This is a genomic window from Chrysosporum bergii ANA360D (genome assembly GCF_029891735.1).
Classification (GTDB): domain Bacteria; phylum Cyanobacteriota; class Cyanobacteriia; order Cyanobacteriales; family Nostocaceae; genus Umezakia; species Umezakia bergii.
Window position 1 is genome coordinate 1 of record NZ_JANQDH010000023.1, and the last position, 57,671, is coordinate 57,671.

The 57,671-nt window shown below is 41.5% G+C and carries 51 protein-coding genes (1 of these 51 running past the window's edge); 28 read left to right on the forward strand and 23 right to left on the reverse strand.

Annotated features, from left to right (window positions below):
- From NWP17_RS03345 to NWP17_RS03365, 5 genes are all read left to right on the forward strand, one after another.
- The coding region (locus NWP17_RS03345) for a zinc ribbon domain-containing protein (protein ID WP_280653494.1) at positions 1-326 on the forward strand (326 nt) is incomplete at its 5' end.
- A gap of 15 nt (positions 327-341) precedes the next feature.
- Positions 342-1,181: a metal ABC transporter permease gene (locus tag NWP17_RS03350; protein WP_280653495.1), complete on the forward strand. Its 840-nt coding sequence runs from the start codon at positions 342-344 to the stop codon at positions 1,179-1,181.
- Positions 1,182-1,433: 252 nt separating this feature from the next.
- Entirely contained in the window at positions 1,434-2,219 is a 786-nt protein-coding gene (locus NWP17_RS03355; RefSeq protein ID WP_280653496.1) for an HAD family hydrolase, read from the forward strand.
- 44 nt (positions 2,220-2,263) lie between these two features.
- Complete coding sequence (locus NWP17_RS03360) at positions 2,264-3,709, forward strand: TldD/PmbA family protein (protein ID WP_280653497.1); 1,446 nt, start codon at positions 2,264-2,266, stop codon at positions 3,707-3,709.
- A gap of 29 nt (positions 3,710-3,738) precedes the next feature.
- On the forward strand, positions 3,739-5,085 hold the full coding sequence (locus tag NWP17_RS03365) for a TldD/PmbA family protein (protein ID WP_280653498.1): 1,347 nt from the start codon (positions 3,739-3,741) through the stop codon (positions 5,083-5,085).
- 168 nt (positions 5,086-5,253) lie between these two features.
- On the opposite strand, the gene NWP17_RS03370 is transcribed toward NWP17_RS03365, so the two are convergent.
- Both NWP17_RS03370 and coaD read right to left on the reverse strand, forming a co-directional pair.
- Positions 5,254-5,880 carry a DivIVA domain-containing protein gene (locus NWP17_RS03370; protein WP_280653499.1) on the reverse strand — a complete coding sequence of 209 codons (627 nt, stop codon included), beginning with the start codon at positions 5,878-5,880 and terminating at the stop codon, positions 5,254-5,256.
- Positions 5,811-6,341: a pantetheine-phosphate adenylyltransferase gene (gene coaD / locus NWP17_RS03375; protein WP_280653500.1), complete on the reverse strand. Its 531-nt coding sequence runs from the start codon at positions 6,339-6,341 to the stop codon at positions 5,811-5,813. The genes NWP17_RS03370 and coaD overlap by 70 nt, the downstream gene beginning before the upstream one ends.
- Positions 6,342-6,500: 159 nt before the next feature.
- Between coaD and lgt the strand changes: the two genes are divergently transcribed.
- Together lgt and cobM are read left to right on the forward strand one after the other, a co-directional pair.
- A complete protein-coding gene (lgt, locus tag NWP17_RS03380; protein ID WP_280653501.1) occupies positions 6,501-7,373 on the forward strand; it encodes a prolipoprotein diacylglyceryl transferase in 873 nt (290 codons plus the stop codon).
- A gap of 186 nt (positions 7,374-7,559) precedes the next feature.
- Positions 7,560-8,384 carry a precorrin-4 C(11)-methyltransferase gene (gene cobM, locus NWP17_RS03385; RefSeq protein ID WP_280653502.1) on the forward strand — a complete coding sequence of 275 codons (825 nt, stop codon included), beginning with the start codon at positions 7,560-7,562 and terminating at the stop codon, positions 8,382-8,384.
- Positions 8,385-8,388: 4 nt separating this feature from the next.
- Here cobM and NWP17_RS03390 read toward each other — a convergent pair whose 3' ends face one another.
- From NWP17_RS03390 to gloA, 3 genes are all read right to left on the reverse strand, one after another.
- On the reverse strand, positions 8,389-8,853 hold the full coding sequence (locus NWP17_RS03390; RefSeq protein WP_280653503.1) for a VOC family protein: 465 nt from the start codon (positions 8,851-8,853) through the stop codon (positions 8,389-8,391).
- 27 nt (positions 8,854-8,880) lie between these two features.
- Positions 8,881-9,900, reverse strand: a complete 1,020-nt coding sequence (locus NWP17_RS03395) for an aldo/keto reductase (protein ID WP_280653504.1) — start codon at positions 9,898-9,900, stop codon at positions 8,881-8,883.
- Between the two features lie 120 nt (positions 9,901-10,020).
- Positions 10,021-10,410 (reverse strand): lactoylglutathione lyase, encoded by a 390-nt coding sequence (gloA, locus tag NWP17_RS03400; RefSeq protein ID WP_280653505.1) that lies wholly within the window; start codon positions 10,408-10,410, stop codon positions 10,021-10,023.
- 426 nt (positions 10,411-10,836) lie between these two features.
- Here gloA and eno point away from each other — a divergent pair, with 426 nt between their 5' ends.
- A complete protein-coding gene (gene eno, locus NWP17_RS03405; protein ID WP_280653506.1) occupies positions 10,837-12,126 on the forward strand; it encodes a phosphopyruvate hydratase in 1,290 nt (429 codons plus the stop codon).
- A gap of 70 nt (positions 12,127-12,196) precedes the next feature.
- On the opposite strand, the gene argC is transcribed toward eno, so the two are convergent.
- On the reverse strand, positions 12,197-13,255 hold the full coding sequence (gene argC / locus NWP17_RS03410) for an N-acetyl-gamma-glutamyl-phosphate reductase (RefSeq protein ID WP_280653507.1): 1,059 nt from the start codon (positions 13,253-13,255) through the stop codon (positions 12,197-12,199).
- Positions 13,256-13,468: 213 nt separating this feature from the next.
- On the opposite strand from argC, the gene ribBA reads away from it, so the two are divergent.
- Complete coding sequence (gene ribBA / locus NWP17_RS03415; protein ID WP_280653508.1) at positions 13,469-15,214, forward strand: bifunctional 3,4-dihydroxy-2-butanone-4-phosphate synthase/GTP cyclohydrolase II; 1,746 nt, start codon at positions 13,469-13,471, stop codon at positions 15,212-15,214.
- A gap of 243 nt (positions 15,215-15,457) precedes the next feature.
- The gene (locus NWP17_RS03420; RefSeq protein WP_280653509.1) at positions 15,458-16,687 is read left to right on the forward strand and encodes a calcium-binding protein; all 1,230 of its coding nucleotides are present in this window, start codon (positions 15,458-15,460) and stop codon (positions 16,685-16,687) included.
- 47 nt (positions 16,688-16,734) lie between these two features.
- Here NWP17_RS03420 and bioD read toward each other — a convergent pair whose 3' ends face one another.
- Together bioD and NWP17_RS03430 are read right to left on the reverse strand one after the other, a co-directional pair.
- On the reverse strand, positions 16,735-17,433 hold the full coding sequence (gene bioD / locus NWP17_RS03425; protein WP_280653510.1) for a dethiobiotin synthase: 699 nt from the start codon (positions 17,431-17,433) through the stop codon (positions 16,735-16,737).
- Positions 17,434-17,492: 59 nt separating this feature from the next.
- Positions 17,493-19,154 (reverse strand): serine/threonine-protein kinase, encoded by a 1,662-nt coding sequence (locus NWP17_RS03430; RefSeq protein WP_280653511.1) that lies wholly within the window; start codon positions 19,152-19,154, stop codon positions 17,493-17,495.
- Positions 19,155-19,605: 451 nt separating this feature from the next.
- Between NWP17_RS03430 and NWP17_RS03435 the strand changes: the two genes are divergently transcribed.
- From NWP17_RS03435 to typA, 3 genes are all read left to right on the forward strand, one after another.
- Positions 19,606-20,622: a ribose-phosphate pyrophosphokinase gene (locus NWP17_RS03435; RefSeq protein WP_280653512.1), complete on the forward strand. Its 1,017-nt coding sequence runs from the start codon at positions 19,606-19,608 to the stop codon at positions 20,620-20,622.
- 193 nt (positions 20,623-20,815) lie between these two features.
- Positions 20,816-21,391, forward strand: a complete 576-nt coding sequence (locus NWP17_RS03440) for a Uma2 family endonuclease (RefSeq protein ID WP_280653513.1) — start codon at positions 20,816-20,818, stop codon at positions 21,389-21,391.
- Positions 21,392-21,782: 391 nt separating this feature from the next.
- The gene (gene typA / locus NWP17_RS03445; RefSeq protein WP_280653514.1) at positions 21,783-23,573 is read left to right on the forward strand and encodes a translational GTPase TypA; all 1,791 of its coding nucleotides are present in this window, start codon (positions 21,783-21,785) and stop codon (positions 23,571-23,573) included.
- A gap of 31 nt (positions 23,574-23,604) precedes the next feature.
- On the opposite strand, the gene NWP17_RS03450 is transcribed toward typA, so the two are convergent.
- Positions 23,605-24,414, reverse strand: a complete 810-nt coding sequence (locus NWP17_RS03450) for a type 1 glutamine amidotransferase (RefSeq protein WP_280653515.1) — start codon at positions 24,412-24,414, stop codon at positions 23,605-23,607.
- Between the two features lie 270 nt (positions 24,415-24,684).
- On the opposite strand from NWP17_RS03450, the gene NWP17_RS03455 reads away from it, so the two are divergent.
- A complete protein-coding gene (locus NWP17_RS03455; RefSeq protein ID WP_280653516.1) occupies positions 24,685-25,464 on the forward strand; it encodes a hypothetical protein in 780 nt (259 codons plus the stop codon).
- A gap of 213 nt (positions 25,465-25,677) precedes the next feature.
- On the opposite strand, the gene NWP17_RS03460 is transcribed toward NWP17_RS03455, so the two are convergent.
- Complete coding sequence (locus tag NWP17_RS03460) at positions 25,678-26,055, reverse strand: DUF1823 family protein (RefSeq protein ID WP_280653517.1); 378 nt, start codon at positions 26,053-26,055, stop codon at positions 25,678-25,680.
- A gap of 445 nt (positions 26,056-26,500) precedes the next feature.
- On the opposite strand from NWP17_RS03460, the gene NWP17_RS03465 reads away from it, so the two are divergent.
- Together NWP17_RS03465 and NWP17_RS03470 are read left to right on the forward strand one after the other, a co-directional pair.
- The gene (locus NWP17_RS03465) at positions 26,501-28,609 is read left to right on the forward strand and encodes a M3 family metallopeptidase (protein WP_280653543.1); all 2,109 of its coding nucleotides are present in this window, start codon (positions 26,501-26,503) and stop codon (positions 28,607-28,609) included.
- Positions 28,610-29,030: 421 nt separating this feature from the next.
- Positions 29,031-29,882: a universal stress protein gene (locus NWP17_RS03470; RefSeq protein ID WP_280653518.1), complete on the forward strand. Its 852-nt coding sequence runs from the start codon at positions 29,031-29,033 to the stop codon at positions 29,880-29,882.
- 230 nt (positions 29,883-30,112) lie between these two features.
- Here NWP17_RS03470 and psbM read toward each other — a convergent pair whose 3' ends face one another.
- The 5 genes from psbM to NWP17_RS03495 form a co-directional block, all read right to left on the reverse strand.
- Positions 30,113-30,229: a photosystem II reaction center protein PsbM gene (psbM, locus tag NWP17_RS03475; RefSeq protein WP_280653519.1), complete on the reverse strand. Its 117-nt coding sequence runs from the start codon at positions 30,227-30,229 to the stop codon at positions 30,113-30,115.
- Between the two features lie 265 nt (positions 30,230-30,494).
- The gene (locus NWP17_RS03480; protein WP_280653520.1) at positions 30,495-30,791 is read right to left on the reverse strand and encodes a 2Fe-2S iron-sulfur cluster-binding protein; all 297 of its coding nucleotides are present in this window, start codon (positions 30,789-30,791) and stop codon (positions 30,495-30,497) included.
- Positions 30,792-30,953: 162 nt separating this feature from the next.
- A complete protein-coding gene (locus NWP17_RS03485) occupies positions 30,954-31,091 on the reverse strand; it encodes a photosystem II reaction center protein K (RefSeq protein ID WP_066378894.1) in 138 nt (45 codons plus the stop codon).
- A gap of 76 nt (positions 31,092-31,167) precedes the next feature.
- Entirely contained in the window at positions 31,168-32,289 is a 1,122-nt protein-coding gene (tgt, locus tag NWP17_RS03490; protein WP_280653521.1) for a tRNA guanosine(34) transglycosylase Tgt, read from the reverse strand.
- Positions 32,290-32,349: 60 nt separating this feature from the next.
- Positions 32,350-32,799, reverse strand: coding sequence for a hypothetical protein (locus NWP17_RS03495; protein ID WP_280653522.1), 450 nt, complete (start codon positions 32,797-32,799; stop codon positions 32,350-32,352).
- A gap of 251 nt (positions 32,800-33,050) precedes the next feature.
- Between NWP17_RS03495 and cobS the strand changes: the two genes are divergently transcribed.
- Positions 33,051-33,821: an adenosylcobinamide-GDP ribazoletransferase gene (gene cobS, locus NWP17_RS03500; protein WP_280653523.1), complete on the forward strand. Its 771-nt coding sequence runs from the start codon at positions 33,051-33,053 to the stop codon at positions 33,819-33,821.
- Positions 33,822-33,851: 30 nt separating this feature from the next.
- On the opposite strand, the gene NWP17_RS03505 is transcribed toward cobS, so the two are convergent.
- The 3 genes from NWP17_RS03505 to NWP17_RS03515 form a co-directional block, all read right to left on the reverse strand.
- Positions 33,852-34,310, reverse strand: a complete 459-nt coding sequence (locus NWP17_RS03505; RefSeq protein WP_280653524.1) for a PPC domain-containing protein — start codon at positions 34,308-34,310, stop codon at positions 33,852-33,854.
- Positions 34,311-34,378: 68 nt separating this feature from the next.
- Positions 34,379-35,065 (reverse strand): ComF family protein, encoded by a 687-nt coding sequence (locus NWP17_RS03510; RefSeq protein WP_280653525.1) that lies wholly within the window; start codon positions 35,063-35,065, stop codon positions 34,379-34,381.
- Positions 35,066-35,110: 45 nt separating this feature from the next.
- Entirely contained in the window at positions 35,111-35,599 is a 489-nt protein-coding gene (locus NWP17_RS03515) for a GNAT family N-acetyltransferase (protein WP_280653526.1), read from the reverse strand.
- 330 nt (positions 35,600-35,929) lie between these two features.
- On the opposite strand from NWP17_RS03515, the gene NWP17_RS03520 reads away from it, so the two are divergent.
- From NWP17_RS03520 to NWP17_RS03550, 7 genes are all read left to right on the forward strand, one after another.
- On the forward strand, positions 35,930-38,518 hold the full coding sequence (locus NWP17_RS03520) for a DUF3458 domain-containing protein (RefSeq protein WP_280653527.1): 2,589 nt from the start codon (positions 35,930-35,932) through the stop codon (positions 38,516-38,518).
- Between the two features lie 253 nt (positions 38,519-38,771).
- Positions 38,772-40,472 carry an ABC1 kinase family protein gene (locus NWP17_RS03525; RefSeq protein WP_280653528.1) on the forward strand — a complete coding sequence of 567 codons (1,701 nt, stop codon included), beginning with the start codon at positions 38,772-38,774 and terminating at the stop codon, positions 40,470-40,472.
- A 17-nt stretch (positions 40,473-40,489) separates the two neighbouring features.
- On the forward strand, positions 40,490-40,858 hold the full coding sequence (locus tag NWP17_RS03530) for a hypothetical protein (protein ID WP_280653529.1): 369 nt from the start codon (positions 40,490-40,492) through the stop codon (positions 40,856-40,858).
- Positions 40,859-40,955: 97 nt separating this feature from the next.
- A complete protein-coding gene (locus NWP17_RS03535; RefSeq protein ID WP_280653530.1) occupies positions 40,956-42,164 on the forward strand; it encodes a DUF4336 domain-containing protein in 1,209 nt (402 codons plus the stop codon).
- A gap of 142 nt (positions 42,165-42,306) precedes the next feature.
- Positions 42,307-42,801 (forward strand): hypothetical protein, encoded by a 495-nt coding sequence (locus NWP17_RS03540; protein WP_280653531.1) that lies wholly within the window; start codon positions 42,307-42,309, stop codon positions 42,799-42,801.
- A 129-nt stretch (positions 42,802-42,930) separates the two neighbouring features.
- Positions 42,931-43,578: a pentapeptide repeat-containing protein gene (locus tag NWP17_RS03545; protein ID WP_280653532.1), complete on the forward strand. Its 648-nt coding sequence runs from the start codon at positions 42,931-42,933 to the stop codon at positions 43,576-43,578.
- Positions 43,579-43,615: 37 nt separating this feature from the next.
- Positions 43,616-44,539 (forward strand): alpha/beta fold hydrolase, encoded by a 924-nt coding sequence (locus tag NWP17_RS03550; RefSeq protein ID WP_280653533.1) that lies wholly within the window; start codon positions 43,616-43,618, stop codon positions 44,537-44,539.
- A 32-nt stretch (positions 44,540-44,571) separates the two neighbouring features.
- On the opposite strand, the gene nblS is transcribed toward NWP17_RS03550, so the two are convergent.
- The gene (gene nblS / locus NWP17_RS03555) at positions 44,572-46,524 is read right to left on the reverse strand and encodes a two-component system sensor histidine kinase NblS (protein WP_280653534.1); all 1,953 of its coding nucleotides are present in this window, start codon (positions 46,522-46,524) and stop codon (positions 44,572-44,574) included.
- A 191-nt stretch (positions 46,525-46,715) separates the two neighbouring features.
- Positions 46,716-47,993, reverse strand: coding sequence for a phosphoribosylamine--glycine ligase (purD, locus tag NWP17_RS03560; RefSeq protein WP_280653535.1), 1,278 nt, complete (start codon positions 47,991-47,993; stop codon positions 46,716-46,718).
- Between the two features lie 252 nt (positions 47,994-48,245).
- Here purD and NWP17_RS03565 point away from each other — a divergent pair, with 252 nt between their 5' ends.
- The gene (locus NWP17_RS03565) at positions 48,246-49,196 is read left to right on the forward strand and encodes an NAD-dependent epimerase/dehydratase family protein (RefSeq protein WP_280653536.1); all 951 of its coding nucleotides are present in this window, start codon (positions 48,246-48,248) and stop codon (positions 49,194-49,196) included.
- 105 nt (positions 49,197-49,301) lie between these two features.
- Complete coding sequence (locus NWP17_RS03570; RefSeq protein WP_280653537.1) at positions 49,302-52,595, forward strand: Eco57I restriction-modification methylase domain-containing protein; 3,294 nt, start codon at positions 49,302-49,304, stop codon at positions 52,593-52,595.
- A 31-nt stretch (positions 52,596-52,626) separates the two neighbouring features.
- Here the strand turns inward: NWP17_RS03570 and NWP17_RS03575 are convergent, their stop codons facing one another.
- Both NWP17_RS03575 and NWP17_RS03580 read right to left on the reverse strand, forming a co-directional pair.
- Positions 52,627-52,776 carry a hypothetical protein gene (locus tag NWP17_RS03575; RefSeq protein ID WP_280653538.1) on the reverse strand — a complete coding sequence of 50 codons (150 nt, stop codon included), beginning with the start codon at positions 52,774-52,776 and terminating at the stop codon, positions 52,627-52,629.
- A gap of 78 nt (positions 52,777-52,854) precedes the next feature.
- Entirely contained in the window at positions 52,855-55,059 is a 2,205-nt protein-coding gene (locus tag NWP17_RS03580) for a phosphoketolase family protein (protein WP_425332637.1), read from the reverse strand.
- 239 nt (positions 55,060-55,298) lie between these two features.
- Between NWP17_RS03580 and NWP17_RS03585 the strand changes: the two genes are divergently transcribed.
- Both NWP17_RS03585 and crtO read left to right on the forward strand, forming a co-directional pair.
- Positions 55,299-55,490 carry a hypothetical protein gene (locus NWP17_RS03585; RefSeq protein ID WP_280653540.1) on the forward strand — a complete coding sequence of 64 codons (192 nt, stop codon included), beginning with the start codon at positions 55,299-55,301 and terminating at the stop codon, positions 55,488-55,490.
- Between the two features lie 254 nt (positions 55,491-55,744).
- Positions 55,745-57,439 (forward strand): beta-carotene ketolase CrtO, encoded by a 1,695-nt coding sequence (gene crtO, locus NWP17_RS03590; RefSeq protein WP_280653541.1) that lies wholly within the window; start codon positions 55,745-55,747, stop codon positions 57,437-57,439.
- Positions 57,440-57,594: 155 nt separating this feature from the next.
- On the opposite strand, the gene NWP17_RS03595 is transcribed toward crtO, so the two are convergent.
- Positions 57,595-57,671: part of a hypothetical protein coding region (locus NWP17_RS03595; protein WP_280653542.1), annotated on the reverse strand (this coding region is incomplete at its 5' end). The annotated region continues 123 nt past the right edge of the window; the window shows 77 of its 200 annotated nt.

Consider the following 57,671-nt stretch of genomic DNA (forward strand, 5'->3'; position numbering starts at 1 on the left):
AAGGGTGGCGGCAATTCAGAACTTTTTGTGAGGCTAAATCTGAGAAACTTAAAAGGGATTTCCGAGTAATTGACAGATGGGAACCTACTAGCCAGATTTGCTGTTGCTGTGGGTATCGTTGGGGCAAGATTGATTTGTCTGTTTGCTCAGTGTTGTGTTTAAATTGCAATACTCTTGCAGACAGAGATGAGAATGCTGCTAAGAATATAGAAATGGTCGGCATGGGGCATCGGCACGACCTAAAATGGACAGGGAGTGACTGTAAGACTGTTTCGACAGCGAGTTACTGTGAACTGTCAAGAATCACCGACCTTCAAGGTCGGTGAGTATGTCAAGAATATATGATAGAAACATTAATTGAGCCATTACAATATAGCTTTATGCAGCGATCGCTGATCATCGCCATTATAGTCGGCTTGCTTTGTGCGGTGGTGGGCAGTTACTTAATGGTGCAAAGATTAGCCTTACTGGGTGATGCCATTAGTCATTCTGTATTACCAGGGTTGGCCATTGCCTTTATCCTGGGGGGAAATATATATTTTGGCGCATTTATAGCCGGTGTTGTGAGTACAATGGCTATAGCTGGGATTAAAACGCGATCGCCCATTAAAGAAGATGCTGCTATGGGTATAGTGCTTTCAGCTTTTTTTGCCCTCGGTATTACTTTAATTACCATAATCCAGAAAAGTCAAAAAATCGACCTAAATCACTTTCTGTTCGGCAACATTCTGGGCGTGACATCCCAAGAGGTGCGAGACACTGCCATAATTGCTGCTATAGTTTTAATAGTAATTTTTCTTTTATACAAAGAACTGTTATTTTACACCTTCGACCCAATAGGCGCTCAAGCTGCGGGTTTGCCAGTTAATCGCCTCAACTTTGGGCTAATGTTGCTCATTGCCTTAACTATAGTTGCCAGCATGAAAACTGTAGGTGTAATTTTAGTGTTATCACTTTTAATCACACCGGGAGCAACCGCCTATCTTTTAGTTAAACGCCTATATCAAGTGATGATTTTAGGGGCAGTTATTGGTGTAATTTCCAGTATTAGCGGGATGTACCTCAGCTATTTTTATAACTTGCCCTCCGGTCCCGCCATTGTTTTAGTCGCATCGGGATTATTTGTCTTGGCATTCTTGTTTAGTCCCAGACATGGTATTATTAAGGTGTTACGCATTTAATCTGTATAAGCCTAGGGTAACCAGACTGGTCTGGTAGTGAGGGCTTAGTACTGAGGGTAGTCAAAGTGTGCCGACACCAAACGGGACAAAATATGTTTATGAAATACGGATTATTGGATTAAGCAGCACAACAGCTTACTAAGGTGAGGGAAGCGAAAAATATCAAACCCAGACTTTAATATTAGATATTATATCACAAACTAGCTGAAATTGATCAGCTAATCTAGTCATAGCAGTTTATTCTTGAATGTAATGACCACAATTAGTCCCACAATTTTAGCTCTAGATTTTGATGGTGTAATTTGCGATGGATTAATTGAATATTTTGAAGTAGCCTGGCGTACTTACTGTAAAGTTTGGTCGCAGCCAGATGATACAATCCCAGATGATTTACCTTTGAGATTTTATCGCCTCAGACCTGTGATTGAAACAGGTTGGGAAATGCCGATATTGATCAAAGCCTTGTTTGATGAAATTCCCGAGGCAATAATTACTCACGATTGGAAGACTATCACCCAGCAAATATTATTAAACCATAACCTGGACTCCCAAACAATAGGTGCTACACTAGACAGTTTCCGGGATGAATGGATTAACACAGATTTAGAGGGTTGGCTGAGTTTGCATAGATTTTATCCGGGAGTGGTGGAAAAAATTAAACTCACCATCGCCAGTGGGACTAAACTATACATTATCACCACCAAAGAAGGACGCTTTGCCCAACAGCTATTACAACGAGAAGGGATAAACTTACCATCAGCAGCGATTTTTGGTAAAGAAGTTAAGCGCCCTAAATACCAAACACTGCGGGAATTAATCTACAAAGCCGAGGAAAAACCAGTTAATGTGTGGTTTGTAGAAGATAGACTGAAAACATTGCAGTTAGTGGAACAACAAGCCGACCTGGAAGATGTGAAACTTTTTTTAGCAGACTGGGGCTATAATACCGAAACAGAAAGAAAAACAGCCCAAGCCCATAGGCGCATTCAGCTAATAACCTTATCCCAGTTTACTAAACATTTCACTGGGTGGCTGTAAAAAAAATAAAACCCCATAATACTTATGATAAGATTAGCATCAATATGTTATCTCAACTAACACAAGCGATCGCCACTGTTAACATTCCTGCTGATTGGATTGGTATTAGAGCAGTTAGAAAAAAATCTTCTACTCGTCATGTTCGGGATGGCTTACCCCAAACCAACGGTAAATCCATAAACATGGGAGCCATGGTAGAAGTATTAGTTAATGGTTGTCTCGGTTACGCGGCCACAAACTCCCTAGAATTATCCTCACTGCAAGCAGCAGCCCAAGCAGCCTATAAACAAGCCATAGCAGCCAGTCAATGGTGGATATATCCCTTTACAGAAAAACAACGCCCCAAAGTTGTGGGTGAATATTACTCACCCCACCTACAACCATTAGATACTTTCAGCCCTGAAGAAATCAACCATTTATTAATACGGATCTGCCAGACATTAAAAATTGATGACAAAATTGTTCAAACCACAGCCAGCGCCACCACCACCGAAAGAGAAACTTGGTTTGTCAGCAGCAACGGCTCAGAAGTTTATCAAAAAATCATTTTCATAATAACTCACTATGCAGCCACTGCTCAAGATGGTTCCATAGTCCAACAACGCAGCAACAACGGATGGCAAGCACATTGTTATCAAGGAGGTTGGGAACTATTAAAACAAGAGCAACTGTGGCCGCGAGTGCAGCAAATTGGCGAACAAGCCCTGGAACTATTAACCGCCCCAGAATGTCCCAACACCCGCACTAACCTAGTTTTAGCACCAGATCAAATGATGCTACAAATTCACGAAAGTGTGGGACATCCCCTAGAAATTGACCGCATTTTAGGAGATGAGCGCAACTATGCCGGTGGTAGCTTTGTCAAAACCAGTGACTTTGGCAAATTGTCCTATGGTTCCCCCTTAATGAACATCACCTTTGACCCCACAGTACCGGGTGAATTTGCTAGCTACGGCTTTGATGATACAGGCGCAACAGCAAAACGAGAATATGTAATCAAACAAGGAATACTACAAAGAGGCTTAGGCAGTTTAGAAAGTCAAGCCAGATCTGGTATATTGGGCGTAGCTTGCGCCCGTGCTTGTTCATGGAATCGTCCCCCCATTGACCGCATGGCTAATTTAAATTTAGAACCAAATTTAGAACCTGGAAACGCTTCTTTAGCCGAAATGATTAGTAGTATAGAACATGGCGTTTACATGGAGTCTAATCGCTCTTGGTCAATAGATGACCGTCGTTATAAATTTCAGTTTGGTTGTGAATATGCCAAATTAATTGAAAATGGTCAATTCACCACCACTCTGCGTAACCCCAACTATCGCGCCACCACCCCAGAATTTTGGCACAGCCTCATCCACGTAGGTAATGCTGATAATTGGGAAATGTATGGTACGGCTATGTGTGGCAAAGGTGAACCTAATCAAGCGATTTGGGTAGGACACGGTTCCCCTGTTTGTGTGTTTGCTGATGTGGAAGTTTTTAGTCATTAGTCATTGGTCATTAGCTGCTATTTTTTACCATGAGACTTGTTGAATTATCTGATTTAGAAACCAACTTTAATCGCCTGATAGAAACTTTACTCGCTAAAAAAAGAGCAACTGAGGAATTTACCCTGAGACTCAGTAGCGAACATAGCCAATTTACTCGCTTCAATTATGGTAAGGTGCGGCAAACAGGTTTAGTTGCTGATGGTTCCATACAATTCACTTTAATGGACAATCAACGTTGCTGTTTTCTTTCCTTTCCCTGGACTGGTAGCTGGGATATAGATTGGCTCACAGCACACACAGCTTTATTAGAATTGCGGGAAGAGTTAAAATTACTACCAGTTGATCCTTACTTGGTTTTACCATCAGGTAATAATACCAGTCGAGAAGTTAATTTTGGGCTGATACTACCCCAAATATCAGTAGTACCAGCGATATTAACGCAAGTGGCAGAGTTAGATTTTACGGGGATGTATGCCGGGGGGAGAGTAATTAAAGCCTATGGTGATTCTCAAGGTCAAAAACACTGGTTTGCAACAGATACTTTTACATTAGATTACTCTATCTTTAATGAACATGGACAAGCGGTTAAAGGCATATATGCCGGTAGTTGTTGGGATGAAACCGCTTACATTGCCAAAATTAACGCCGCTAAACAACACCTGCAATTAGTTTCCCGTCCCCCCAAACAACTAACTAGAGGAAAATATAAAACTTATTTCGCCCCGGCTGCTGTGGCGGATTTATTAAGTATGCTTTCTTGGTCAGCTGTGAGTGAAGCTGATTTACAACAAGGAAACAGCGCCTTGGCTATGCTATCCCGCCAAGAAAAACAACTTTCCCCCCTGTTTAGTTTAAAGGAAAACTTTAAACAAGGCTTTGTGCCACGGTTTAACCAATGGGGAGAAATGACACCCTTAGAATTACCCATCATTACACAAGGGGTTTTAGTCAATACCTTGGTTAATTCTCGCAGCGCTAAAGAATATAATAAAACAGCGAACGCTGCCAATAGTTCGGAAACATTACGTGCGCCAGAGGTGAGTCCGGGTAATTTAGGAGTTGATATTATTTTACGCAACTTAGATACAGGTCTATATGTATCCAACCTGCATTACTTAAACTGGAGCGATCGCCCCACAGGTAGAATTACAGGTATGACCCGTTATGCTTGTTTTTGGGTAGAACAGGGGGAAATCATCGCCCCCATTGATAACTTACGCTTTGATGAAAGTCTGTATCACTTCTGGGGAGATAACCTCATAGCACTGACCAACTTTCAGGAATTTATCCCAGAAGTGGAAACTTATGAAGGTCGGCAATTGGGAGGTTGTCTAGTTCCAGGGATGTTAGTTAAGGATTTTACTTACACCTTGTGAAGCGGTGTTAAAATCATTCATCTTCTATCAGTCGTAAAGGTTGGTATTGATAAAAGGTTGCAGGAATAAGCCTGAACAATACCACTTTAGTTTTTATGTTTAAATATGTTTTAATACGTATAAGCGCAAATAAAACACAGCTTATGGGTAATTATGGTTACAAAATTATCAATGACTCTTTCGGGGTGGATCTTGGCGTAACTGTTGCCGCCCATTGGTGATAATACGTAACATATCTTTTAAATCTTGTTCTATACCTTCTAAGACACTATCGGCGTATTCATCAGCCCCGTCTTCAATTTCTTGGGCTTGAGCGATCGCATTTTGTCGTAATTGGTCTAATTCTTGTTGACAACTGAGCAGCTTCTGATCAATTTCCGCCATGGTCGCCTGCATCATGGCATCACATTCTTGCTGAACTTTACGCCGTAACTCTTCAGCCTGCTGTTCTGCTTGCTTAATAATATCACTTTGGGCTAAAATTTGCGCTCTTTTCCCTTGGGCGGATTCAATTACCTGCTGTCCATATTCTTCAGCTTCTAGCAAAATCTCATCTTTTTGTTGCAGGATAGTAGCAGCTTGCTGAAAAACCTGTGGTAAAGAAACGCGAATAAAATCAATTTGTTCTATTACCTTATCTTCATTGATCAAGGTGCGACCAGTCAAAGGAATCCGAAAACCATAGAGAATTAAATCTTCTAAACGGTTCAGTTCCTCCAAAATGTCTACACTTCCCGTTGGTGGGGAATGTTCTCCGTTATTGGGTTGGCTGTGGGATGGGTGTGATTGTAACATTTGTATATATCAGGGGCAATTTGTTGGGGAACAAGATGGTCAATAGATCCGCCAAACCTTGCAATCTCTTTTACCACACTACTACTTAAAAAACTATACTCATTTGATGTGGCTAGAAAAACTGTTTCTATTTGGGTGGAAAGAGTTTTATTAGTATGAGCCATTTGCAATTCCACCTCAAAGTCAGAAATTGCGCGTAAGCCTCGTAATAAAACCTGTGCTTGTCTTTTTTGGGCATAGTTCACGGTCAGACCATCAAAACCGTCTACTTCCACATTCGCAAGATGTGTAGTAGCCAGACGAATCTGACGGAGTCTTTCCTGGACGGTAAACAGTGGTATTTTTTGAGGATTCCGCAACACAGCCACAATCACCAGGTCAAATAACCGACTACCACGCTCGATGATATCAAGATGACCTAAAGTAATAGGGTCAAAGCTGCCAGGATAAATAGCAATCACAAAATGTTTTATGTCTCCAAGCTACTTAAGCCAGTATAAGACATTAAGGAGCCAGTATAGTATTATTAATTTCTCCTCCCCCGTTTTTTGATTACACCTGTAGCAAAATTTGTTTTAATTACTTTAATTACTGTAACTGTTTTCTAATGTTATTCTTCCATGGTGTTAGATGTTTCCACTTTGCCTTTAGCTTTTCAATTCACTTCTCCTGGTCCTGTGATTGTGGAGCTAGGACCAATTACTATCCGTTGGTATGGGTTGTTAATTGCTTCAGCTGTATTAATCGGTGTCACCCTTTCTCAGTATTTAGCCAAGCGCCGCCATGTCAACCCCGATTTAATCGGTGATTTGTCTATTTGGCTGGTCATCGCGGCTATTCCCGCAGCAAGGCTGTATTATGTTATATTTCAGTGGTCTGAGTATTCCCAGCACCCAGAACGCATTATTGCGATTTGGCAAGGAGGAATTGCCATTCATGGGGCTATTATGGGAGGAATTGTAGCAGCTTTAATTTTTGCCAAGGTCAAACACATATCTTTTTGGCAATTGGCTGATTTAGTGGCTCCTTCTCTCATTTTAGGGCAAGCTCTAGGACGGTGGGGAAATTTCTTTAACTCTGAGGCTTTTGGTCGTCCCACTAATTTACCTTGGCGGCTATATATCCCACCAGAAAACCGCCCTCCCGAATTGATTAATTTTGAATACTTCCATCCCACATTTCTGTATGAGTCACTGTGGAATTTAATGGTATTCGCTTTGCTAATAATGTTATTTCGGCGTGGTTTATCTTATCACTTCCGCTTGCGGGTAGGTACAATATTTTTAGTTTATTTAGTTACCTATAGCTTGGGTCGTGTGTGGATAGAAGGTTTTCGCATTGATAGCTTAATGCTTGGACCCTTGCGGGTTGCTCAATTTGTCAGTTTAATGGGGATTGTTGTGGGATTAGTTCTTTTAGCTTGGCTATACCTGCTTAAACGCCCCTTACCTGATGTAGTCCCACCACCAGCCCATGAGGAGGTGAGGGGATGACAAATCAACTAAAAATGAGAAAATGCCCTAGAGTATTTTCTAGGGCTTAACCAGGGTGCATCTACCATATATTTCTACTAGGAATAAAGGGTTAATCCGGAAAGTAACTGCAAAAATCTCCAGGAGTATTTTGGGGTGAAAATTGCTATTTCTAGACAATTACTGAAAATAAAATCATAACTGGGTATGAAAAACAATCAAAATATTCTATCTCCAGCAGTTTACATTGTGGGGGCGGGTCCTGGTGATCCCGATTTATTAACCGTTAAAGCCCAAAAGTTACTGGCTGTTGCAGATGTAATTTTATTTGCTGACTCTTTAATTCCACCAGAAATTTTACATCTATGCCGCCAAGATGCAGAAATTATTCCTACGGCTAATAAAACTTTAGAAGAAATTTTAGCACTGATCATTCCCAGGGTGCGATCGCATCAATCTGTGGTTCGTCTCCATTCCGGCGACCCCAGTCTTTATAGTGCTGTTCATGAACAAATGCAGTTATTAGCAGCAGCTGATATTCCCTTTGAGGTCATTCCCGGTATTAGTGCTTTCCAAGCCGCAGCAGCCAAACTAAAAATAGAATTAACCGTCCCCGGTTTAGTTCAGACCATCATTCTCACCCGTATTAGTGGGCGGACACAGGTCCCCCACCGGGAAGAATTAGCCGCACTGGCTGCACATCAAGCTAGTCTTTGTCTTTATCTGAGTGCGCGTCATATTGACAACGCCCAAGCCAAGCTTTTAGAACATTACCCCCCCCACACCCCCATAGCTATTTGTTATCGCATCGGTTGGGCTGATGAAAAAATTATAGTTGTTCCCCTCCAGCAAATGGCAGAATCTACCCATCAAGAAAACATCACCCGCACCACACTTTATCTCATCAGTCCAGCCCTGGCCGCAGCAGTCCCACAACCTACCTCCTCTCTACCGCGATCGCGTTTATATCATCCTGAACATGATCATATTTTTCGTTCTTCCTGTGGTGCAGCCAAGGATATCACCGTGTGATCGGTTATAAATCAGCAGGATTACAACGAATTTCTAACATGAAACCATCAGGGTCATAAAAGTATACACCCCTACCAGTGGGGCGACTAACCGGACCGTGAGCGATGGCTATGTTATGTTCTTTTAACACTGCCACAGCTGTGTCAAATAATCGCGGGTCTATATCAAAAGCCAGATGGTATGCTCTAGTAAAATTCTTGTCGGGGTTAGGGTCTGGTGGTGATAATTCTGGTTCCCAAAACAAATCTAAAATTGTGCCATCGGGCGTTACAAAATTAGCCACTTTCCCCGTATTTACCAGTTCTGTTAATGTAGCTGGTATTTCATCCCCTGTCATTTCATGCAAGCCTAAAACAGTACCGTAAAAGTATCGTGATGCTTGCATATCTTTAACATTGAGAGCAATATGATGTACCCCACGCAAATTCCCGGCCACAAGATTGGGTTTGACAGTAGTAATAGGCTGCATCCAGTAAACTCCTCCTGTTCATGTGGGTTAACGCCGATATTCGTCGCCACAGTCGCCAATTATTTTATACAAATCCCGTGACTGACGACATATGGAATTAATGCCATCGTGATCTTCTGCATCTAGTTTAAAACTAAATATTTTATCATTGTCTTCTCTATGCTCAGATATACCCAGTCTAGCCCCGATGATCACACCCCCCACTGCTGGCTGATCTAAAATGTAACGTACTGCCACATTAGCAATACTTACACCGTGGCGATCGCTTATTTGCTTGAGTTTAGACAACAATTCTAGAAATAATTGCCACCCGCCCCAAGCATCCACCATATTTTTATATTTTCTTAAGCTGACTGTAGTTAATTCATACCCCCGTGGTTCTGGTTTACCCAAATATTTTTCTGATAACAAACCACCGCACAGAGTACCATAAGTTAATAGTTTTATATCATGCTGTTGACAAAACGGAACCATATTCACCAAAGGACGGCGATCAACTAAAGAAAATTGTACTTGATTAGAGACTATTTTAATGCCCGCATTGAGAATAATTTGCAAATGTTCCGTATCAAAATTAGTCAAAGCCAGATGTTTAATTTTCCCTTCTGATTGCAGTTCCGCCATATATTTTAGGGCATCTAAATAATTTTTATCCCGATACTCCCACCAATGGAACTGGATTAAATCTAAACATGGGACATTCATCCTTTTTAAGGAAATATTAATATTTTCTTCTACTAGTTGTTTAGTCATTTTTCCTGGACGAGGAACCCATTTTGTCAAAGCTTGGATATTATTTACAGCGGCTTCCCCACGGGTATGAATCAATTGACGGCGAAACTCACCAATAAAATCTTCCGCAGGTCCATAATGGTCTGCTAAATCCCAAGTAGTAAAACCTGCATCCACATATTGAAACATACTTTCAATAGCAGCTTTAGGGTTGATGCGTCCATGTCCACCGGAAACCTGCCACATACCATTGAGTATTCGGCAAATATTCAAATCTGGGGTTAATTGCAGTCGGCTTGGTTCTGATAACTTCATTTTTTTTCTTATTTTATGGAACTTAGGCAGAGGTAAATACAATAGCGGGCAAGATGCCCGCACTACAAAAATTTTGCGCCTTTGAGTGATATATAATTGTTTTTTATCCTGAGCTAGGAATTAAGAATTTTTTAATTGAATCAATTCCACTTTATAACCATCTGGGTCTTCCACAAAAGCGATCACTGTAGAACCGTGTTTCATCGGACCTGGTTCCCGGGTTACTTTTCCGCCCAGCTTTTTAATCTCTTCACAAGTGGTGTAGATATCATCAACACCAAGGGCAATATGACCATAACCAGTACCCAGGTCGTATTTTTCCACTCCCCAGTTATAAGTTAACTCTATAACAGTATGATCACTTTCCTCACCATAACCGATAAAAGCCAAGGTAAATTCTCCCCCTGGATAGTCTTTTTGGCGTAGTAATTTCATGCCCAGGATATCACAATAAAACTTTAAAGACTCTTGTAAATTGCCAACCCGCAGCATTGTATGTAGTAATCGCATATTCACCTTTTGTTTAATTATTTTCCTTCATATATTATCAGCAGTTGACACTAAAAGTACAAAACGAACTACAGAGACACTCCAATTGTTCGTAGTAGGGACTTCAGTCCCGAAACCCACCCCACCACTAGCCCAGAAACATGGACAAATATAACTCCCACAGACCTTTGTCTGGTAGGGATAAGATATTGTTAAAATTTTGTTAAAATATTGTTAACATGGTATGTTGGTTTGTAGTAAAGACAGGTAAAAATATTAACACTCCATTGACTTATTAGCAAAATCCTGTTATGTTTACTCCATAAAAGGAAATATTCTTTAATATCTGCCTAATTAGTGCCGGAAACGCATAAACTAACCATTGGGTTAGGGCTAAACAGTCAAGTCTTCAACCTCAAACACCATAGAAACAAAAACAAAACACCAATGACTAAATTTCTGGATACTGCCATTGATGCAATTGTCGCTCGTGAAATTCTCGACTCCCGGGGCAGACCAACAGTAGAAGCAGAAGTGCATTTAGCCAATGATGTTATTGGGCTGGCGCAGGTTCCCAGTGGTGCATCCACTGGCACATTTGAAGCCCATGAACTGCGGGACGGGGATAAAAGCCGTTATGGAGGTAAAGGGGTACTGAAAGCGGTGCAGAATGTCAATGAGGTACTAGCACCAAAGTTATTAGGTTTAGATGTTCTTAATCAAGAACTGTTAGACCGGACAATGATTAGTTTAGATGGTTCGGGGAATAAATCTAATTTAGGTGCTAATGCCATTTTAGCGGTTTCTCTGGCAGGTGCTAAAGCTGGTGCAGCATCTTTGGATATTCCCTTGTATCGTTATTTGGGCGGACCTTTAGCTAATTTGTTACCAGTGCCGTTAATGAATGTGATTAACGGGGGGGCGCACGCAGCTAATAACGTAGACTTTCAAGAGTTTATGATTGTTCCTGTGGGGGCTAGTTCCTTCCGGGAGGCTTTGCGCTGGGGTGCTGAAGTGTTTACCACTCTCAGCAAGGTGCTAGATGACAAGGGCTTATTAACTGGGGTGGGTGATGAAGGCGGTTTTGCTCCTAACCTAGAGTCTAACCAAGTGGCTTTAGAATTACTGGTGGCTGCTATTGAAAAAGCCGGTTACAAGCCAGGGGAACAAGTGGCTTTAGCTTTAGATGTGGCTGCTAGTGAGTTTTACCGAGATGGGCAGTATGTTTATGATGGTCAAGCCCACACCCCTGCTGAGTTTATTGACTATCTGGGTGAATTGGTCGAACAATATCCCATTGTTTCCATTGAAGATGGTTTACATGAGGAAGATTGGCCAAGTTGGCAACTGCTGACAAATAAATTAGGTTCCCGGGTGCAGTTGGTGGGGGATGATTTGTTTGTTACTAATGCTACCCGCTTACAAAAAGGCATTGAGGAAAAAGCGGGTAATTCTATTTTGATTAAACTCAATCAAATTGGCTCACTGATAGAAACTTTAGAAACCATTGACTTGGCTACTCGCAACGGTTTCCGGTCAGTAATTAGCCATCGTTCAGGAGAAACAGAAGACACCACCATTGCTGATTTAGCGGTGGCTACCCGCGCCGGTCAAATCAAAACAGGTTCCTTGTGTCGCAGTGAACGAGTGGCAAAATACAACCGCTTGCTACGCATTGAAGATGAATTGGGCGATCGCGCTGTATATGCTGGTAGTGTAGGTTTAGGACCGCAATAAATCACTATCACTACTAGTGGATCACAACTAGGGAGGGGGAAAGCTAAATTCCCCATTCCTGTGGGTTTAATTAAGGGTAAAATCCTAATTTGGGCAACCCCAAGGTTTCATCCCAACCCATCATCAAGTTCAAACACTGTACTGCTTGTCCCGCTTGTCCTTTAATCAAGTTGTCAATTGCTGACATGACAATTACTCGCCCGGTGCGGGGGTCTACCTCTAGACCAATGTAACAAAGATTAGTACCACACGCCCATTTAGTTTGGGGATAAATACCACTTTCGCACACTCTCACCCAAGGGTCGTTACGATAGAAAGCTGTATAAATGGTGATTAAATCATCTCGCACCAGTCCAGGGTCACGCAGGGTGGCGTAGACTGTGGATAAAATACCTCGCACCATGGGGATAAGATGGGGGGTAAATTGCACTGTGACTTCATGACCTGCTAGGTCAGTACAAATCTGCTCAATTTCCGGGGTGTGACGGTGAGTTACAACACCATAAGCTGCCAAAGAGTTATCAGCTTCAGCCAATAATAAGTTGACCTTGCCTTGTCTTCCTCCCCCAGATGTGCCGGACTTGGCATCTATAATGGCACTGGCTGGGATAACTAAACCTTGTTTTAACAGTGGTGAAAGTGCCAACAGACTGGCGGTGGGATAGCAACCAGGACAGCCCACTAATTGGGCTTCGGCAATGCGATCGCGGTATAGTTCTGGTAAACCATATACTGCTTTTACTGCTGTGAAGCCATCGCTTCTGTCAATACCATACCACCGAGTATAGGTTGTTAAATCCCGGAAGCGATAGTCGGCGCTTAAGTCCAATACTTTACATCCTTTAGCACACAATTGGGGAGCAATTTGGCAAGCCAAACCATTAGGTAAGGACAGAAATACCACTTCACAACGATGAGCAATAACTTCTGGTTCCACTGGTTCTATAGGGAAGTTAACCACATGAGCCAGATGGGGGTACAGGTCGCCAAAAGATTTACCCGCACTAGTATCACCGCCTAAATAAACTATTTCTACCTCTGGATGCTCCATTAGTAATCTTACTAGTTGCACTCCGCCATAGCCTGATGCGCCAACAATTCCCACCGGTACGCGCCTGAAATTACCCATAATGATCAAATCCCGTTTTTAGTTAATATAGTTGTCAATTATCAAGTATCAGGGGCAAAATGTCAGGCAATGAGGGAATAGGGAACTTCGTAGTATAGACCTCAGTCCCGTTAGTCCGAAAATTGCTGATGTATTTGCCTGCTGAATAAACAAGCTACAATCTAAAATAAGAAAATGTTAAAAAAATTTACTTTTATTAAGTAGTAGTTTTCCGTGACACAGCCTAAGCCTACAGGAGAGTTTGAGTCTGACTCCGCCAAGGAAAACAACACCCCCACGGGTGTCACTCCTCACAACTCAACCCCAACTTTTAAATTTGATTCCATTAACGCTGCTTTGGCGGACTTAAAAGCCGGTCGCGCCGTTGTGGTGGTGGATGATGAAAACCGAGAAAACGAAGGCGACTTAATTTGTGCCGCCCAATTTGCTACACCGGATATGATTAATTTTATGGCGGTGCAGGCTAGAGGGTTAATTTGTCTGGCGATGACAGGGGAACGCCTAGATGAATTAGATTTACCCTTAATGGTGACAAACATCACAGATACTAACCAAACGGCTTTTACTGTTAGTGTGGATGCCGGCCCAGAATTGGGAGTCACCACAGGCATTTCTGCCGAAGACCGGGCCCGCACTATCCAAGTTACCCTCAACCCTGCCACCAAACCCACAGATTTACGCCGTCCTGGTCATATTTTCCCCATTCGGGCTAAATCCGGGGGGGTACTCAAACGGGCAGGACATACAGAAGCCGCGGTTGACCTATCTCGCCTAGCAGGACTATATCCAGCAGGGGTAATTTGTGAAATTCAAAACCCGGATGGTTCCATGGCACGGTTGCCAGAATTAATTGAATACGCCCAAAATCACCATTTGACAATTATTAGTATTGCTGATTTAATCAGTTATCGTTTGCAACATGATCGTTTAATATACCGCGAAATAGTCACAAAACTACCCAGTCAGTTCGGTCAATTTGATATTTACGCCTATCGTCACACTGTAGATAATACAGAACACGTTGCCATTGTCAAGGGCGACCCGGCTAATTTTCAAAATCAGCCAGTTATGGTGCGGATGCACTCTGAATGTTTAACCGGTGATGCTTTGGGTTCTTTGCGTTGCGACTGTCGGATGCAGTTAGTGGCGGCATTAAAAATGATTGAAAATGCCGGTCAAGGTGTAGTGGTTTATCTGCGCCAAGAAGGCCGAGGAATAGGATTAATTAATAAACTCAAAGCCTATTCTTTGCAGGATATGGGACTAGATACAGTAGAAGCTAACGAGCGCTTGGGTTTTCCTGCTGACTTGCGGGATTATGGTATGGGGGCGCAAATACTTATGGACTTAGGCATTAAACAAATTCGCCTGATTACTAACAACCCCCGGAAAATTGCTGGAGTCAAGGGTTACGGGTTAGAAGTGGTTGATCGCTTACCATTATTAATTGAGGCTAATGATTACAATTCCTACTACTTAGCCACTAAAGCCCAAAAACTGGGGCATATGCTGCTACAGACTTATTTAATCACAGTGGCAATTAACTGGCAAGATGACCCGCAATCAGTGACTCAACGGTATGAGCGTTTAGAAAAATTGCGGCTCTTAGCCAAAAACAATCATTTACTACTACAAGAAGAAGCCCGTCCCCTGGGGTTAGCAGTGTTTACTCAACCATCCCTAACAGTACACTTGGGTTTTGATCAACCAAATGTAGCTAGTCATGACTGGTATCAACAACCAAGTCATCCTTACTTAGAAGCCGTTTCTGTTATTCTTGACCATTTGGTAACTTTGCCTTATGTAAGTAAATTAGAATTTTTAGTTTCTTCTGGTAGCGACCCCCTCACTAACTTGCAAGTGAAATTAGACCGCCAGAGTTTTACTTTTAATACCCCACCTTCTACCATATGCCATGGGCTGGAAACTCAAAAAATTTACAGTTTCATTAGGGAGTAATAAGCTGTTACGCATTTAATTTATATAAACCTAGCGGGTATGACTTGTACTGAGCGTAGCCATGGTATACCCGCAATACCAAGTTTTTATTAATTCAAAATTAAGGGGGCTTAGGGGAGTCTGAAGTGTCTAAATTCGCCATCTAAAACTTTTCAAACAGCCTCTTAGGAAATAATGTTGAATAATTAGTAATTTATACGTCACTATGATACCATCATATTAACCACAAATGAAGGTGAAATCATGGCTACAAATCGTTCTAGTGTTCCTTTTTACCTGCAAACTTCAACTGGTAACAATAATACTTGGAATTTTTCTTCACAATCGTCGCCATCTTATATATATGGAGATGCTATCCAATTACAGGCACAATCCCAAGGAGGAGATGACATAATTACCGGTAGTTCAACTAGAATAAATTATTTATATGGCGATGGTTTTATATTAGTTAATTCTGCTGGCGGTCAAGATACTATTACTGGTGGTAGCAGCACAGACTATATCTATGGAGATGGTTATATATTAAAACCAGATACCAGTGGTAATAATCGTTTTTTAGTAGGCGGGGTTGATATATTAAATGGCGGTGATGGTAATGATTTTCTCTATGGTGATGGTTACCTGATGACAAGTGCCACTGGCGGAGGTGATACATTAAATGGGGGTAATGGTAATGATTTTCTCTATGGTGATGGTTATTCTCTAACCAGTAGCACAGGCGGAAATGATACCATCTATGGTAATTCTGCCGGGGGGTCAGACAGTAACTATTTGTACGGTGATGGTTATATTTTATCTCAATCCAATGGTGGACTTGATTTATTAGTAGCTAATACCTCTGGAAGTAATCAGCTGTACGGGGATGGTCATATACTCAAGAATAGTTCCACAGGTAATCAAGATATGATGTTTGGTGGATCTGGTAATGACACCCTCTATGGAGATGGACTGTTGTTAGATAACTCTACTGCTGGTAATGATGAATTCGATGCGAATACAAATTTTGGCGGATTGTACGGTGGTGCAGGTGATGACACCCTCTATGGAGATGGACTGTCTTTAAAGAATTCTACTGCTGGTAATGACACTTTATACGGTCAAGATGGTAATGACACTATATATGGAGATGGACTGTCTTTAATTAACTCCACCCCTGGTAATGATGTATTGTGGGGTGGCCCTGGTAATGACATTTTGTACGGAGATGCTCCCACTATTGCTTATGGTTTTGTTCAGGTTTATGGCGCTGACAGATTTATCTTTGCACCAGGGGATAAACAAGATACAATTATGGATTATCAGCAAGGGAGAGATAAATTAGATTTAACTTCTTTTGGAGTTACCAACCTTACTAATTTGAATGCAGATATTAACCCATCTGGAAATCTAACTGTAATTGATTTCGGTGGAGGTGATGTTTTAACTTTAAATGGGTCTTTTACTTTGACTGATAGTGATTTTTACCAGGGATAAAACCACAAATGTAGTGCGGGTATACTATGGCTATACTTCGACTACGCTCAGTACAAGTCTAGCCCGCTACTACTGCTTAATATTTCCCAATCCAAATTTGCTCCTAGTTGAGCTAGTTTATCTACATCTTCTAAATTATCTAGATAAGGTAGACAACCTAAAATAGGGGTGTTGGTGAGAGATTTAATCAAATCAGATGGTGTCCAGTCGGCTATTTCGCCTTCTGTACGATATTCAACACAGTTCAGAACTATACCTAAAAGATTTACATTGCATTGCCTAGCTAATGCCACATTAGCTACAGCTTGAGCGATCGCACCTAATTTTACTGGTACTACTATAATAGTGGGTAGCCGCCAATCCCTAGCTAAATCTGCCACTGTCAACTCATCAGTGATGGGGGAACCCAAACCGCCTAAAGCTTCCACTAGCAAAAACTCACGCTGCGATCGCAACTGAGAAAAAGTCTGCCATACTAAGGCTAAATCTACTCTGCGATTTTCTTTAGCTGCTGCTATGGGGGGGGCTAGGGGGGCTGCAAAATACAAAGGTGTAATTTCTTCAACAGATTGCTGTAAAGAAAATAATTTTTGATATAGTTCGCGATCGCCTACACCCGATTGAAGGGGTTTCATAATTCCCCAACTACGCTGGGGATAATATTTTTGCCAATAAGCGGCCAAGGCTGTAGTTACAACAGTTTTACCAGCCCCGGTGTCAGTACCAGTAATTAGTAATGTGTTCAAGAATCTTGTAAATATAAACAATTCACTTCAATTGTAATTCTTAATTGAAAACTTGAGATTTATTCTGGGGTGTTATTTTCGCCGTTCGGTTCTGGGCTGATAGATGGAATTTCATCTATGGGTGTTTCTATGGGTGTTTCTATGGGTGTAGGAGTTTCTATAGGTGTTTCTATAGGTGTTTCTATGGGTGTAGGAGTTTCTGTAGGTGTTGGTGTAGGAGTTTCTGTGGGTGTAGGCGTAGGAGTTTCTGTGGGTTTTTCTAATGTCACATCTAAACTGTAATCACTAGCGGCAATTTCTGGCTCTGGAGTTAACTGAATAATATATTGACCACCACTGGGCAATATTCCCTCATAATTGGTGACATTTTCGGCATTAGTATTAATTGGTTCTTCATTTTCATCTAAAATAGATAGTAGAGTACCGTTACTTTGGTCAATGGATACGGTTAACTTGGCTCCTTCCTCCCCAGAGAATGTATACTGAATAATTTGATTTGACTGAATAGTATCTTCAACTGTGGTAGTGTTGGGGGCTGTCCATTTGAGCCGTCTGCTAAATATTTCCGGTTTAACAATGGTAGGAGTGGGTTCTGGTGTCGGTGTTTTTTCTCCACTGACAATTGGAGAAGGAAAAGATTGAGGTGGTGTGAGATCCGCTAATTTCTGGGGCTGAGTGCGGATAGAACTAACCAAAGCCCAAGAACCAACACCTGCTAAAATTACTACTGCACTACCAATAGCCCCAAGTACCAATGGATGATCTAAAATTGACCCAGAGCTACTAGACGAAACTGACTCAGGTGTTGATGGTGACAGTGACTCCCGGCGACCACCCACCGCCACTGTTTGCAGTTGAGATACTTGTGGAGTGGGGATACTGGGTTTTTCTAAAATTTCTAATGCTTGAATAACATCGCCCGCACTAGGGAAGCGATCGCCTGGTAAATGGTTTAACATCCGGTTGAGAACCTGGGCAAATTGTGGATTGACTTTAACCCATTGTTGCCAATTCCAAGTTAGTTGGGTAGAATCAAGTAAGACACTGGGTTCCTTACCTGTTAATAAAACTATAGCCGTCACAGCTAGTGCATACAAATCACTATTAGGGTAAGCTTGCCCTGTTTGCAGTTGTTCAACGGGAGCAAAGCCTAATTTACCCACCGTAGTCAATGAATTAGTTTGATCTGGAAACTGTAACCGAGTTGCCAATTCCTTCACCACCCCAAAGTCGATTAACACAGGCTGATGATCGCTGGCTCGCAAGATGATATTGTCTGGTGAGATATCCCGATGAATAATTCCTCGACTATGAATATGGTCTAAAACTGGCAGCAAAGACCGTACTAAGTGTAATACTTCTGTCTCAGTAAAAGTTTCACCCCTGGGGAGGCGTTCATTTAACAGAGTCTGGTAAGTTTTACCTGCAACGTAGTCCTCAACTAAAAATAAGCGTTGGTATTGCTCAAATCTTTCCCGAAACTTTGGCACTTGTGGATGTTGAATTTGATATAAAGTTGCAGCTTCTCGCTGAAAAAGTTCCTGTGCTTTTTCCCAAGCATCACCCCCCGTTGGTGAAATTAGTTCTTTAATGGCGCAAAGCTCGTTAAAGCGGCGCTGATCTTCTACTAGATAAGTTCTGCCAAATCCTCCTTCTCCGAGAATTTGCATGATTCGATAACGGTTTTGCAGGATAGAACCAACTGTAATGGGTGCTTGCATAATTTAGATGTGATGGCAGTAAAGAAAAAAATAACTTACTGTGTTTTATATAAGCTGTGTAAAATTTATTTAACTATATATTTAACTCTATTTTGACGCTGATCGCCAACTCTGTCTAAAAAATGGCAAAAACTCACCCTCACCGCCATGAAATAACCACTAAGGGAAGATCAATCTCAGGGTTTTTTGTGGCTTAATAGGTTAATATCACCATGTAACCATAGCATCTGCCCTCAATTCTCACAACAGGTCACAGCTAAATTATCCACTCTGAGGACTCCCAGGAGGTGATTTACCAAAAAACACTAAAATAAATGTGAGCAAATGGGAGCAAGAAATAATAATATTAAGAAATGTTTATATTTTTTTATGAAAGCTTTAAGAAAACTCACAGATGTTTTTTTTAAGCTAATTCAGTTAAATCTGCCAAATATCTAATGATAATATTGCCATGAATGCACATCGAGGATCTGCTGTGCTTAGTTCTACCAGTTTAAAGGTGCAACCAGCAGCCACAGGAATCAGTGAAAATCACCGCCTGCGGCTATTTTCTGGCTCTGCCAATGTACCACTATCTCAAGAAGTCGCTCGTTATCTAGGGATGGACTTGGGTCCAATGATTCGCAAAAGGTTCGCGGATGGAGAACTATACGTTCAAATTCAAGAATCTATTCGCGGTTGTGATGTTTATCTCATCCAGCCAAGTTGTCAACCTGTTAACGACCACTTGATGGAATTACTAATTATGGTTGATGCTTGTCGTCGGGCTTCTGCACGACAAATAACCACAGTAATTCCTTACTATGGCTATGCTCGCGCCGACCGGAAAACGGCAGGGCGAGAGTCTATCACCGCCAAATTAGTGGCTAACTTGATTACCAAAGCAGGGGCTAGTCGTGTTTTAGCGATGGATTTGCACTCAGCACAAATTCAAGGCTATTTCGACATACCTTTTGATCATGTTTACGGTTCGCCAGTAATTTTAGACTATCTGGCTAATAAACAACTGTCTGATGTTGTGGTTGTGTCTCCCGATGTGGGTGGTGTAGCAAGAGCAAGAGCATTTGCCAAAAAGCTAAATGATGCCCCATTAGCTATTATTGATAAACGTCGTCAAGCTCATAATGTGGCTGAAGTCATGAACGTCATTGGTGATGTGAAGGGCAAAACAGCTATTTTAGTGGATGACATGATTGATACCGGCGGTACAATTAGCGAAGGCGCACGCTTGCTGCGTCAAGAAGGCGCAAATCAAGTATACGCTTGTGCAACCCATGCTGTTTTTTCGCCTCCTGCAAGGGATCGTTTGTCTGGTGGTTTGTTTGAAGAAGTGATTGTCACTAATACAATTCCCATAGCAGAAGAAAATCGCTTTGCGGAATTAGTAGTGCTGTCGGTGGCTAATCTGTTAGGGGAAACAATCTGGCGCATTCATGAAGATACTTCTGTAAGTACTCTGTTCCGCTAGGAAATAGATTGCTGTTACTTTGGTGGCAATTTAATATTGAAAAATATGAGGTATGAAGTATGAAGTATGAATTTTTTTTCGGACTTCAGCCTTCATTTTTTTTAGCTATTAGTTAGCTAAAAAAAATCTGAAGCCACCACCAGCCTAACACTCTCTTTCTAGGGAATAGGAAACAATCCAAAATCTAAAATTGATGAACAGCGAAAAAGTAACGGTGCGCTCTGTTTATACTGTCACTGATGAAGAATTGATGCGGATGAGTTCCCAAAACCCACAACTGCGATTTGAACGCAACGCTGATGGAAGTTTAGAAACTATGCCGCCAACTGGGGGAATTTCTGGAAACCGAGAAATAAAAGCAGGCGCTTATTTGTTGGCTTGGGTGGAAACTCAAGATTTAGGAGAGGTTTTTGGTTCTAGCACGGGTTTTAGATTACCAAATACTGCAATCAGATCACCAGATGCTGCTTTTGTGGCTAAAGGACGTTTATCAGGTAATTGGGATCAGCAGGAAGACGCTTTTATTAATTTAGCTCCTGATTTTGTCATTGAAATTCGTTCTCAATATGACAGTTTGGTGAAACTAAAAGCCAAGATGTTAGAATACATCACCAATGGTGTGCAGTTAGCTTGGTTAATAGACCGTCAAAATCAGCAGGCTTTAGTTTATCGGCGGGATGGTTCCATAACTCACTATCCGGCTACGGCGGTTTTGACCGGTGAAGATGTTGTCCCCGGTTTTACTTTAACTTTACAAAAATTGTTGTAAGTTATTGACATACTCACGGACCTTCAGGCTCTGGTCAGAGCAACCTCACTCATTTTCTAGCGGTAATATAGCGGTTCTCGCTGCTTAGTGAGGTACATCATTAGCAAACAGGATGCTCGCGCTACAAGACGATCATTTACATTTGTATCTCACGTGTTTAAGAAATGCTATATTAGTGTTAATTATTACATAAATAATTAACAATGTGCTTAAAGAAAATATACGTTTTTGCATAGCTGGGAAAAAAGCGCCCGGAATTGTGACAATTAAGCTAGAATTATTAAAGGTTCTTTACAGAATTTGCTAAACACCAAGAATTCTGTTACAGCAACTAATCCAGTATTTACATTCAAACTAAAAACTTCCTCGCTAAGTTCACACTAAAGATCCTATGACGCTCCCAATTCGCAACGTCGCCATTATCGCCCACGTTGACCACGGCAAAACTACCCTGGTTGATGCGCTCCTGAAACAATCTGGTATTTTCCGAGAAGGTGAAGACGTTCCGGATTGTGTCATGGATTCCAACACCCTGGAAAGGGAGCGGGGTATTACAATTCTTTCCAAAAATACAGCCGTTCGCTACAAAGACACCCTGATCAATATTGTTGATACCCCCGGACACGCTGACTTCGGTGGGGAAGTGGAACGGGTATTAGGCATGGTTGATGGTTGTTTGTTAATTGTCGATGCTAACGAAGGGCCAATGCCCCAAACCCGCTTTGTATTGAAAAAAGCTCTGGAAAAAGGACTGCGGCCTATTGTTGTAATTAACAAAATTGACCGCGCCCAACGAGACCCCCACCTGGCTGTAGATAAGGTTTTGGATCTGTTCTTGGAATTAGGAGCAGATGAAGACCAGTGTGATTTTACCTATCTGTTTGCTTCCGGTATGGCAGGTTATGCTAAGGAAAGCATGGAAGCAGAAGCGGTAGATATGCAGCCGTTATTTAATGCTATTCTGCAACACGTTCCACCACCTGTGGGAGATGTCAATAAGCCTTTACAATTGCAAGTCACCACCTTAGATTATTCTGAATATCTGGGGCGGATTGTAATTGGTAGAATCCATAATGGTACTATCCAAACTGGGCAACAAGCAGCTTTAGTAAAGGAAGATGGTACTATTGTCAAGTCCAAAATTAGCAAATTAATGGGATTTGAAGGACTAAAGCGGGTGGAAATGACAGAAGCCAGCGCTGGTTATATTGTGGCTGTGGCTGGTTTCGCTGATGCTTATATTGGGGAAACCATTACCGACCCCAACGAACCCCAAGCCTTACCATTAATTAAGGTAGATGAACCAACTTTACAAATGACCTTCTGGATTAATGATTCACCCTTTGCGGGTCAGGAAGGTAAGCTAGTAACATCAAGACAAGTACGCGATCGCTTGTTACGGGAATTAGAAACCAACGTCGCTCTGCGGGTGGAAGAAACCGACTCTCCCGATAAATTCCTGGTTTCCGGTCGGGGTGAATTACACTTGGGGATTTTAATTGAAACCATGCGCAGGGAAGGTTTTGAGTTCCAAGTATCTCAACCGCAGGTAATTTTTAGAGAAATTAACGGTCAACCTTGCGAACCTTTTGAATTGTTAGCCTTGGACGTTCCCGAAGATGCTGTGGGTAGCTGTATTGAACGATTGGGACAACGCAAGGGCGAAATGCAAGATATGCAAGTGATTGGTAATGGACGCACCCTGTTAGAATTTATTATTCCCGCCCGTGGTTTGATTGGTTTCCGGGGTGAATTCATGCGTTTAACTCGTGGGGAAGGAATTATGAACCACAGTTTCCATGATTATCGTGGACTCACTGGTGAAATTGAAGCGCGCAACAAAGGCGTTCTTATTGCTTTTGAAGAAGGTGTTTCTACTTTCTACGCCATGAAAAACTCGGAAGATAGAGGAGTATTTTTTATCACCCCCGGTACTAGAGTATATAAGGGGATGATTATTGGAGAACACAATCGCCCTCAAGACCTAGATTTAAATGTTTGTAAAACTAAGCAGTTAACTAATCACCGCGCTTCTGGTGGTGATGAACTAGTACAACTACAAGCACCAGTAGAAATGAGTTTAGAAAGGGCTTTAGAGTACATCGGACCGGATGAATTGGTGGAAGTGACACCAGAATCAATTCGTTTGCGGAAGGTAACTAAGAAGTTCGCCAAACGATGAACTACACCACCCCTCCCGTCCAGGAGGGGTTTTAAACTATAGCTGTGGCAGGATTAGATATACTAACTTTTAACCGCTTCAACATTGCCGAACGGGCTTGTAAAGCTAGAGTGTCATCTAAAGGAGACAAAGCGATCGCCTCCTGATACTTTAACTGCAAAGCTGTTTTGATCAACCAGTCAGCCACAAAAGGATTTTTAGGTAATAGAGGTCCGTGGGAATAGGTGGCCACCGCATTCTGATAGAATGCTCCTTCAGTACCATCCTCACCGTTATTACCTAAACCATACACCACACGCCCCAGGGCTTCCACCTCACCTAACTGAGTACGTCCCCCGTGATTTTCAAACCCGACTAAATAAGGTTTAGTCCCCGTCATTTCTTCTAACTCTCGCGCCAGACGAGAAGCCGTAACTTCAACTACTAAATTACCAATACACCGTTTAGTATTTTCCCCAGGATGTACAGAAACTAAATCCAGTATTCCCAAACCTTGAATACGTTGACCCAAAGCAGGTTCATAATAATTTCCCAGTAGTTGGGGAGATCCACAGGTAAATACCCCCGGTGTACCATTTTCGATTTTATCACGCATGGCATCAGCTTTCGCTCCTTGCAAATCACGCATGACAATTTCTTGCTGACGGTCCTGTGCGCCCCCACCAACTATAACATCAACATTGTTAATATCAGCAGCCGTGGCATTTTGATCTAGTGCTACCACAGATACATCATACCCCCGCCACTGGGCGCGCCGTTGGATAGTAATCACATTACCGCGATCGCCGTAGGTACTCATCAATTTAGGATATAACCAGCCAATAGTTAATTTTTTAGTCATTGGTCAACAGGTTAATCATAAAACTCTCGATTGCTGATCAAGCATAGCATCAAATGTTTAAGATGCAAATTGCCAACCTGTGAAAATTTAAATATAAGTAAATACAAGTATTAAATATAAGTAAATATAAGTAAATATAAATAATCAAATCCTCTCAACTATAAAACTAATTGCCAAATTAAAAAAATATTTATCAAAATTTCATTTTTTATCCTTAAAAGTCGAGTATGGTAATTAAATGCTGATTTTGATGTTTTATGGAGATTACTTATGCAGGTTATTGAAGCTCCTAACGTTGCCGTCATTGCTAATGAAAATGCCGTTCCCGTTTCTCAACTACCCACCCTATGGCAGGATATAGCAGCAGGAAGAGCAAATGTAGGCATCAAGCAGCCACAAAGTTATGTAGAAATGGCGCAGTTATTCCAATATAAACTAGCCCTGGGTGATGTAGACTTATTTAGTGAATGTCCGGAATTATCTGGTTTTAAGTCGGCATTTTGTCAGTTATTCGGACAACTAGGTTATGAAACCTTAGAATTTTATGGACATGACTTCTTAGTTGATAGCTATCCAAATTTTACCCAACTCCTGGAAGATGTAGAATCACAGGGAAAAAAATATGCCGATGCTGTCAAAGTAGCACACATTGGCTTAGAACTGTTTCAGGAATTTGGCTATGAACTACCCGCTAGTTTTTATCATGTACACCTAGCGCCAATTTATCGAGATCATATATTTGAAGAACGGGCTTTACGCTTTGACAAAAGAGATATAGTCCACAAACGGGCTTGGGATGCTGTGTTACATGGGGGAAAAGTATTTGCTATCCAAATGAAAGTACAAAGCATAGCTTCTCAATACGGTTTTACTTATCATCATGGTTGCGGTTGCAATTCTCATTTATCTTCTATTGATACATCCCATGGTGAATTTAGCTATGAATTAACCGCCGAAAAATATCAACGCTGGATCAGAAGTTTTATCTGGACTGCTTGGTATGAATATGCCTTCTTTCCCATTGTCCCCAATACCAGCTATTTAGTGTGATTATCCTCAAAGTGGTGTTGCTACCTAGGAATTAACTTAAAATAGCATCATTGGTGATTGGGTAGGTAGGAGATATGACAGTTTCCCTCAACTGTCATGTTCGGTCATGTTCGCTTGATTACTTATGATTACAGCCGAATCACCCCGTCCTCACCGCTTGCGGTGAGGGGTGTTTTGGATTTTGGATTTTATCATGTTTAATTTGCAGAAAATTCACTCAATTTTGCCCTGAGTTTCTTGTAAATGACTCAATAACCAATTGGCTGCGGTTGCTCTACGAGTTTGTCGAGGTCCAAACTCACCGATTTTATAACCCTTAAAACCTAATTTTTCCTTAAGTATTTGTTTATTTTCCTGAGAAATAGAACGGGTTAATTTCATAGTGGCCGGGCGACTAGCAATAAAATCAGGTGGTTCTGGGTACTCCTCTTGCCATTCCGGTCTGACTTGGCTATTATCCCATTTGCCCGTTACGGAGTCATGGCGATAGCCTAAATAATGCCATACTAACCGATGAACTGTATCATCATCAATTTGCTCATTGATAATTGCCCAGATTGTTTCTGTATTTAATGGTGGCAAGTTAGACATAAGGCATTAATAATTTACAATCCACTTAAATTGTATCCTAGATAGACTGCGAATACAGAATATATAAAAAAACTCTACCTAAACCTACACTTCTGCACCCCTGCGCCTGTAACGTGATCCAATCAATCAGCAGTAAAGCAATTGACACTCCCCATATATTTTTCTGCTTTAGGTAAATATGGCGGGTTTTCCTCATGATTGCCATTGCTATCAGAGTAGAAGTACTCCAACCCTACATCAATGCCAATTTTTAAAGAACCAACGACGGGGTTTTAAACCAATTTTTAGATAAAATTGGATAATCCAAAATCCAAAAATCTAAATTACTACTCGATGCAATAGCTGATCCTCAAATAAGCTCTCAATCAATGTCCTTCGGGTGAGTATGTGGATTACCTCACAAGATACATTAATTAATACAATTATCGGGGACTCACACAAAACCATGAGTGCAAATGTCACTATTTCTCAAAATCCTTTACTCAAAGGTTCTGGCTTACCTCCTTTCCAGGATATTCAACCAGAGCAAGTAGTACCAGCCTTCCAAGAGTTATTAACAGAACTTGACCAACAGATCACCAACTTAGAGGCTAATATCCAGCCCACATGGAGCGGTTTATTAGAACCACTAGAAAAGCTGACAGAACCGCTAAACTGGAGTTGGGGTATAGTGAGCCATTTAATGGGTGTGAAGAATAGCCCAGAACTACGGGCAGCTTATGAAACTGTACAACCCCAAGTAGTACAATTCTTTAACCAGCTTGGTCAAAGCCAACCTGTTTACCACGCTCTCCAGGAACTCCGGGCTAGTGACAACTGGGACACTTTAGAACCAGCCCAGCAGCGAATTGTGGAGGCAGCCATCAGAGATGCTAAACTTTCCGGTGTGGGGTTACAAGGAGAGGCAAAAGAGCGTTTTAACGCCATTCAAATGGAACTAGCGGAATTGTCCACCAAGTTCTCTAACCATGTCCTTGATGCCACCACAGCCTATAGCTTAACCTTGACCACACCAGCAGAAATTGAGGGGTTACCTCATAGCTTACTCAGTTTAGCAGCACAAGCAGCCCGTGCCGCAGGGGTAGAAAACGCCTCCCCAGAAAATGGCCCGTGGCGCATCACTTTAGACTTTCCCAGCTATGTGCCATTCATGCAGCACAGCGCCCGCAGGGACCTACGGGAAAAACTATACAAAGCCCACATAACCCGCGCCTCATCGGGAGATTTAAATAATCAACCCCTGATTGAGCGTATTTTAGAATTACGGCAAGAACTAGCCACCTTACTCGGGTTTGAAAATTATGCTGAATTGAGTTTAGCCAGTAAAATGGCTCCCAATGTAGCCGCAGTAGAAGCGTTACTAGAAGAACTACGTCAAGCCAGTTATCATGCAGCTGTGCAAGACCTAGAACAACTCAAAGCCTTTGCCGCATCCAAACAAGCACCAGAGGCGGACAACTTACAACACTGGGACACCAGTTTTTGGGCAGAACGGCAACGAGAAGAAAAATTTGCCTTTACTGCTGAAGAACTACGTCCTTACTTTCCCTTACCCCAAGTGTTAGATGGCTTATTTGCACTTGTCAATCGTTTGTTTAACATCACCGTCACCCCCGCCGATGGTCAAGCCCCGGTGTGGCATGAAGAAGTGCGTTATTTCCAAATTACCGATGACAACGGCACTCCCCTTGCCTACTTTTACCTAGACCCATACAGCCGTCCAGCCGAAAAACGGGGCGGTGCTTGGATGGATACTTGTATTAATCGCCGCAAAATCGCTGAGAATGGTCTCACCGCCGTTCGTTTACCTGTAGCATATTTAGTATGTAACCAGAGTCCCCCAGTAGACGGCAACCCCAGTTTAATGACCTTTGATGAAGTAGAAACATTATTTCACGAATTTGGTCATGGACTACATCATATGCTCACCAAAGTAGATTACACCGCAGCAGCAGGCATTAACAATGTAGAATGGGATGCGGTAGAACTACCCAGTCAGTTCATGGAAAACTGGTGTTATGAGCGCCCCACCTTGTTTGGTATGGCCAGACATTATCAAACTGGTGAACCCCTACCAGAGCATTATTATCAAAAACTCCTAGCGGCACGCAACTACATGAGTGGTAGTGCAATGTTGCGTCAAATTCACTTTAGCCAAGTGGATTTAGAATTGCACTGTCGTTATCGCCCCGGTGGTGATGAAACTGCCGCCGATGTGCGTCATCGCCTAGCCAAAACCACCACAGTTTTACCCCCATTACCAGAAGACGCTTTTTTATGCGCCTTTGGGCATATCTTCGCTGGTGGTTATGCCGCAGGTTATTACAGTTACAAATGGGCTGAGGTACTTAGCGCTGATGCTTTTGCCGCTTTTGAAGAAGTCGGTTTAGAAAATGAAGCAGCCATACAAGCCACGGGTAAACGTTACCGAGATACAGTCTTAGCTTTGGGTGGTAGTCACCATCCCATGAAGGTGTTTGTATCTTTCCGAGGTCGTCAACCCAGCACAGTTTCTTTACTTAAGCACACTGGTTTATTATCCACCGCGGCGTAAGGGAGACAGAACATAGGTTTAGCAGGGTGGGGTGATTCCGGTTTAATTAATCACATCAGTTGCGGGCAGTATGCCCGCAATACAAGATTTTGATCATTTATTTGACATCTCCCCCGGTTAAAACACAGGGGATTCTAAAATCCTATAAACTTTCCATGATTAAAAAAAATAAATATTGATTAAAAATCATAACTAAAATAATAATTCATAAACTTATTTAAGCTAAATTTAGAATATGCTTAATCATTGCCACCTAGTTTAAAAGTTAGTTAATAAAGTGCAGAAAAACTCAATATTAATTAACTATTTGCCATTTGCCGCCTGACTAGGTGATTGATCAAGAGGTTGAAACATTCAACTAAAGCAAGTAATAAGAGTAAACGAGTAAACACCAAAGCAACTTTAACGGCGAGAAGTAACAATGATTCAAAAAATTCTGTTAGCGGTTTCTGGGTTGGGTCACGCAGAAGAAATGCTCAAAAGCTTAAAAGAAATGCCATCAATCCAATCTGCAAAAGTTACAGTTTTGCATGTTGTCACTCCCCAAAGTACTGCTGCTGCCATGACAGAAAAATGGGAAGAGGGTGGTAAAATTCTAGCTAATGCTATTGTGTCTCTAAATTTAGACCCTAGTATTGTGTCTTCAATTTTGCGCCAAGGAGACCCTAAAGATGTTGTTTGCCAAGTAGCAGATGAAATAGATGCAGACTTAATTATTATGGGTTCACGGGGACTCAAGCGTTTGCAATCAATTTTATCTAACTCCGTTAGTCAGTATGTTTTCCAGCTTTCTTCTCGCCCCATGTTGCTGGTGAAGGATGATATTTATGTCAAGAGAATTAAGCGGGTTATGGTCGCCATGGATAACTCCGACTCCGCTAAAAAATGCTTAAGTTTGGCACTGTTTCTTTTAAGAGACACCCAAGGCAGTCAGTTATTTTTAACTCATATTACTACAGATTCCCGTGGCAAAACCGCTAAAGGTACAGAAACTAACCCAGAAAAAGATTACATCTTAGCTCAATCCGTTGCCGAAGCCCACAAATACGGTATCAACGCTCGTTGTGTCACTGGTATCGGCAAACCAGGTGAAGAAATCTGCCGTTTAGCAGAAGAGTTAAATACAGACTTATTATTACTGGGCTCTCCAGACCGTCGCCCATCGGTGGCTAAGAGTTTTGTGGATATAGACAGACTTATTGGCGCTTCTTTGTCTGACTATGTTCGAGTGAATGCAACTTGTCCTGTGTTGTTGGCACGCACTGCCAGTTAAGCACTCACCCATTTAATTTGTGTAATCTTCGTACTGGGCGTAACCATAGTGTGCCTGCACTACCTGTAGCATTTCTTATGATAAAGGTGTTGTAGTGCAGGTATCTGGTTCCCATAAAAATGTACCTCACTTGGGCAAAAGTCGCCATATCTAATAAATTGAGGTTTGCAGGTGTTCAATAAAAAACCCTGCACCAATGGTGTAGGGGTTGTTTATGTTATTTACCAATCTTAAGAATCTTTTCCACCTTCACGGCTAGCAGTTTGGATGTAAAGAACTATTAAAAACACTGCGGGAACTAAAACGAACAGAATGCTCGCTACAAACCCTAGGTCATTCACTTGCATAGCAAGAAAACCTCTCTTTGATTTTGTTTTTTATTGACATACTCACCTACTTAGAAGTTCGGTGATTCTTGACGCTTCACTGCAACTTGCTACCTAAGTAGTCTGACAGTTGCTCCCCGTCCGTTTAAAGTCGTGCCGATGCCCCATGCCGACTTCTTCCGTATTATAACACAATAAAAAGCCGTTCTAGAAGGACATTTTAGGCAACAATTTTAGAATAACATGATCCCTGCCAGTCCTAGCTCAATTTTTTCCGAGGGAGAAGTTAGGGTTTAGTTATCACACTTACTGGACCATTGACTAGGGTTTGACAAGCTAGGCGATAATTATCAGGCTTTTTCTTAAATTTACGTTGCTCTACATCAGTACGGGGAGAAAGATGTTCTATTCCTTCCACTATCTCCACAATACAGGTAGCGCATTGACCATTGCCACCACAATTAGTCAACTTACCTATGATTTTGTATATATCAATGCCATTTTGCATGGCTTTGATCCGCAGATTAGCTCCATCAGCAGCTATTACTTCTTTATTTTCTTTGACAAATTTAATGTTACCCATAAGTGATTCATACTTCCTTGAGTTTGGTACAGTTTCCGTACACTATACTACTTAATTTTGGGGACTTGTTACAAAATATTAAGAAATATCAAGTTTGACAGGAAATTGCTAAAAAAATAGGACAGGTATATTACCTGTCCCCAGAATTGGTGATCAGTTAGCTTACCTGAAGCCAACAGCTGCTTGCCATACAAAAGCCAGCAACAAGAAGAAGACGGGAATAACTGGGAGAACATCCACCAAAGGATCTAGAATTTGGTAAGCTTCAGGCAATTTTGCTAATAACAATGCTGCTTCCATGTTGGTTTAAATCCACCTATCTAACATAGACTTCATAATTGAGATGTATCTTAACACGGTTTAGGCAGTCTTGAATTTAATACTCAACATTTTCTACTGTGAGCCAGTGGGCAAATTCTTGGGTAAAGCGATCGCTGAATATAGCTTTACGAATCTGTTGGGTAAAGCGAATCAATTCGGTAATGTTGTGAATACTCAATAATGTGTAAGCTAAAATTTCCTGCGATCGCACCAAATGAGATATATAAGCGCGGCTAAAGTTTTGACAAGCATAACAAGGACACGCCGCATCTAACGGTGTATGGTCTTCACGGAACTTAGCATTTTTTAAATTCCAACGTTCACCTTGAACAATTGCCGTACCATGTCTAGCCCACCGGGTGGGAATAACACAATCAAATAAATCTACACCAGAAGCGATGGCAATTGCCATTTCCCGATAAGTACCCACACCCATTAAATAACGAGGTTTTTCCGGTGGTAACAGTGGGGCTGTAGTCCGGACGATTTCAGCCATCAGTTGAGGGGGTTCACCCACACTCACACCACCGATAGCATATCCTGGTAAATCCAACTTAGCTAAACTTTGGGCAGCTTCAGCGCGTAAATCCAGATACACTCCGCCCTGAACAATACCGAATAAAGCTTGATCTTGGCGTTCATGAGATATCATACAGCGTTCCAGCCAGTGATAAGTCCTCTCAGTAGCCAGTTGTACCTCTTGGCGACTAGCTGGGTAAGGGGGACATTCATCAAAAGCCATAATCACATCAGCCCCCAAAGTATTTTGGATTTCTATAGAGCGTTCTGGCGTTAAGTGAATAATTTGCCCATCATGGGGAGACCGAAAAGTTACACCTTCTGAGGATATTTTCCGCATTTCGCTCAAACTGAACACCTGAAAACCACCGGAATCAGTGAGCATTGGGCCATCCCAACCCATAAATTTATGTAATCCACCACCACCAGCCACAATCCTTTCCCCTGGTTGTAAATGCAGATGATAAGTATTGGATAAAATCATTTGCGCCCCAGTATTTCTTAGCTGGTCTGGCGTAACAGTCTTCACATTTGCCAGAGTTCCCACAGGCATAAATCTTGGCGTTTCCACAGGACCATGAGGAGTGATAAATATACCAGCCCTGGCTTTGGTCTGGCTACATTGAGCCAGGGATTGAAAAGAAAAATTGGCACTCAAGGTAAAATTAATGCTATTACGTTAAATGTATTGACAAAAAACTCAAAAACCAACAAGCCATCACCAACTTTCACAATCATCATCAATTTCTGCATCCCATTTAGCAGATAAGACCTGCTCCATCATCGCTTCCAGAGCGCTGAAATTGAAATTGCGCTCCTTTCGCTCTTGTAAAGGAGTGGAAAGAGGAATCAGGCGTAAACACATATCTTCTTGCCACAAATCAAAGTAAGTTTGTTGTTGGGGGGACTGTTTTAGTTCCAGGTAATCAAAACTATAAACATTCAAGTACAGAGCCGAGTTAGCAACTAAGGTAGACCGTTGAGGATTGATAAACACTTCCATCACATCGCCTTCACCCTCGCTCTGTAATTTCCCTTCCTGGGTGTATATATAGCGGACTCGACCTAAATCCGCCATTAATCGCTGCATATCAACCTTATTGACAATTATACCCGTGTTCACAATACACGGAGCTGGTATTCTGGTGTTGGGTAGATGATGGCTCATAGGAAAACAAGAGATAAGTAAAGGTAAGGTACAACATAGCTAAAAATAAATTGAACAGCCCATTGTCCCCCTACATTTTCAAAAATATCAATTTTGCAGGGATCTCCTCTAATCAAGTCTAAACTAACTTAAGAGTTAAAGAATCCAAAATTTTGCCTCTGGTAGTTTAAGTTCCTGATTTAAGGTTATCTTATTTTCAGTTAAAAAATCTCCGACTGCTGCTACCAAAATTATTTATACTGACTAAAGTAATGTCTCAGCCCCAGTGGTGGAAAAAATTAGTTTTTAATTTATATGCTAGTATTATATTTTATACTTCTATTCCTCTACCCTACATAAACGAGCTAGACTTCCGCACAGTGGCATATTTTGCCCCCTTAGTGGGGCTAATGATAGGCGGAATTTTAGGGCTTGGTGATGCCGCTATGAACTATCTGGGAATGCCAGTGATAATTCGTAGCGCTTTAATAGTGGTTACTTGGATTGTTATTACTGGAGGATTGCATTTAGATGGAGCAATGGATACTGCCGATGGTTTAGCGGTCACTAACCCAGAAAGACGATTAGAGGTAATGACAGATAGTGCTACAGGTGCTTTTGGTGCCATGACAGCCATCGCCCTCATACTACTAAAAACCACAGCTTTAATAGATATTGAACAACACCGTGGGCTAGTGCTGATGGCGGCTTGTGGATGGGGACGCTGGGGACAACAACTGGCCATCGCTCGATATCCCTACTTAAAACCCACGGGTAAAGGCGCATTTCATAAACAAGCCATTCGTTCATACAAAGACCTATTACCGGGACTATTGTTGTTACTTAGTCTTAGTGCTGTAATGACATTATTAAACGGTCAAGATTTATTTTTTGCCCTCAGTATGATATTAACTGGAAGTGCCATGGCCACCCTAACCGGGGTATGGTTCCATCATCAACTAGGGGGACACACAGGAGATACTTATGGCGCGGTGGTTGAATGGACAGAAGCCTTATTTCTCTGTGTACTCACCATTTTTTAACCAGTAGGCTCTAGTAGCGTTCCCTGTTCCCTACTTAACTGCTTGTAGTTTTGTCACGTTAAGTTTAAACACCCCAACCCCAGTTTCTCCAAAAGACCGGACACGTATAATGTAATTTCCTGTTTCATTAATGCGGGTAAACAGTAAGGAATTGCTAGTACCATCAGGACCATCATCATTTTCAGCCACTGTTGATCCATTGGGTGCTAATAGTGTAATTATGGTGTCGAAACTCTCAGAAGTTAAGTCAATCACCAACTTATCACCCTTATTCAGCTTGATCATATAATCACGCCCAAAGCCGCCCTGACCTGTGGGAATATCTTGAACTGAGAGGGTATCTGACAGTTCCGTACTGGGAATTAAAGGAATTGGACTATACAATTTATTTTCCGCAAATCCTACCCTGGTATTTATGCCCACTAGCAATAAGGTGGTAGGAATAGTCATGATGAATCTGCAACCCACCACAAAAGCCTTTCTGTTCATTATTAGAAAATGTTTCCCCAAAAATAGAATGATCGATTAATTATAGATTTCTCAAAAATCACTTGCCATCAACTTTTAGGATATTTTCCTTTCACGCCGGTAGTAACAGCAACTAAGCCTAAAACGGCAATACCATTTTGATTGAGTATTTGCACAGCAGACCTGGCTGTGGCACCAGTAGTATAAATATCATCAACTAATAACACTGGGACATGGCGATGGCGTAATTTTTCCCCAACAGCAAATGCTTCAGCTAAGTTACTTTCTCGTTCAGATGCTGATAAACCAAACTGTGCTTTAGTGTCTTGCACTCGTTTTAAACCATTTACCCACAATTTTAAACCCGTGGTGGCACAAAAACTTTCAGCTATCAGTGCAGCTTGGTTATAACCCCGTTTTTTTTGCTTATTGGGGTGGAGTGGGATAGGAACAGCTAAAGGTTGTGGTTGGCACTGAGATACATTTGATAACAACCATGCTTCTCCTAACCATTGTCCCAAAGGTCGGGCGATTTGGGGGTGATTTTCGTATTTCATCATGGCGATCGCTTGTTTGACAACACCACCATAAATTCCCCAGGCGAATACTGGTATTGCTTCTTGCCATAGAGCCGCCGGGTCTTGGTGCTGACATTTTTTGAGTTGCTGAGTACAGTTAGGGCAAAACTCACCAGATGTCGGTCTTTGGCATAAAAGACAATTTGATTGCAGAAATAGATTGAGAAAGTTATCAAAACTTCGTTTCCAGATGAGCATTTGATGATTAGGGGTGAAAAGTCGGTAAATAATCCCCTTTAACTTTTAATTATCCCGCAAAAATTTCACATACACGCGATCGCATCGAGGAGTTTCCACCCCTGTGGCCAATTGATAACCATTGCCTTCATATAACTTAACAGCTTCCACCAACACACTGGCGGTTTCAATCCAAATTTCCTCAAAACCACGGTGAGCGATAGCTGTTTCTAGTTGTTGTAACAAATATTTACCTAATCCTAAACCCCTGACACTGGATAAAAGATACATTTTGCGGATTTCCACAGCTTTGTTACCGCGTTGAATTGGGTAGTAAGCCCCCGTACCTACTATCTGATTTTGGTGTTCAATCACCCAAAATTCACCTCCCCTGTGTAAATAAAACTCTTCCACTTGCAGTACATCTTTGTCTGCCCCTTTGGGTTCCCAACCCAGTCCGTATTCTGATAATACATAATTAATTACGGAAGCCGCTCTGGTGCGATCGCTTATCTCCCAGTTACGAATCAAAAAATCTCGATAATAATTCTTCATAAAACCTCACAGATGTGTAGTGTTGGGAGGGGAAAACCCCCATACCTCGAATCCTGGGAATGATTACTACTACTTACGGATCAGGTAGGCACAGAAAAATTTTCTGGATCTATATTCCAATGTACCCAGTTAATAGCTTTTGTGGGAAACTTAATCAACAGGGCAACTCTGAAGAAAGAAAGCTGAAGCCAATATGGCAACTAAGAAACGCTTAAGTGATGTACACCAAGAGCAAAGAAAAATCAAGTATTGAACCTAAATACATAAAAACTGGTGTAACTTTAAATATTAAACAGATAACACTTCCATACATCTAAACATTTAAGATTAATGTCACAGTTTTACTTTGATACAGAAAACAACGGTCATAATAAGTTTGAGTTACCGGGGGCTAGACCCCACTATAACCCCGACCGCCCTGGACAAGTGGAGCATATTTGCCTTGATTTGTCCTTGGATATTCCTCACCAAAGTTACCAGGGTGTTTGCAGCATTCGCCTGTTACCCATTCGCTCTGGCATTGACCATTTGACCTTAGATGCTGTTAACCTCAATATCCAATCTGTAACAGTAGACGAAATCTCCCAGAACTTCGAGTATGACAGACAACAGCTAGTAATTCATCTGTCTCAACCCACACAAATTGGTCAACATTTACTCATCGCCATCACTTACTCAGCAGAAAAACCCCAACGCGGTCTCTACTTTATTCAACCAGACCAACACTACCCTAACAAGCCGATTCAGGTATGGACACAAGGAGAAGACGAAGACTCTCGTTTCTGGTTTCCCTGCTTCGACTATCCAGGACAACTTTCTACCTCGGAAATTCGTGTCCGGGTTCCCAAAGATTTAATAGCAATTTCCAACGGCGAACTGATTGACACGCAAAAAGATGGTAATCAAAAAATCTACCATTGGTCACAGCAGCAAATTCATCCCACCTACTTAATGACTTTAGCCGTGGGGGACTTTGCCGAAATTCAAGATCAATGGCAAGGTAAAGCCGTCATCTACTACGTAGACAAGAGTAGAAAGGACGATGCTAAACGCAGCATGGGCAAAACGCCGCGCATGATGGAATTTTTAAGCGAAAAGTATGGTTATGCTTATCCTTTCCCTAAATATGCCCAAGTTTGTGTTGATGATTTCATCTTTGGGGGGATGGAAAATACTTCTACAACCCTGCTAACAGATAGATGTTTACTCGATGAACGGGCCGCTTTAGACAATCGCAACACAGAAAGTTTAGTTGTTCACGAATTAGCCCACCAGTGGTTTGGTGATTTAGTAGTCATTAAACATTGGTCTCATGCTTGGATCAAGGAAGGTATGGCTTCCTATTCTGAGGTAATGTGGACAGAACATGAATATGGACAGCAAGAAGCAGCATACTACCGAATCATAGAGGCTAGGAGTTACTTAGACGAAGATAGCAACCGCTACCGCCGCCCCATGGTAACTCATGTTTACCGAGAAGCCATCGAACTTTATGACCGCCATATCTACGAAAAAGGCTCTTGTGTTTATCACATGATTCGGGCAGAACTAGGAGAAGATTTATTTTGGTCAGCAATTCAAACCTTTGTCCAAGATCATGCTCATCGAACAGTAGAAACAATAGACCTACTGCGGACAATTGAAAAAGCCACCGGGCGTAATTTAACATTTCTCTTCGACCAGTACGTTTACCGGGGCGGTCATCCTGATTTTCAAGTGGCTTACTCCTGGGATGGTGAGGCTAATTTGGCAAAAGTGACTGTAACTCAAACCCAGGCTAGCAAAAATGATAGTAAGGATTTGTTTAACCTGAAAATCCCCATTGGTTTTGGCTACACCCAACCAGATAACCAAGTAGAAGTGAAAAATTTTACAGTGCGGGTGAAAGAACAGGAACAGAGTTTTTACTTTCCCCTAGCAGAAAAGCCCCAATTTGTGAGCTTTGATGTAGGTAATAATTTCCTGAAAACGGTCACCTTGGAATATCCACTACCAGAGTTGAAAGCACAGTTAGAATTTGACCCTGACCCTATTTCCCGGATTTATGCAGCGGAAACCTTAGCCAAAAAAGGTACTTTAGAAGCTACCATGGCTTTGTCAAATGCACTGAAAAATGATTCATTTTGGGGTGTGCGGGTGGAAGCAGCCAAACAACTGGCAAAAATTAATTTAAATCAAGCTTTTGATGGCTTAGTTGCTGGATTACAAGATCCAATCCCCTATGTGCGGCGTTCGGTGCTAGAAGCCCTGGGAACAATCAAAACCCATGAGAGTTACAAAGTTGTCAAAAACTTGCTTAAAAATGGTGATCCTAGCTACTACGTGGAAGCAGCAGCTAGTCGGGCTTTGGGGTCAATCGCATCGGTGAATTTCACAGAAAAACCCAAAGAAGAAAAAGTGATCAAGCTGCTACAGTCAGTTTTAACAGAAAAAGCCGGTTGGAATGAAGTTGTGCGGAGTGGTGCAGTGGCGGGTTTAGCTGAACTGAAAACCTCAGAAGCGGCTTTAAATCTGCTGCTGGAATACACCCAACCAGGGTTACCACAACCATTGCGTCTAGCCACCATTCGGGCTTTAGGTAAAATTTCTGTGGGTCAAAGTCCGGTAAACTTAGAGCGGATATTAGACAAGCTATCAGAACTGGCTAAAGAAACCTTCTTTTTAACTCAAGTGGCTGTGGTGACAGCTTTGGGACAGATGGAAACTCCCAAAGCTATAGGGATTTTGCGATCGCTGGCTGATCAAACAGCAGATGGGCGTGTGCGTCGCTATGCAGAAGAAGAAATTACTAAAGTGCAAAAAAATGTGGGGACAGACAACACACTGCGCCAGCTGCGGGAGGAACTAGACCAACTCAAACAACAAAATCAAGAACTGAAAAGTCGTTTAGAAGTTTTGGAAGCAAAATCTAGTCATTAGGAGGGAACAGGGGTTGGGGAATGGTTAAACATTTCTCCCCATCCTCAATTCCATAAAATTTGTACTTTTATGAAGTATAATTAAGGAAAAGATAAAAATACACCATTAAAGGTTTTGCTTTTACTGAGACGAAAAGTATTACGTGTTTCTACACGAGTAGGTTTTGTCAAACGGTAGGCTTTATAAAGTTGATCAGTTTTTAACAACTTTTAAGAACAGTATCGAATTCCCAGTTGGAGAGGTATGTAAAGGCGTGGGTCAGTATCAACCTGGTCAGTTCAAACGCTACAGTCCTGAAGCGATCGCTAGTCACTATCGTTATCGTCCCTGGCTGGCGTGGGGGCGACTAATACAAATTATCTGGTCTTTTGCTAGATTTATTTTCGGTCTCAAGTGGGACGAGTGGCAAGATAAAGTTGAGCAACACAAAAGCAAGCGGGCTATCCAATTACGAGAAACCCTGACTAAACTTGGTCCAACATTTATTAAAGTAGGTCAAGCCCTGTCCACCCGTCCAGACTTGGTGAGAAAAGACTTCCTAGAAGAACTAGTCAAGCTGCAAGACCAGTTACCACCATTTGACAATGCGATCGCCTATCAAATTATTGAAACCGAGTTAGAGCGACCAATTTCTCAAGTTTTTAGTACTTTGTCAGCCAAACCAGTGGCTGCGGCTAGTTTAGGTCAAGTTTATCGTGGTCGTTTAGTCACAGGGGAAGAAGTAGCCGTAAAGGTACAACGCCCCAACCTGCGCCCGGTGATCACCCTTGACCTGTATCTAATGCGCTGGATGGCTAGTTGGTTAGCACCTTGGCTACCTCTCAATCTCGGTCACGATCTCACTTTAATTGTGGACGAGTTTGGTAGCAAGTTATTTGAGGAAATTGATTACATCAATGAAGGGCGTAACGCGGAGAAATTTGCCGCCAACTTCCGCAATGATCCGCGAGTCAAAGTGCCGGCGATTTACTGGAAATACACCAAAACCCATGTTTTAACTCTGGAATGGATTAACGGATTTAAACTCACCGACACTACCAAGGTTAAACAAGCTGGTTTAGACCCAGAGGAAATCATCCAGATAGGTGTAACTTCCGGACTACAACAATTATTAGAACATGGTTTTTTCCATGCTGACCCCCATCCTGGCAATTTGTTTGCCATGGCTGATGGACGTATGGCCTACATTGATTTTGGCATGATGGATCAGCTAGAGGAAACCACCAAAGAAACTCTAGTAGATGCCCTAGTGCATCTGGTGAACAAAGATTACACCGACTTGGCAGTAGATTTTGTCGCTTTAGGTTTTCTGACTCCAGACACAAATATTTGCCCAATTATCCCAGCATTAGAAACAGTGTTGGGAGATGCCATTGGCAAAAATGTCCAGGACTTTAATTTTAAAACCATAACTGATGAATTTTCGGAATTGATGTATGAATATCCCTTCCGAGTTCCTGCCAAGTTTGCCTTGATTATTCGTTCTCTGGTGACTCAAGAAGGTATCGCCCTTAGTCTTAACCCCAATTTTAAAATTGTGGAGGTGGGTTATCCCTACATAGCAAGACGCTTATTAACTGGTGAATCTCCCGAATTAAGGCGACGACTACTGAACGTGTTGTTTAAAGACAATAAATTTAAGTGGGAACGCTTAGAAAACCTGATCCAAATTGCTCGTACTGACCGCAGCTTTGATGTCTTACCTACAGCACAAATGGGCTTACAATATCTGCTCTCTGAGGAAGGTAAATTTCTCCGTCGTCAGTTAGTATTGGCACTCACTGAAGATGACCGTCTTCACACAGAAGAAGTTCAACGCCTCTGGGATTTGGTGAAAGAGGACATTAAACCGAATCGTTTGTTAGACGTAGCCATTGGTATGTTGAGAGATTTATCCAGGGAAGGCGTAACAGCAGTTATTCCCAAATTAGCATCATCGGTTCCAAAACAGTAAAAATATTTGGAGTTTTCATGTACTATTACCCGACACAACCACCTTATTTTCTCCTCTTGATTGGTTTTTTAATCGCATTAACTTCTGGTCTGGCTTTATCTGGAACCCTTAAAGTAATAGTGCAGCAATGGCCAAAAGATGGTGCGGAAAAACCTCAATCTTCTTCGTCATTAAAGCAGTTATTTGTCCCTTTTTTGGGAATTACCGCCGGCGTGTCTCTATTTCTTTCATCAGGTTTAGAAATATTTGGTTTTCCTTCTATATTGGCTTTAGGTGTTGGGTTACCGCTTAGTTTTCTCACCTGTTTACTGGTTTGGCTACAATTGGGCAGTCTGCTCACCTTTGCCCAACGCCAAGGAATGCAGGCTTTAGATTTCGATTCTTAAGGCCTTTATTTTCCCCGGCTGGTGTCTGAGTTATGAGATAATAGGTTTTTCATACTTTGATCCAACATATGAGGTATTGGCAGAGAGGGGTGGCAGAGTGGCTAATGACCAAACTACAGTAAGCCTAGAACAAATTGAACCACAGGATTTTTCTTGGCCCTTCTGGTGGGCATTGCCACTCTATCCCTATGGTAAGCGGCGGACAATTCGCCAAGAAGTAGTTAAAGACACAATATGGACTTTTGACCAAATCCAAGGCATTTTCTACGTGGTTGTGCCAATTCGCATGACTGTAGTTAAATTAGAGTCAGAAGGTCTTTTAGTATATGCTCCCGTTGCACCCACTCCAGAATGTATCAGACTGGTTAAGGAGTTAGAGGAGAAACACGGAGAAGTTAAATATATTATTTTACCGACTATCTCAGGTTTAGAACACAAAGTTTTTGTTGGACCATTTGCTAGATATTTTAGCCAAGCACAAATTTTTGTCACCCCTCATCAATGGAGTTTTCCCTTAAATCTTCCCCTCAGCTGGTTGGGTCTACCTGGTAAACGTACTTATGTACTACCAGAAGATATCAGCAAAACTCCATTTGCTGATGAATTTGACTACTCCATTCTTGGACCTATTGAGTTGGGTCCGGGAAAATTTGCCGAAGTGGCATTTTTTCACAAGCGATCGCACACTCTATTAGTAACAGATACAGTAGTATCAGTACCAGCAGATCCCCCAGCCATCGTAGAACTAGACCCCTACCCTTTATTATTCCATGCCAAAGACAGAGCATCCGATATAATTACAGATAATCAAGCAAATCGCCGTAAGGGATGGCAGCGCCTTTGTTTATTTGCCTTGTATTTTCGTCCCAGCGCCCTAGAAGTTATACCTTGGGGTTACGTGTTGCGAGAGGCTATTAAAGCCCCAAATCGCTCACCCAAAGCGTATTTTGGCTTATTCCCCTTTAAATGGCAATCCCATTGGCAGCGCTCATTCCATATCCTCCAAGGAGAGGGGCGTTTGTTTGTAGCACCAATTTTGCAGACACTCATACTCAACCGCGCACCGCAACAAACTATTGACTGGGCCCAGAAAGTAGCCAAGTGGGACTTTGAGTGGATTATTCCTTGTCACTTTGACGCACCAATCAAAGCACAACCAAATCAGTTTCGTCAAGCATTCTCCTTCCTAGAAAAGCATCCTTTAGTCAGTGGGGGTTTACCAGAGGAGGATTTTCAACTACTCAGAGAAATTGACCATGGTTTAAAAACAACTGGTATTGTTCCCCCTCCCCAGGATAAAGTATAATTTGCAACTATAATAACAAGCGCTGATCAAAGTAGTGATGGCTGCGGAACAGTTGAGAAGAATTAAGCTAGAACTGAAATAGGCTGTTACCCATTTTATTCAGCATCTCCGCATCAAATTGTCAGCTAAACGTGATTGTATTATGACCAGTTCCAAAATATCCACTACATCCCTTCACTTGCAAGGAGTTTATCCCTGTCCCGTTTGTCGCGTAGGTCAAATTTATCATATGCCCATGATGGAGACCATGGCTTGTGATTTCTGTCATGAAATTTTTACTGTCAATCTAGAACAACAACAAATCAAGATGCCTTCCCGACAACCTCCTTTGATTTGGCGATGGAATGGCTTAAACTGGACAGAAGCACAGTTAGAAGGGGTAGAATTGGGTTGGGGTTATGGGTTAGCAGCATTTGCTTTTGTGGTGCTACCCACGACATTAATTGGTCTAGTGGCTTATTACTTGCCTCCAGTCTCTAACGATCCCATTACTTGGTTACCCTGTATCTGGACTATACTAACTTTTTTGTTACATTTATCAATTATCCTCTGGATTATAGTGGAAATTTATCAATTTCCAGTTGTGGCTTATTTGAGGGTCATAAATCGCTGGAGACATAGAATAATGGGGCAATAGTCAGTGAAAAGATAAAATTTACCCTCCCCAACCGCCAAACAAATCACAAATACCCCTGTTAATGGGCAATTTTTGGAAAAAGTGGGCTGCATCACTCATACTTAATTTGATTCGGGAAAAAAATATCCTATGAGCGAGATGGAGCGTTATTATAGAGTTTTAGAAATAGAACCTGGAGCAACCCTGGAGGAAGTCAACCAGGCTTATAAAGACTTGGTTTTTATTTGGCATCCTGATCGTATTCCTCAAGACAATCTCCGCCTACAAAAGAAAGCCCAAGAAAAGCTGAAAGCCATTAACGAAGCCCGGGATAAACTGCGATCCTTCGATTGTAAACCCAGAAACACTTATCATTCTCCCCCACAGCCACCAAGAAAACCACCCCAAACCACCTACAACCCACCCCAGCCTAACCAAGATTTGAGCGGTAAAGACTTTAGCGGCTCTAACTTAAGCAACAAAGACTTATCTGGCAGAAACTTGAGTTACGCTAACTTAAGCGGTGCTAATCTGAGTGATACTTTTATGCATAAAGTTATTCTCAGAGGTGCGAATTTATCAGAAGCAAATTTGTTTAGAGCTAACTTACTTTTAGCGGATATGAGAGAAGCAAATTTGCGCTGTAGTAACTTAATTGGTGCAGACCTCAGTGGTGCAGACTTGCGGGGAGCCGATTTGACAGGCGCTAGGATTCGTTCAGGCGATCGCCTCCTGGTAAAATTAATTGGTGCTAACTTGGCTGGTGCAATTATGCCTGATGGTGTCATTCATAGTTAACATAAGTAGCACAGAAGGCAAACCTAAAATCAAGACTATGGCAAACACACTAAATATCAGAATATCTCCCACCCAGTTTTACAGCTGGAAAAAATACCGTTGCGCCTACGAAATACATCAACCCTCTGATTCTATTAACGAAGGCATAGCTTTACTGTTAATTCACCCTATTGGTGTGGGTTTATCTCGGCAATTTTGGCAAAGATTCCGCAGTAAATGGTATGCAGCAGGTTACAAAAATCCCATTTACAATCCTGACTTACTAGGATGTGGTGAAAGTGATATGCCCCGTGTGGCTTATAGTCCTAAAGATTGGGCAGAGCAACTAAGTCACTTTTTAAAAACAGTAGTCAAACAACCTGTTGTGGTGGTAGTGCAAGGGGCTTTATTACCTGTAGCCATAGAGTTGGTGCAAAAAAAACCCAACTTAATTGCAGGACTAATTTTAGCAGGTCCACCGGCTTGGGCAGTAATTACCAAACATTCATCACCATGGGAGCAGAGAATTGCTTGGAACCTGTTTGACTCGGCTTTTGGTAATGCTTTTTATCGCTATGCCCGGACGGAAAAATTTTTGCGTTCTTTCTCAAGTCGCCAACTTTTTGCTTCAGAAAAAGCCGTAGATAGAGAATGGTTAAATATGTTATTGGCGGGGGCAAAAAATCCAGAAAGTCGCCATGCAGTGTTTTCATTTTTGGCGGGGTTTTGGCGACAAGATTATAGTAGTTATCTTGCTTGTATCAATCAGCCAACATTGGTAGTGGTGGGAGAAACAGCATCGAGTATTAGTAAGGAAGGTAAACAAGAAACACCAGATCAACGCCTGGCTGATTATCTGGGCTGTTTACCTCAAGCTAGTCGGATTAAATTACTAGGTCGCAACGTTTTACCCTATGAATCAACTACAGAATTTGTCAAAGCGATCGCCCCATTTATTGCCCAGCTAAAAACCCCAAGTTAAACTTTAAGTTAAACTTTAAGTTTAACTTAACCTCACACCCCAGAAACTGTAATTGTTTGATCAGCAGTAGACTCCACTGACGTATTAGCATCTTCTGCAAATAAAGTTAAGTCGAACCAAAAAGTAGTACCCACCCCAACTTCACTTACCAGATACATTTGACTGCGATGCCTTTCTATGATATTCCTCACAATGGATAAACCCAAACCCGTACCTTCTAAAGTGTGAACCCGGTTTTCCACACGGAAAAAACGGTCAAAAATTGCCTGTTGGTCTTCTGGTGCAATACCAATACCAGTATCAGAAACTTCCACCCGCACCTGAGAGGATTTAATTTGTAAGTTAGAGTTAACATCTTCTAATTGGTAGGCGCGAATTACCACCCGCCCGCCAGAATGAGAGAATTTGAGAGAATTACCTACCAAATTAGCTAATACTTGCAATAATAAATCATAATTTCCCAAAACTAACGGCAAATCCCGGTTTACTTCCTGAATGAGTTCAATACCCTTATCTTTAGCATTAAGTTGATAAGTACGCAGGGTTTGTTCAATAGCCTGTGCTAAATCTACGCCGCCAAAATTGTAACTGCGTCCCGATTCCAGCTTAGACAAATCCAAAACATCGTTAACTAAACGAGTCAGCCTGTCGGTTTCATGGTTGACTGTTTGCAAAAAATCCTGTCTTTGTTCTATACTCAGGTCTTCGCCATACTCATGTAAAGTTTCAATAAAAGATTTGATATTAAATAAAGGTGTTCGTAATTCGTGAGAAACATTACTAATAAATTGGCTTTTTGCCTCATTCAGTTCCACCTCACGAGTAATATCTTGAACAGTAATAGCAATACCTTTAATACTTTCCCGTTGTAAATTGAGTACAGTAGTCAACAGTATGCGAAACGTGCGTTTAGTGGGTTCCTTTAGATGAATACGGAATTCGGCACTTTCACACTCACCGGCGGCCATTTCGTATAAAGGACGGGTAATTTCCATCTGCACCGCCCCGGGTAAGTGATGTAAAACATTACTACCCTCAACCTTGACACCTTCCCAGCCAAAAATTCGCCGCGCTGTAGGGTTAACTAAAATCACCTGCATACTGTTATCAATCAAAACAGCACCATCAGCGATGGTAGAAACTAGTGTTTCCAGTTTGGCTTTTTCTGCGGTTAATTCTTCAATATTTTGTTCTTCATAGCGTTCTAAACGCTCCGCCATTTCATTAAAACTGAGAATCACCTCTCCCAGTTCCCCACCTAGGGGTAAATTAATGCGCTGCTTAAAATTACCAGCTGCAATTTGTTTTACTCCCACCAGTAGTTCTTTAATGGGTTTGGTAATCGTCAAAGCATTAATTACCCCTGCCAAAATCACCATTACCCAAATCGTGATAAAAACAGCAATAGTCACATCACGGGTGAAGTTAGTAGAAATAACCGCAGTTTGGTTAGGATTGATGCCAATGGCCAATACACCTTGGGATTTTTCACCAACAATCAGGGGGATAAATACATCTGTAACCACCCCATCAGGGGTCATGTGTTGCCGTACCATCGGCTTTTCCCGGTCACCGGTGTAATCTTCCGGCAGTTGTATACGTCGTTCAATGGTCAAAGAGTTTTCTACCTCTGGTTCCCAAAAAGGAAGACCAAAAAATATTTTGCCAGTTTGATCGGCGTAGAGCATATAACGCACACTAGAGGTACTGCTGTAGAAGCGTTGGGAAAATTGGGCTACCTCACTGAGATTATGGTCAGCTATCAGGGGGGCAACATTAGCAGCAAGCAGCAGTCCTAAGTCACGACCAAAGCGAGTATCATTCATGCGGGCATCTTGCTGAATTGTATTCACAGCCCAGAAGGTCAACCCACTCATGACCAAAGACACCACCAAAGTAGCAACGGCCAAGAGTTTGGTTTGCAAGGTAAACTCTGACCACCAGTTAGCAATTGCTTCTCGGATTGTTTTTAAAGGAGCCAGCATCTTAAACAAAGTTATTAGTAGTTGTGGTTATTCAATCCCAACCACTAAAAAATTAACAGTTAATTTGATCAATATGTTAATGGAAAGATTGGGGGGCGATTATTTATTTATCTTTTGGTGGTAGCCAGTCTTCATTTCCTGGATTACCTACTATGTGTTGATCATACTATATTCCCAGTCTTTCCAGTCCTTTACTTCAGCACTCGATGACCAATATCTTTTCGGTAATATATCCCTTCAAATTGAATAGATTTGATTCCTCTGTATGCCTGAGCGATCGCCTGTTCAAAGTTTTCTCCTGTACTCGTGATATTTAACACCCTTCCCCCATCTGTAACTATTTGTTGTTGCTGGTTTAATTTCGTACCTGCGTGGAATACAGTCACTCCCGCTGCCTCAGCTTCTTTAATCCCAGTAATCACCTTGCCTTTTTCATATTTACCAGGATAACCACCAGAGGCGGTGACAACAGTGGCTGCTACCCCTTGTTTCCAAGCTATGGGGGGCATTTCTCCTAAACGCTGCTGTACACAAGCTAAAAGCAATTCTTCTAGGGGTGTGTCTAACAGTGGCAAAATCACTTGAGTTTCCGGGTCCCCAAACCGACAGTTAAATTCTAAAACCTTGAAGTCCCCATCAGGTGCAATCATCAAACCCGCATATAGTACCCCCCGGTAATCAATACCTCTGTTTCTTAAACCAGCGATCGCTTTTTCTAGTACCCGGGTTTGAATCCCCGTCATTAAATCCGGTGTAGCAATAGGTGCGGGGGCATAAGCTCCCATCCCGCCTGTATTTTCCCCTATATCTCCCTCCCCAACGCGCTTATGATCTTGAGCAGGTAGTAAAGGGCGAATGGTCAACCCATCAGTTAAGGCTAAAACTGATACTTCTTGCCCAATCAAACATTCTTCAACAACAACAAAATTCCCCGCACTGCCAAATTGTCCTTGAAAAATGGCATCAATAGCACCATTAGCCTGTTCTAAACTAGTGGCAACCATAACACCCTTACCAGCAGCCAAACCGTCAGCTTTGACCACTATGGGTATGCCCTGGGACTTGACATAAGACTTAGCTGCTGTTGCCTCTGTAAATACCGCAGCTTTAGCTGTAGGAATCCCTACCTCTTCCATGAAAGCCTTAGCCCAAGCCTTACTAGCTTCAATCTGCGCCCCAGCTTTCACAGGTCCAAATACCATCAGCCCTTGACTGTGCAGGTGATTTGTAATCCCCATTGCCAGGGGTACTTCTGGCCCCACCACCACCAAACCAATACCATTTTCCAGAGCATATCGGCTCATACCCTCAAAATCATCAATAGCCAAAGGCAAGTTACCACAACGTTCTAAACTAGCCGTCCCTCCATTTCCTGGTACACAGACAACCTCTTCAACTTGTGGAGATTGCAACAATTTCCAGGCCAGGGCGTGTTCCCGCCCTCCATTACCAACAACTAAAACTTTCACTGATTTCCTCTGGGTTCCTTCTCAAGCAAGAATATCCTAGCAGCTTTCACCAAGCAATTTTTTCATCCAATATTACCCTACTACAAGCCGAGGATCACACTCGTTGTTAATGGCATTGAAGGTTATACTAACTGAGCTAGTCTATTTCCAGAGTAACTTTTTTTAGGTATCGGCAAAATATGAATCCAAATTCTCTGTAATTATAATTAATTTTTACCCAGCTTTCTTAGTTCAAATCAATAGATAGGAAACATGGCTAAAACTATTGTTACTGGAGCAGCAGGCTTTATTGGTTCCCACCTGGTGGAAGCATTATTACAACAGGGTCAAGAAGTAATCGGCATTGATAATTTTAACGATTACTACGACCCAATGTTCAAGCACAAAAGTATTGCTCATTTCCAGAATTCACCCCAATTTACTTTAATTACAGCAGATATTCAATTTTTAGATTGGCATAGGCTGCTGAAGGATGTTGAGGTAATTTACCATCAAGCCGCACAAGCTGGGGTCAGAGCTAGTTGGGGTGATTCTTTCCGTAATTATACAGAAAGTAATATTAATGCTACACAAGTTTTGTTAGAAGCTGCCAAGGATGCCCAAAACCTGAAAAGATTAGTATTTGCCTCTACATCAAGTGTATATGGAGATGCAGAAACACTACCCACCGATGAAAAAATCCCGCCCCAGCCTGTTTCTCCTTATGGTATTACTAAACTAGCAGCAGAAGGTTTGTGTGGACTATATCACAAAAACTTTGGTGTCCCTATTGTAGCATTACGTTATTTTAGCGTTTATGGACCAAGACAGCGCCCAGATATGGCTTTTCATAAGTTTTTTAAGTCTATTTTGCAGGATGAGCCAATTTCCATTTACGGAGATGGACAACAAACCCGAGACTTTACCTTTGTTAGTGATGTCATAGCGGCTAATTTAGCTGCTGCCACTATATCACCAGCAGTAGGAGAAATCTTTAATATTGGTGGTGGCAGTAGGGTAGTTTTAGCAGAAGTTTTAGACACCATGGCAAAAATAGTCAACAAACCCATTCTAAAAAAATACATCCCCAAAGCCATGGGAGACGCGCGTCACACTGCTGCTGATGTGTCCAAAGCCCGGCAAATCTTAGCATATCAACCCCAGGTTTCCTTAACAGAAGGCTTAATACAGGAATGGCAATGGGTGAAAGCTTTGTATGAATAAGTGGGCAAGTGGGCGTAAATCAAGTTAACAGTTCGTAGTAGGGACTTCAGTCCCTATTTTTCCCCCCAAGTGTCACACATCAACAACAACTGAGAATATAAATATATGGGTCAGCAAGACGATAAAGCTTTATTTCAGAAAAAAGCCCTAAAAAATGCTCTGGGTCATTTTCAGTTTCCCTCAGATTTGGAGGAACGCCACAAGATTATTCACAAATGGGTAGAGGCTTTAAAAACAGGTACACTTGACCAAATCAGTGAAGTTTCTTTACATGGTGATTTTCTCAAAGACATATTTCAAGATATTTTAGGTTATCGTTCAGTAATTGATGGTAAGGGTAAAGCGTGGGAAATTTACCCAGAAAAACATATTGCTGATGGTGGTGGTTCTGCTGATGCAGCCTTGGGACTGTTTACCGCGACAGAAAATAACAAAGGTAAGGTAAGATTACAAGGGCAGGTGGTTTCACCTATAGAACTAAAAGGAACTAAAAATAATTTAGATCGTGCTGCATCGGGAAGGGAAAAATCAGCCGTTGAGCAGGGATGGAATTATGCTAATTATACACCTAATTGTCAGTGGATAATTATTTCTAATTACCGAGAACTGCGACTTTATCACGTTAACAAAACTCCTGCCTATTATGAGAAGTTTCTGTTAGAAGAATTAGCAGATTTACAAAAATTTAAAACATTTTATTTTCTTCTGTGTCGGACAAACTTTTTACCTGTTAAAGATGTATCGGTAATTGATAGCTTGTTAGCTGCTTCTAATCAAGCACAGGAGGACATTACTAAAAAACTCTATGATGAATATAAGCAACTGAGATTAAATATAGTTAAACATTTTCGTTTTGTCGCCCCATTAAATATTCCCAACCGCGACCAGTTGTTAATTGAAAAAGCACAAAAGAGTTTAGATAGAATTTTATTCATTGCTTTTTGTGAAGATAGAGGACTATTACCACAACAGACAATCAGTAATGCACATGATAGCAAAAATGCTTACAATCCCCGTCCTATTTGGGAAATTTATAAAGATGTTTTTCGATGGGTTGACCAAGGTCATGAAGATCCACCAATTCCGGGTTATAATGGCGGGTTGTTTCAACATGACTCACTCCTAGATGAACAGTTAAATATTCCAGATCCTTTATGTACTCAACTTAAACAACTGACCCGCTTTGATTTTGATTCAGAAGTTTCTGTAGACATATTGGGGCGAATTTTTGAACAGTCAATTACAGATTTAGAAGAATTAAAAGCTGATGTTACTAAACAGGAATTTAACAAAAAACAAGGTAAGCGGAAAAAGTTAGGAGTATTTTACACCCCTGCTTATATAACTCAATATATTGTAGAAGTGGCCATTGGTGGTCATTTACAAAAGCGAGAAAATGAATTAAGACAGCATTTTCAGTTAGAAGAATTAGTTGATACAGTCCACAGGCGAGAAAGAGAAATTGAATTTTGGTTAACCTACCGAGATCAGGTATTACTAAAAACGCGAGTTGTTGATCCTGCTTGTGGTTCAGGTGCGTTTTTAATTGCAGCTTTTGATTATTTAGAAATTCAGTATCAACGAGTTAATGACAATTTACGCTTTTTGGCATACCGTGATTTAGAAAATATTGAATTAGATAAAACCATCCTGATTAATAACTTGTTTGGTGTTGACTTGTCCCCAGAGTCCGTAGAAATCACTAAATTATCTTTGTGGTTAAAAACTGCAACCAAGGGAAAAAGTTTAACTTATTTAGATGATAACATCAAAGTTGGTAATTCTATAATTGCTGATGCACATCTCACAGATTTAGCTTTGAGTTGGGAATGTGAATTTCCCCTAGTGTTTGCTGAAGGTGGTTTTGATGTAGTAATTGGTAATCCTCCTTATATCCGTCAAGAATTATTATCAGAATTTAAACCTTATCTACAATCAAATTATCAAACTTATGATGGAGTTGCTGATATTTACGTTTATTTCTATGAACAAGGGTTAAAATTATTAAAACCAGAAGGACTACTTTCTTACATTGTCACTAATAAATGGTTACGTTCTGGTTATGGTGAGCCGTTGCGGCGGTTCTTTGCTCAGGAAAGTGTGTTTGAACAAATTATAGATTTTGGACACGCGCCAATTTTTCAAGATGCTGACACTTTTCCCTGTATTGTTGCAGCGAGAAAACATAAAATTATTAAAACAGAAAATGAGCATGAATCGGTTTTAGTTTGTTCTGTTCCCCGTGAGGAATTACCAAAAATTAACTTGACTCAATATGTGCAAAATACCGAAAACAGTTATAACATACCTTGGTCACGGTTTACCGCCCATGCTTGGAGTTTAGAACCTCCCGCAGTTGATGAGTTAATGCGGAAAATTCAACAGGTGGGAGTTCCTTTAAAAGATTTTGCGGGTGTTAAACCATGTTATGGAATAAAAACAGGTTTTAATGAAGCTTTTTTAATAGATGAAGCTACTAAGAATAAGTTGGTTACAGCTGATCCTAAATGTGCAGAAATTATTAAGCCTTATTTAAGAGGTCAAGACATTAAAAGGTGGGTTCCTGAATGGGAAAATTTATGGATGATTTTTGCTCATAAAGATATAGATATAGAACAATATCCTGTGATAAAACACCATTTAGAAATATATAGAAATAAGTTAGAAGCTAGGGCAGGTAAACAATTGTGGTGGCAACTGCAAGCATCACCTTCATTTTACCATCTTTTTGAAGAACCTAAAATAATTTATCAGGAAATACAATTTCACCCAGCTTATAGCTATGATACAGAAGCTTATTTTACCAATAATAAGGGTTTTATTTTACCAAAAAGTGATTTATATATTCTTGGACTTCTAAACTCTCCCCTGATGTGGTGGTATAATTGGCGATATTTACCACACATGAAAGATGAGGCTTTAACACCGATGGGTGAATTAATGGAAACTCTACCCATCGCTCCACCAACGGAAGCAATCCGGACAGAAGTAGAAACAATCGTCGCCCGGTTAATTGAAATTACCAAAGTCAACCGAGAGGCGTATAAAGATTTCCTTGACTGGTTGCAAATAGAATATAAGATAGAAAAACTGGGGCAAAAACTAGAAAACTTCGCAGCTTTAGAATTTTCTGAGTTTGTAGAAGAGGTGAGAAAAAGAATGCCAAAATCTAAAACAGTAGACCCTTTAGGTGTTTCCCAGTTTAAAGCACTACGTCAAGCCCATAACCAATATGTACCAGAAATTCAAAGCCAAAAACATGAAGTTTTACAACTAGAATATCGACTGGCTGATTTAATTAACCAAGCCTATCAACTCACACCAGAAGAAGTTAATTTGATGTGGAAAAATGCACCACCTAGAATGCCTATTAAAGTCAATAATTATAGCAGTTTTTGATTTTTCTGGATGATTGAATATTAGATGAATTTTAACTTCTTTCGTTTAATTCTTCTCTCATGCTGAGTGGGAATTGGATGTGTAAGTCTTCTCCGCCAAGTTTTCCCGATATGAGACGAGTTAGAATGCGATCGCGTATTTCAGCAAGATTATTATTTAACAAAACCGCAAATACACGCATAAAAACCCCAGTTGATCAGGGCTAATATACGTGCATATGCGGTTAAAGTTTAAACTATTCTACTTATTAGAGTACAGCTTAATGTACTAACTCCAGGGCCCGCTTAGTCAGAGCTTGTGCAGTCAAACCATTAAACGCCATCAAGTCACCAGCGCTCGCGGTGGTTTCCCCACGCTTCCAGGCGAAGGTATCACGTTTACAGTTACTACGCAACATAATTGGCTCTAACATAGCCGCAGCACCACCAGTTACACCAATTAAAGCATCACCATGGAACAGTTCAGCAAATTTGTCATCATCAATAAAACCGCCATCCGGTTGTGAACAGGTTTGCCAAGCAGTGTCATGAGGACGATATAAACGGCGGGGGTTGATGATGGAAATTATCTTGACACCAATACCTTCAGTTTCTAAAAAAGCAGCAGCTTCAAATACAGGAATTAATGTCATATCGCCAATAACTGCAAATACAACTTGTTTGTCACCCGCAACTTCTTGTAATAATATTGCACCTTCTGCTAACCCTTGGCGCGTTTGTTCTAAAGTAGTGCGAATGGGTAAAGGTGATTTACTAGCTGTAATGACTATTCCTTTATTTTTAGTGTTTAATGCCCAGTCGTAACAAGCTTGAATACTGTTAGCATCAGGGGGAAATAAGGGGAAAACATTACCATTTCGCATTAACGAGGCAAAGTAAGCTTCAATTTCTGGGCGTTGGTGTGTCCAACCGTTGCGCCCTTGCTCTAATGCCCCGGCTGTGAATAATGTAATGGTGGAGGGAGTAAGGCGGCGTAATTCTGCCATTGCTTGGGTGACTGTTTGCCAAATTGGTAAACCGTTGATGGCAAAAGATTCATAAGAACACCATAAACTTCTTGCACCCATTAAAGCTAAACCTGCGGCTAAACCCGCACAAGCATCTTCGCTTAATGGTTCATAAACCTGTCCGTTTGGTGCTTGGTTATATAAATCATCGGTGGTGGGGTGAATAACTTTTAGTGCTTGGTTGATATTACCAATTCCCGATGCTTCGTTACCGTCGGCGTTAGTGACTAGGAAATTACTATCTTGTTTACCTATAATTCCCACTAAGCGCCCCATGGCAGTGGTGGAAACTTTGGGATCGCCCCCTACTGTATATTCTTCTAAGGGTAATGTACCTAAACTTGGTAATGGTAATTCAAATTCTGTAACTACTGTTTTGGCTGCTGGTCCCCCCCCAGCCCGTTCGGCGTTGGTTCTGACTATTTGCCAAGCCTCTATAGGTAAGGCCAGGTTTTGTAATGCACTGACAATGTGGGGAGCATCCAAGGTATCTTTAGGATAAAGGTTATGAGACTTAGAACCCTGGGCGTGAACGCCGGCTCCCTTGAGTTGTTTAATGATAAATACGGTTAGTTTACCACTCAGGGCAGAATGGGCGGCTTTATCCATACCCAAAAGTACAGCTTTAGTGAAAGCTAGACGCTGCTGGAAGGAAAAAGCGGTACTATCAACATAGTCCCCTGGTTGGTTTTGGTCGTCGAATTCCTTGGCATCAATTAAGATAACCTCCTCAAAACCGTTACCCTGCCAGTATGCTTTCATTTCTGCATTGGTTTTGAGAGAAACCATACTATGATGTTCTTGGCTGTAACCGTTCCACACTAGGACAGGTAAGAAGTTGGTGACAGTGGGATAAGCGGTGTTAAAGTGTGCCATGGAACTCATGATATAGGGTTCACCTAGTCCACCATCCCCCAGAGTGAAGGGGAATAATTTATCTTCATGCAGCAGTGCAGCAGCCATGGCAAAGTGTTGGCCTTGCCCTAACGGTCCCGCCGGTGCGAGAATACCAGGGATATAACCAGAAAGGTGTCCTAACAGTCCATGTTTTTCTCGGAAGCGATCGCGCAATTGCTGTACTGTGGTAATTCCCATCTCTTCTAGGGAACGATCCAAAAACATGGCACTATAAAATCCGGGGGCATGGTGTCCTACTTCGGTGATAATATTCTTATGACCCAGCATCACCAAGGCTGCATAAGCTTCCGCTTGACTAGCAAAACCCCCAGGATGTCCAGAAGCCTTACTCGCGGTAATTTGCAGAGTCAGATAGCGCAGAGCATCCGCAGCCAGCAAAGTTTGATATACTGCTGCGGGATCTGTGGGATCTGCGATCGCTTTTTGGCCTAAATCTATTGCTGGTATCTTACCATAATTTTCAAAACTTGGCGGCGCTTCCCCAAAATATTGAATTCCTTGACAAAAATTAGGCAACGCTGAAGATGTTGGTGATGTCATAGTGAGTACCATTAAAAAATGCAAATTGTAGATGTTTGATGAATTTAACCAAAATTTTACATCTTTGAGGTGGTTACAGTTGATTACTTTTTCACAACATGAGCATAAGCAGATTAAATAGTTGTCTGGCTCACCTGATATTGAGGATTTTTTTTAAGTATTATTACGACTACAGTTAATTTACCCCCGTAGGGATTAGCAAAGCTGACAATAACATTCATAGTTTAAATTGGCACATCATGAACTTACCTAACCAATTAACCACCCCCCCATTACTGCAAACTCTGCAATTAATTGCTCAACCTACCAAATTTCTAGAAACTTGTGCTGCCAAATATGGCGATATATTTACAGTGCGGGTATCTGGTTACCCTACGGTTATAAAAATTAAATGCGTAACAACTTATAAGCGAGGATCAGAAAAACTGTAATAACCTGCAATAAATCTATCAACATATACATACCCCACCTCTGCCAATGACCTCTCTGTGTCTTCCGTGTCTTCTGCGGTTCCTTTGCAAATACACCACCACGGCAATAAATATTATTAAGAAAAAATATACTTTTGTATATAAATACAAAGCAAAGCTAATTAAAAAAGCTAATTAAAATATTAACATTAACACAAATATGCTACCATCAGAGCTTATAATCATAAGTATAACTATATTGTCCCAATACAAATATGCAAGAATATGATGTTGTAATTATTGGCGCAGGACATAACGGGCTAGTGTGTGCTGCTTACTTACTCAAAGCTGGCTATAGCGTTTTGTTACTAGAAAAACGCTCAGTTCCAGGCGGTGCAGCCACCACAGAAGAATGTTTACCTCAACAAGCTCCTGGATTTAAATTTAACTTATGCGCCATTGACCACGAATTTATTCACCTCGGGCCAGTTGTTGAAGAACTAGAACTAGAAAAATATGGTTTAGAATACCTACATTGCGACCCAGTAGTTTTTTGTCCCCATCCTGACGGTAAGTATTTTTTAGCTCACAAATCAGTAGAAAAAACTTGTGCAGAAATTGCTCGTTACAATCAACGTGACGCTAAAAAATATGCAGAATTTACACACTACTGGCAAAGAGTAATCAACGCCATGGTTCCCATGTTTAACGCCCCACCAAAATCATTTATAGATATTTTTGGTAACTATAATATTCAAAAATTTAAAGATTTATTTGCTGTTGTTGGTTCCCCCGCCAAAAGCCTAGACTTTGTTCGTACTATGCTCAACAGTGCTGAGGATATTCTGCAAGAATGGTTTGATGAAGAATTTTTAAAAGCCCCACTTTCTAGACTTGCTTCAGAACTCGGTGCGCCCCCCTCACAAAAAAACCTAGCTATTGGTGTAATGATGATGGCCATGCGTCATCATCCCGGTATGACCAGACCTCGTGGCGGTACTGGGGCGTTAGTCCAAGCATTAGTTAAATTAGTCAGCAGCAAAGGAGGGGTAATTTTAACTGACCAACAGGTAGAAAAAGTATTAATTGACGATGGTAAAGCCGTTGCTGTTAGAGTTAGCAGCGGTCAAGAATATCGGGCTAAATATGGGATTATTTCCAACATTGATGCTAAACGTTTGTTTTTACAACTAATAGATGCCAATGAAATTGATCATGCAGATGCTAATTTACGAGCCAGATTAGAGCGCCGCATCATTAATAATAATGAAACCATCCTAAAGATAGACCTAGCCTTAGATGAACCTCTGCATTTTCCCTACCATGACCACAAAGATAATTATCTGATTGGTTCTATATTAATAGCAGATTCAATGGCTCATGTAGAACAGGCTCATAGTAAATGTACTTTAGGAGAAATTCCAGACAGTAACCCGTCCATGTATGCCGTCATGCCCAGCGCCCTTGACCCCACATTAGCACCATCAGGTAAGCATACCTTGTGGATTGAATTTTTTGCTCCTTATCAAATAGCAGGTGCAGAAGGTACTGGTTTAAACGGTACTGGTTGGACAGATAAACTAAAAAACCAAGTTGCAGACAAAGTAATTGATAAATTAGCTAACTATGCACCAAACGTCAAAACAGCAACCATTGCCCGGCGTGTGGAAAGTCCAGCCGAATTAGGCGAAAGGTTAGGTGCTTATAAAGGTAATTATTACCATATTGATATGACATTAGATCAGATGGTGTTTTTCCGTCCTTTGCCAGAACTAGCTAACTATAAAACACCAATTGATAATCTATTCTTAACTGGTGCTGGCACTCATCCAGGGGGGTCAATTTCAGGAATGCCAGGACGTAATTGTGCTAGAGTATTTTTACAAGCAAAACATCCCATAGCTCAAAGTTTCAGGGATGCGAGAGATTCATTTACATCAACTTTAAGTTCAGTGTTCGGAATTAGTTAAACACTCCCCAACCGTAGCGGGCAAGACTTGTACTGAGCCTAGCCATAGTATGCCCGCACTACATATGTTACAATAACTTAGGGGTTAGTAGCTAGTTAGTGTTTGATCAGAGATTTAAACGCTGGGATGAATTTAAAACAAGAAGCGGTCATCTTCTAACCCATGCCTCCTCCCATACCTCCTCCCATACCACCGAAGCCGCCACCGAAGCCGCCACCGAAGCTATCACCAG

Coding starts and splice junctions, on each gene's coding strand:
- NWP17_RS03350 (WP_280653495.1), top strand. CDS start 342: ATGATAGAAACATTAATTGAGCCATTACAATATAGCTTTATGCAGCGA.
- NWP17_RS03355 (WP_280653496.1), top strand. CDS start 1,434: ATGACCACAATTAGTCCCACAATTTTAGCTCTAGATTTTGATGGTGTA.
- NWP17_RS03360 (WP_280653497.1), top strand. CDS start 2,264: ATGTTATCTCAACTAACACAAGCGATCGCCACTGTTAACATTCCTGCT.
- NWP17_RS03365 (WP_280653498.1), top strand. CDS start 3,739: ATGAGACTTGTTGAATTATCTGATTTAGAAACCAACTTTAATCGCCTG.
- NWP17_RS03370 (WP_280653499.1), bottom strand. CDS start 5,880: ATGTTACAATCACACCCATCCCACAGCCAACCCAATAACGGAGAACAT.
- lgt (WP_280653501.1), top strand. CDS start 6,501: ATGGTGTTAGATGTTTCCACTTTGCCTTTAGCTTTTCAATTCACTTCT.
- cobM (WP_280653502.1), top strand. CDS start 7,560: ATGAAAAACAATCAAAATATTCTATCTCCAGCAGTTTACATTGTGGGG.
- NWP17_RS03390 (WP_280653503.1), bottom strand. CDS start 8,853: ATGCAGCCTATTACTACTGTCAAACCCAATCTTGTGGCCGGGAATTTG.
- NWP17_RS03395 (WP_280653504.1), bottom strand. CDS start 9,900: ATGAAGTTATCAGAACCAAGCCGACTGCAATTAACCCCAGATTTGAAT.
- gloA (WP_280653505.1), bottom strand. CDS start 10,410: ATGCGATTACTACATACAATGCTGCGGGTTGGCAATTTACAAGAGTCT.
- eno (WP_280653506.1), top strand. CDS start 10,837: ATGACTAAATTTCTGGATACTGCCATTGATGCAATTGTCGCTCGTGAA.
- argC (WP_280653507.1), bottom strand. CDS start 13,255: ATGGGTAATTTCAGGCGCGTACCGGTGGGAATTGTTGGCGCATCAGGC.
- NWP17_RS03420 (WP_280653509.1), top strand. CDS start 15,458: ATGGCTACAAATCGTTCTAGTGTTCCTTTTTACCTGCAAACTTCAACT.
- NWP17_RS03430 (WP_280653511.1), bottom strand. CDS start 19,154: ATGCAAGCACCCATTACAGTTGGTTCTATCCTGCAAAACCGTTATCGA.
- NWP17_RS03435 (WP_280653512.1), top strand. CDS start 19,606: ATGAATGCACATCGAGGATCTGCTGTGCTTAGTTCTACCAGTTTAAAG.
- NWP17_RS03440 (WP_280653513.1), top strand. CDS start 20,816: ATGAACAGCGAAAAAGTAACGGTGCGCTCTGTTTATACTGTCACTGAT.
- typA (WP_280653514.1), top strand. CDS start 21,783: ATGACGCTCCCAATTCGCAACGTCGCCATTATCGCCCACGTTGACCAC.
- NWP17_RS03450 (WP_280653515.1), bottom strand. CDS start 24,414: ATGACTAAAAAATTAACTATTGGCTGGTTATATCCTAAATTGATGAGT.
- NWP17_RS03455 (WP_280653516.1), top strand. CDS start 24,685: ATGCAGGTTATTGAAGCTCCTAACGTTGCCGTCATTGCTAATGAAAAT.
- NWP17_RS03460 (WP_280653517.1), bottom strand. CDS start 26,055: ATGTCTAACTTGCCACCATTAAATACAGAAACAATCTGGGCAATTATC.
- NWP17_RS03465 (WP_280653543.1), top strand. CDS start 26,501: ATGAGTGCAAATGTCACTATTTCTCAAAATCCTTTACTCAAAGGTTCT.
- NWP17_RS03470 (WP_280653518.1), top strand. CDS start 29,031: ATGATTCAAAAAATTCTGTTAGCGGTTTCTGGGTTGGGTCACGCAGAA.
- psbM (WP_280653519.1), bottom strand. CDS start 30,229: ATGCAAGTGAATGACCTAGGGTTTGTAGCGAGCATTCTGTTCGTTTTA.
- NWP17_RS03480 (WP_280653520.1), bottom strand. CDS start 30,791: ATGGGTAACATTAAATTTGTCAAAGAAAATAAAGAAGTAATAGCTGCT.
- NWP17_RS03485 (WP_066378894.1), bottom strand. CDS start 31,091: ATGGAAGCAGCATTGTTATTAGCAAAATTGCCTGAAGCTTACCAAATT.
- NWP17_RS03495 (WP_280653522.1), bottom strand. CDS start 32,799: ATGAGCCATCATCTACCCAACACCAGAATACCAGCTCCGTGTATTGTG.
- cobS (WP_280653523.1), top strand. CDS start 33,051: ATGTCTCAGCCCCAGTGGTGGAAAAAATTAGTTTTTAATTTATATGCT.
- NWP17_RS03505 (WP_280653524.1), bottom strand. CDS start 34,310: ATGAACAGAAAGGCTTTTGTGGTGGGTTGCAGATTCATCATGACTATT.
- NWP17_RS03510 (WP_280653525.1), bottom strand. CDS start 35,065: ATGCTCATCTGGAAACGAAGTTTTGATAACTTTCTCAATCTATTTCTG.
- NWP17_RS03515 (WP_280653526.1), bottom strand. CDS start 35,599: ATGAAGAATTATTATCGAGATTTTTTGATTCGTAACTGGGAGATAAGC.
- NWP17_RS03520 (WP_280653527.1), top strand. CDS start 35,930: ATGTCACAGTTTTACTTTGATACAGAAAACAACGGTCATAATAAGTTT.
- NWP17_RS03530 (WP_280653529.1), top strand. CDS start 40,490: ATGTACTATTACCCGACACAACCACCTTATTTTCTCCTCTTGATTGGT.
- NWP17_RS03540 (WP_280653531.1), top strand. CDS start 42,307: ATGACCAGTTCCAAAATATCCACTACATCCCTTCACTTGCAAGGAGTT.
- NWP17_RS03545 (WP_280653532.1), top strand. CDS start 42,931: ATGAGCGAGATGGAGCGTTATTATAGAGTTTTAGAAATAGAACCTGGA.
- NWP17_RS03550 (WP_280653533.1), top strand. CDS start 43,616: ATGGCAAACACACTAAATATCAGAATATCTCCCACCCAGTTTTACAGC.
- nblS (WP_280653534.1), bottom strand. CDS start 46,524: ATGCTGGCTCCTTTAAAAACAATCCGAGAAGCAATTGCTAACTGGTGG.
- NWP17_RS03565 (WP_280653536.1), top strand. CDS start 48,246: ATGGCTAAAACTATTGTTACTGGAGCAGCAGGCTTTATTGGTTCCCAC.
- NWP17_RS03570 (WP_280653537.1), top strand. CDS start 49,302: ATGGGTCAGCAAGACGATAAAGCTTTATTTCAGAAAAAAGCCCTAAAA.
- NWP17_RS03575 (WP_280653538.1), bottom strand. CDS start 52,776: ATGCGTGTATTTGCGGTTTTGTTAAATAATAATCTTGCTGAAATACGC.
- NWP17_RS03580 (WP_425332637.1), bottom strand. CDS start 55,059: ATGACATCACCAACATCTTCAGCGTTGCCTAATTTTTGTCAAGGAATT.
- NWP17_RS03585 (WP_280653540.1), top strand. CDS start 55,299: ATGAACTTACCTAACCAATTAACCACCCCCCCATTACTGCAAACTCTG.
- crtO (WP_280653541.1), top strand. CDS start 55,745: ATGCAAGAATATGATGTTGTAATTATTGGCGCAGGACATAACGGGCTA.